Source organism: Aggregatibacter sp. oral taxon 458 str. W10330, from assembly GCF_000466335.1.
GTDB lineage: Bacteria > Pseudomonadota > Gammaproteobacteria > Enterobacterales > Pasteurellaceae > Aggregatibacter.
The window spans coordinates 1-57,671 of sequence record NZ_KE952605.1 but is presented as its reverse complement, the minus strand read 5'-3'; the positions used below and the strand labels follow the sequence as shown (position 1 = coordinate 57,671).

The window sequence follows — 57,671 nt, the reverse complement described above, 5'->3', positions numbered from 1 at the left end:
ATAAGTTTGAACTTAAAGGTGCAGCCTTTGAAGGTAAGATCCAAGATGTTGAATTCTTAGCAACATTACCGACTTACGACGAAGCAATTGCACGTTTAATGGGCACAATGAAAGAAGCTGCGGCAGGCAAACTTGTTCGCACTCTTGCGGCATTACGCGACAAATTACAAGAAGCGGCTTAATCAAGCGTTTCTTCATCCAATTAACTTTATTTACTTTAGGAATTGATTGTTATGTCATTAACTAACGAACAAATCATTGAAGCGATTGCTTCTAAATCTGTAACTGAAATCGTTGAATTAATCACAGCGATGGAAGAAAAATTCGGTGTTTCAGCAGCGGCAGCAGTAGCAGCAGCGCCAGCAGGTGGTGCAGCAGCGGCAGCAGAAGAAAAAACTGAATTCGATGTAGTGCTTGCTGAAGCGGGTGCTAACAAAGTAGCAGTAATCAAAGCAGTACGTGGTGCAACCGGTTTAGGCTTGAAAGAAGCTAAAGACTTAGTTGAATCTGCACCTGCTGTATTGAAAGAAGGCATCGCTAAAGCAGAAGCAGAAGCACTTAAGAAAGAATTAGAAGAAGCTGGCGCGAAAGTAGAAATCAAATAATTTTGATTTTGTTTTGTCCTGTTTCTCAGGCTAAATGGCTGGTGGGTGACCATCAGCCATTTTGTGCTATCAAAAACAGAAGTAAATTTGCCGTTTAATTACTTTTGTTTCCTCAGATTAAATTCAGCATTCTAATTTGAGTCACCCACTCAAGAAGTAAGGTTCATAGTGCGGTCATCTAAAACGGTATCTAATATGTTATCACCAATTTTTGCCCAAATTATTGTGTGTTGATTGTGGGTCACTGAACAGCAAACAGAGGAACCCTATGGTTTACTCCTATACCGAGAAAAAACGAATTCGTAAAGACTTCGGCAAACGTCCGCAAGTTTTAAATATTCCTTATTTATTAACAATCCAGCTTGATTCTTTTGAGAAATTTATTCAACGAGATCCGGATGGTCAGCAAGGCTTAGAGGCCGCTTTCCGTTCAGTATTCCCTATTGTCAGTACCAATGGAAATACCGAATTACAATATGTTAGCTATCAATTAGGCGAGCCGGTATTTGATGTGCGTGAATGTCAAATCCGTGGCACCACCTATGCAGCACCATTACGCGTGAAATTACGCTTAGTAAGTTATGACAAAGACGCTGCACCGGGTACGATCAAAGATATTAAAGAACAAGAAGTTTACATGGGGGAAATCCCCTTAATGACCGATAACGGTACTTTTGTGATTAACGGTACTGAACGTGTTATCGTGTCTCAATTACACCGTAGTCCGGGTGTATTCTTTGATAGTGACAAAGGTAAAACGCACTCTTCAGGTAAAGTGCTATATAATGCACGTATTATTCCTTACCGTGGTTCATGGTTGGATTTTGAATTTGATCCAAAAGATAACTTATATGCGCGTATTGACCGTCGTCGTAAATTACCGGCAACCATTATCTTGCGTGCGTTAGGTTACACCACTGAACAAATCCTAGATCTTTTCTTTGATAAAGTTGTCTTCGAAATTAAAGATAATAAATTGCTGATGAATTTAATGCCTGAACGTTTACGTGGTGAAACGGCAGCATTTGATATTGAAGCTAATGGCAAAGTGTATGTTGAACGTGGTCGTCGCATCACTGCACGTCATATTAAAGCTTTAGAAAAAGACAACGTTAGCCAAGTTGAAGTGCCGACTGAATATATTGTAGGCAAAGTTGCAGCAAAAGATTATGTGGATCTTGAAACTGGTGAATTGGTTTGCCCTGCCAATATGGAGCTTTCCCTTGAGTTATTGGCTAAATTGGCACAAGCCGGTTATACACAAATTGAGACTTTGTTTACGAATGATCTTGATTATGGTCCGTATATTTCTGAAACCTTACGTGTTGACCCTTCTTATGACCGTTTGAGTGCGCTAGTCGAAATCTATCGCATGATGCGTCCGGGCGAGCCACCGACAAAAGAAGCGGCTGAAGCGTTATTTGATAATTTATTCTTCTCTTCTGACCGTTATGATTTATCTGCGGTAGGTCGTATGAAATTCAACCGCTCTTTAGGCATTGAAGAAACTACCGGCAGTGGCACATTAAGTAACGAAGATATCGTTAATGTCATGAAGAAACTGATCGAAATTCGTAACGGTCGTGGTGAAGTGGATGATATCGACCACTTGGGTAACCGTCGTATTCGTTCAGTGGGTGAAATGGCAGAGAACCAATTCCGTATTGGTTTAGTGCGTGTTGAACGTGCGGTGAAAGAGCGCTTGTCTTTAGGTGACCTGGAAGCGGTTACACCACAAGATTTAATTAATGCGAAACCGATTTCTGCTGCGGTAAAAGAATTCTTTGGTTCATCTCAATTATCCCAATTTATGGACCAAAACAACCCGTTATCAGAAGTCACACACAAACGTCGTATTTCTGCATTGGGTCCGGGCGGTTTAACTCGTGAACGTGCCGGCTTTGAGGTGCGTGACGTCCATGCGACTCACTATGGTCGCGTGTGTCCGATTGAAACACCTGAAGGTCCAAATATCGGTTTGATTAACTCGCTTTCCGTTTATGCACGTACTAACGACTACGGTTTCTTAGAAACGCCATATCGTAAAGTCGTCAATGGCCAAGTGACTGAAGAAATCGAATATCTTTCTGCGATTGAAGAAGGTAAATACGTTATTGCACAGGCGAACTCAAACCTTGATGAAAATTTCCGTTTTACCGATGCGTTTGTTACCTGTCGTGGTGAACATGGTGAATCAGGTCTTTATAAACCTGAAGAAATTCACTATATGGACGTTTCTACCCAACAAGTGGTTTCTGTGGCGGCAGCTTTGATTCCATTCTTAGAGCATGACGATGCGAACCGTGCCTTGATGGGTGCGAACATGCAACGTCAAGCAGTACCAACATTACGCGCAGACAAACCGTTAGTCGGTACCGGTATTGAGAAAGCGGTAGCGCTTGACTCCGGTGTTGCGGTTGTTGCAAAACGCGGTGGTACGATTCAATACGTAGACGCTTCCCGTATTGTGGTGAAAGTCAATGAAGACGAAACCGTTGCGGGCGAAGCCGGTATTGATATTTATAACTTAATCAAATATACCCGTTCTAACCAAAACACCTGTATTAACCAAATTCCTTGTGTAGAATTAGGTGAGCCGGTTGAGCGTGGTGAAATTTTGGCAGATGGTCCTTCTACCGATTTAGGTGAATTGGCGCTTGGTCAAAATATTCGCGTGGCGTTCATGCCGTGGAACGGTTATAACTTCGAAGACTCCATGTTAGTTTCCGAACGTGTGGTACAACAAGATCGTTTCACCACTATTCACATTCAAGAGCTTTCTTGTGTGGCACGTGATACCAAGTTAGGTGCAGAAGAAATTACTGCAGATATTCCTAACGTCGGTGAAGCTGCATTAAGTAAATTGGACGAATCCGGTATCGTGTATATCGGTGCAGAAGTGAAAGGCGGTGATATTCTAGTCGGTAAAGTGACACCAAAAGGTGAAACCCAATTAACCCCGGAAGAAAAATTATTACGCGCGATCTTCGGTGAAAAAGCGTCTGATGTGAAAGACTCTTCTTTACGCGTACCAAACAGCGTTTCTGGTACCGTTATTGACGTACAAGTGTTTACCCGTGATGGCGTAGAAAAAGACAAACGTGCATTAGAAATCGAAGAAATGCAATTAAAACAAGCGAAAAAAGACTTAAGCGAAGAGTTTGAGATCTTGGAAGCCGGCTTGTTTATGCGTGTCCGCAACCTATTGTTATCCGGTGGTTTCGATGCGAAATCCTTAGATAAATTAGACCGCACTAAATGGTTGGAACAAACCTTAGATAACGAGGAAAAACAACACCAATTAGAGCAGTTAGCGGAACAACACGAAGAATTACGTAAAGAATTTGAACGTAAATTAGAAGTTCAACGCAACAAGATTATCCAAGGCGACGATTTGGCACCGGGCGTGTTAAAAGTCGTTAAAGTGTACTTAGCGGTGAAACGTCAAATTCAACCGGGTGATAAAATGGCGGGTCGTCACGGTAATAAAGGGGTTATCTCAAAAATTAACCCTGTGGAAGACATGCCATACGATGAAAACGGTCAACCTGTTGAAATCGTATTGAACCCGCTGGGCGTTCCATCCCGTATGAATATCGGTCAGATCTTAGAAACTCACTTAGGTTTGGCGGCAAAAGGTATCGGTGATCAAATTAACGCGATGATTAAACAACAACAATCTATCGCGAAATTGCGTGAATACATGCAGAAAGCCTATGACCTTGGCGGCGGTTCACAAAAAGTGGATCTCAGCACCTTTACTGACGAAGAAGTGATGCGTTTAGCACAAAACTTGCGTAAGGGTTTGCCGATTGCTACACCAGTATTTGACGGTGCCCATGAAAAAGAAATTAAAGGCTTATTAGAGCTTGGTGGTTTACCGACTTCCGGTCAAATTACCCTTTATGATGGTCGTACAGGTGAGAAATTCGAGCGTCCGGTAACTGTAGGTTACATGTATATGCTCAAATTGAACCACTTGGTTGATGACAAAATGCACGCGCGTTCAACCGGTTCTTATAGTCTTGTTACTCAACAACCGTTGGGTGGTAAGGCGCAATTCGGTGGTCAACGTTTCGGTGAGATGGAGGTGTGGGCACTTGAAGCTTATGGTGCGGCTTATACCTTACAAGAAATGTTAACCGTGAAATCCGATGATGTGAACGGTCGTACGAAGATGTATAAAAACATCGTCAGCGGCAACCAACAAATGGATCCGGGCACACCGGAATCTTTCAATGTAATTATGAAAGAAATCCGTTCACTTGGTATCAACATCGACTTGGACGAAGAATAAGTCAGGGTATTCACCCCTATTGAGCCCAAGTGCGGTCGATTTTAAAAACGTTTTGAAAAACGACCGCACTTGAATAAGTTTAACTCCGACAGGAGCAAATCTGTGAAAGACTTAGTTAAGTTTTTAAAAGCACAATCAAAAACCGCTGAAGATTTTGATGTGATTAAAATCGGTTTAGCCTCACCTGACATGATCCGTTCTTGGTCATACGGTGAAGTTAAAAAGCCTGAAACAATCAACTATCGTACCTTTAAACCGGAACGTGACGGTCTTTTCTGTGCCCGTATCTTCGGACCGGTAAAAGATTACGAATGTTTGTGCGGTAAGTACAAACGCTTAAAACACCGCGGTGTGATTTGTGAAAAATGTGGCGTAGAAGTCACTCAAACTAAAGTTCGTCGTGAACGTATGGGGCACATTGAATTGGCCTCACCGGTGGCGCACATCTGGTTCTTAAAATCCCTGCCATCCCGTATCGGTTTATTGTTAGACATGCCGTTGCGTGATATTGAACGCGTGCTTTATTTTGAATCTTACATTGTGATCGAACCGGGTATGACCGATCTTGAGCGAGGCCAGTTATTAACCGAAGAACAATATCTTGACGCGGAAGACCGTTGGCAAGATGAGTTCGATGCCAAAATGGGTGCAGAAGCCATTCAAGCCTTATTGCGCGGTATCGATTTGGAAGCGGAATGCGAAAATTTACGTGAAGAATTACAAGAAACCAATTCCGAAACCAAGCGTAAGAAAATCACTAAACGCTTAAAATTATTGGAAGCCTTCTTACAATCCGGCAACAAACCGGAATGGATGGTGATGACCGTATTGCCGGTGCTTCCACCGGATTTACGTCCGTTAGTGCCGTTAGATGGTGGTCGTTTTGCGACTTCCGACTTGAACGATTTATACCGTCGCGTCATCAACCGTAACAACCGTTTAAAACGTTTATTAGATTTAATCGCACCGGATATTATCGTGCGTAACGAAAAACGTATGTTACAAGAGTCCGTCGATGCGTTGTTAGATAATGGTCGCCGCGGTCGTGCAATTACGGGATCTAACCGTCGTCCATTGAAATCACTTGCGGATATGATCAAAGGTAAACAAGGTCGTTTCCGTCAAAACTTATTGGGTAAACGTGTTGACTACTCCGGTCGTTCCGTAATCACCGTAGGTCCATACTTGCACTTACATCAATGCGGTTTACCGAAGAAAATGGCGTTGGAATTATTCCGTCCGTTTATCTATGCAAAATTAGAAAGCCGTGGTTATGCAACCACGATTAAAGCCGCCAAGAAAATGGTGGAGCGTGAAGATGCGATTGTTTGGGATATCTTGGCTGAAGTCATTCGCGAACATCCGATTCTGTTGAACCGTGCGCCAACATTGCACCGTTTGGGTATTCAAGCGTTTGAACCGATCTTAATCGAAGGTAAAGCGATTCAATTACACCCACTTGTTTGTGCGGCGTTCAACGCGGACTTCGACGGTGACCAAATGGCAGTACACGTACCGTTAACGTTGGAAGCGCAATTAGAAGCGCGTGCGTTAATGATGTCCACCAACAACATTCTTTCTCCGGCAAACGGAGATCCGATTATCGTTCCATCACAAGACGTGGTGTTGGGTCTTTACTACATGACTCGTGAAAAAGTGAACGGTAAAGGTGAAGGCATGTTATTGCAAGACCCACGCGAAGCAGAAAAAGCCTATCGTACCGGTCAAGCAGAATTACATTCTCGTGTGAAAGTTCGTATTACCGAGTATGTGAAAAATGAAGCAGGTGAGTTTGAATCAAAAACCACATTAACCGACACAACCATCGGTCGTGCCATTTTATGGATGATCGCGCCGAAAGGAATGCCGTTTAGCTTGTTTAACCAAACTCTTGGCAAAAAAGCGATTTCTAAGTTAATTAACGAAAGCTATCGTCGTTTAGGCTTGAAAGCCAGTGTGATGTTTGCTGACCAAATCATGTACACCGGTTTTGCTTATGCGGCACGTTCTGGTTCTTCTGTTGGTATCGACGATATGGTGATTCCGGCGAAGAAATACGAAATTATTTCTGCCGCGGAAGAAGAAGTGGCTGAAATTCAGGAACAATTCCAATCCGGTCTTGTGACTGCCGGCGAACGCTATAACAAAGTGATCGATATTTGGGCGGCAGCCAACGAACGTGTGGCGAAAGCCATGATGGAAAACTTATCTACGGAAGAAGTCATTAACCGTGAAGGTAAACCGGAAAAACAAGCGTCTTTCAACAGCATCTTTATGATGGCAGATTCCGGTGCGCGTGGTTCTGCAGCACAGATTCGTCAGTTAGCCGGTATGCGTGGTTTGATGGCACGTCCGGATGGCTCCATTATCGAAACCCCGATTACCGCAAACTTCCGTGAAGGTTTGAACGTTTTACAATACTTTATTTCTACTCACGGTGCGCGTAAAGGTTTGGCGGATACCGCGTTGAAAACAGCGAACTCCGGTTACTTAACCCGTCGTTTAGTTGACGTAGCGCAAGACCTTGTTATCGTAGAAGATGACTGTGGTACACACGAAGGTATCGTGATGACCCCGTTAATTGAGGGGGGCGATGAAAAAGTGCCTCTACGTGAACAAGTTTTAGGTCGTGTTGCGGCAGAAGACATCTTAAAACCAGGTACAGAAGAAGTATTAATTCCACGCAATACCTTATTAGATGAAAAATTGTGTGATGTATTAGACGAAAATTCTGTGGACAGCGTGAAAGTCCGTTCTGTTGTAACCTGTAATACCGACTTTGGTGTCTGTGCGAAATGTTACGGTCGTGACTTAGCGCGCGGTCACTTGATTAACCAAGGTGAAGCGGTGGGTGTTATTGCGGCACAATCTATCGGTGAGCCGGGAACACAGTTAACCATGCGTACGTTCCACATTGGTGGTGCGGCATCTGCAGCAGCCAAAGAGTCTAGCGTACAAGTGAAAAACAACGGTACATTGCGTTTAGCCAATGCAAAATTCGTTACGAATAACGAAGGCAAATTGGTGCTAACCTCTCGTAATACCGAATTAACCGTTGTGGATACTTTCGGTCGTACCAAAGAGCACTATAAAGTGCCTTACGGCGCGATTCTAAACAAAGGTGATCACCAAGAGGTGAATGCCGGTGAAACCATTGCTAACTGGGATCCGCATACTATGCCGGTTATCTCTGAAGTGAGCGGTTTTGTAAAATTCGTAGATATCGTGGATGGTTTAACTGTTACCCGTCAAACCGACGAATTAACCGGTCTTTCTTCTATCGTAGTGCAAGATGTGGGTGAACGTGCAACCGCTGGTAAAGACTTACGTCCGGCAATCAAACTGGTAGATGACAAAGGCAACGATGTTGTTGTTCCGGGTACTGACGTAGTGGCGCAATACTTCTTACCAAGTAAAGCTATCGTGACCTTAGATGACGGCGCAGAAGTGCATATCGGTGATCCGTTAGCACGTATTCCACAAGAATCTGTGGGAACGAAAGATATTACCGGTGGTCTTCCACGCGTGGCAGACTTGTTTGAAGCGCGTAAACCGAAAGAGCCTGCGATTTTAGCGGAAATCTCCGGTATCGTGTCCTTCGGTAAAGAAACCAAAGGTAAACGCCGTTTATTGATTACGCCGGCAGAAGGCGAAGTGTACGAAGAAATGATTCCAAAATGGCGTCAATTGAACGTATTCGAAGGTGAAATGGTTGAACGCGGTGATTTAATCTCCGATGGTGCGGAAACGCCACATGACATCTTACGTTTACGCGGTGTACACGCGGTAACCGAATATATCGTGAATGAAGTCCAAGAAGTTTACCGCTTACAAGGGGTAAAAATTAACGATAAACACATCGAAGTGATCGTACGCCAAATGTTGCGTAAAGCGATTGTTACCAAAGCTTACGACTCCGAATTCCTTGAAGGGGAACAAGTGGAAGTAGCTCGCGTGAAAATCGTTAACCGTAAACGTGAAGCGGAAGGCAAACCGCCGGTAGAATTTGAACGCGAATTATTGGGTATTACCAAAGCGTCCTTGGCCACCGAGTCCTTCATCTCTGCGGCCTCCTTCCAAGAAACCACTCGTGTGTTAACGGAAGCAGCAGTGGCAGGTAAACGCGATGAATTGCGCGGCTTGAAAGAAAACGTCATCGTAGGTCGTTTGATTCCGGCAGGTACCGGTTTTGCGTATCACCAAAATCGTCATAAAAACGCGTCAGTTATCGCGGATGAAGAGGTGCCGGTAAGACTATCGGCGATGGATGAAGAAGAGATTGCTTCTGAATTCGTCATGACCTCTGAGGATGCCGAGGCCAGTTTAGCTGAAATGTTAAATATGGTAGAAGAAGACGATCACGCAGAATAATATTCCTGCAAGAAGAAACCCGAGCTAAGTCTCGGGTTTTTTTATGGGGATCATTCGCTAAATGAACAAATACCTTTTATAATGACCGCACTTTTTTCTTCTCGGAACCATAAAGTGCGGTAGAAAATGGACGTGTTTTCTGCGTATTGCAACAGGTGTTAAAAATGAAACTAATTGAGCCTGACAAACAGGGCTTTTGGCTCTTTACGCAAGCGTCATCGATTCATTGGGTGGATGGCAAACTTCCTTTTGGTCGTGCCGATGAGTTAGGATTAACCGGACTTCACGCCATGCGTATTGGCGAGTGGGTAGGACAACCACTGTATTTGGTGGAATCCAAAACGGATGATACGCGTGCGTATTTTTCCTTGCGCGATCAGCTGTCATTACCACAGGAACAATTTAATCTGCTTGCCCGTGGCGTAGAATTAAATCATTTTTACCAAACGCACCAATTTTGTGGCAAGTGCGGTGGCAAAACCGAACAAAAATCGGATGAGTGGGCGGTACAATGTCAAGTTTGCGGCTTTCGTACTTATCCTGTAATCTGCCCTTGTGTGATTGTTGCCGTTCGGCGCGGTTCGCAAATTTTGTTAGCAAATCATATGCGCCACAAAGGCGGTATGTACACGACGCTGGCAGGTTTTGTAGAAGTGGGTGAAACCTTTGAAGAGGCTGTGCACCGTGAAGTTTGGGAAGAAACACAGATTAAAGTGAAAAATTTACGTTATGTTGGTAATCAGCCATGGGCATTTCCTAATTCGCAAATGGTGGGCTTTTTGGCTGATTATGCGTCAGGAGAAATTCACATCCAACCGGAAGAAATCTACGATGCGCAGTGGTTTGATTGCGAACAGACTTTGCCCGAATTGCCGCCACATGGCACTATTGCGCGTAAATTAATTGAAGCAACGCTTGTTTTATGTCAACAAGATAAAAATAAATCATGAGGTTTTATGAGCACATTAAAAAATGACCGTTATTTAAGAGCCCTTTTACGTCAACCTGTGGATATGACGCCGATTTGGATGATGCGCCAAGCGGGGCGGTATTTGCCGGAATACAAAGCCACTCGTGCGCAAGCCGGTGATTTTATGTCCTTGTGTCGTAATGCGGATTTGGCTTGTGAGGTGACATTACAACCGTTGCGCCGTTATGCTTTGGATGCTGCGATTTTATTTTCCGATATTTTAACGATTCCTGATGCCATGGGACTCGGCTTAAGCTTTGGCGCCGGTGAGGGGCCGAAATTTGAACGGGTTATCGACAGCAAAAGTGCGGTGGAAAATTTACCTATTCCGGATCCGGAACAAGAACTGCAATATGTGATGAATGCGGTGCGCACGATTCGTCGTGAATTAAATGGAGAAGTGCCCCTTATCGGCTTTTCCGGGAGCCCGTGGACATTGGCCACTTATATGGTAGAAGGCGGTTCTTCTAAAGCCTTTACTAAAATTAAAAAAATGCTATATAGCGAACCGCACTTATTGCACGCCTTGTTAGATAAACTGGCAGACAGCGTGATTCTTTACTTAAATGCGCAAATTAAAGCCGGCGCCCAGGCGGTCATGGTGTTTGATACGTGGGGCGGCGTGTTGGCGCATCGTGAATATCCGGAATTTTCCTTGCGTTATATGCACAAAATCGTAGATGGTTTGATTCGCGATCACGAGGGGCGTCGTGTGCCGGTTACCTTATTTACCAAAGGCGGTGGATTATGGTTAGAAGCTATTGCCGATACCGGTTGTGATGCCGTGGGATTAGATTGGACGGTGGATATTGCGGAGGCACGTCGTCGCGTTGGGCATAAAGTGGCATTGCAAGGCAACATGGATCCAAGCGTATTATATGCGCCCGCTAACCGAATTGAAGAGGAAGTACGGTCGATTTTGGCAGCGTTTGGTGAAGGGAGCGGCCATGTATTTAATCTTGGGCATGGCATTCATCAGGACGTGCCGGAAGACAGCCCGAAAGTGTTGGTGGATGCGGTACACCAGCTATCCAAGCCTTATCATCTCTAAAGTGTGGTAAAAATAATATGCGAAATCCGATTCATAAACGTTTAGAAAATCTCGCCACTTGGCAGCATTTAACTTTTATGGCGTGCCTATGCGAACGAATGTATCCCAACTATCATTTGTTTTGCGAAATCACAGAACAACCACAAAACGCCAAGGTGTATCACAATATTTTGAATTTGGTGTGGGAATATTTAACGGTTAAAGAGGCCAACATTAATTTTGAGAATCAGTTAGAAAAACTGGAAAACATTATTCCGGATGTGAATGACTATGATTTTTACGGTGTTGTGCCGGCATTAGATGCCTGTGAAGGGCTGGCAGAAGTGTTGCATACCATCATTGCTGGCGCATCATTGGAGCAAGCGGTGAAAGTAAGTCAACTGTCACTGGGAACGGTAGCAGGTTATTTAGAAACGGAATATGATCGCACCTTATCCGAGGTGGAACTGAAGGAATCGGATTTAATCCAGCAAGAATTAGATGTGCAATGGCAACTGTACCGCGCGTTAAAAGAGGCGGAAAGGCATGATGTTGAACTGATTTCTGATTTAAAAAATGCGTTGCGTGAAGAGTCGGTTTCGAATATTTGTATAAAAATAGAACGGTAATGTGATATTTTCCACAAAAATCATAATTCATGCTTTGCTTTCAAGGCAACTTAGATTAAGCTTTGCCTGCACTGATTATAGTGATCCCGGTTTATTGAATAAGTAATCATGTTATTTATTCCACTACTGTTAAATTTAAAAAATAGAAGGTACTAATCTATGAACAAAACAGATTTAATTGATGCTATTGCAAGCGCAGCCGAATTAAATAAAAAACAAGCTAAAGCTGCTTTAGAAGCAACTTTAGATGCAATCACTGAAAGCTTAAAAAAAGGTGATGCCGTACAATTAATCGGTTTCGGCACATTTAAAATCAATGAGCGTAAAGCGCGTACCGGTCGTAACCCACAAACAGGCGCCGAAATCCAAATCGCAGCCTCTAAAGTGCCGGCATTCGTTTCTGGTAAAGCATTAAAAGATGCTGTTAAATAATTAGTTCTGATATTTAATCTTTAAACCCTGTTTCTAGTAAACAGGGTTTTTTGTTGCCTATCTTTTTATTTACATCCTTTCTAAATGGCTATAAACTTTCGAACCGAAATTTAACTGGAACTATTTTGGTTTGGAAATGACTAAACGACACATACAGCCTCGCAATACCCAACAACGTCGTCACGGCATCATGCAATTATTGCTGGAGCGTGGAGAAGTTAGCGTTGATCAGCTTGTTCAGCTGTTTGATACTTCGGAAGTCACGATTCGTAAAGACTTAACGGTGTTAGAGAACAATGGTTTCTTAGTGCGTCGCTACGGTGGCGCGATCTTAATGCCGCAAGAACTCATTGAGGACGAACAGGAAGATTTTCTTTCGGAACGAAAGTTGGCGATTGCTAAACGGGCAGCCGAACGTATTTTAGATCACAACCGTATTATTATTGATAGTGGCACCACTACAGCGGCATTGATTAAACAGTTGAACAACAAGCAAGGGTTGGTGGTGATGACTAATTCTATGTATGTAGCGAACGAGCTGCGTTCTCTCGAAAATGAGCCAACGTTGTTAATGACCGGTGGTACATGGGATAAGGCTTCTGAGTCTTTTCAAGGCAAAGTGGCGGAGCAAGTATTGCGTTCCTATAACTTCGACCAGCTGTTTATCGGTGCTGATGGAATTGATTTTGATCGGGGAACGACCACGTTCAACGAATTGGTTGGCTTAAGCCAAGTGATGGCGGATGTGGCGCGCGAAGTGATTGTGATGGTGGAATCTCAAAAGATTGGGCGAAAGATGCCTAATGTTGAATTGGTATGGCAGCAAATTGATGTATTGATTACCGATAATTTGTTGTCGGAAGACAGTAAAAAACGCATTGAAGCCCATGGCGTAGATGTCATTTGCGCTTAAAAGTGCGGTTATTTTAAATAATGTTTTTTTAGCTTATTTCAGGAGAGCAAAAAGTTATGTGTGGAATTGTTGGTGCCGTCGCACAACGTGATGTGGCAGAAATTTTAATTAATGGATTACATCGCCTTGAATACCGTGGTTATGACTCCGCAGGATTGGCAGTAGTCAATTTACAACATGAATTACAACGTGTACGTTGCTTAGGCAAAGTGAAAGCGTTGAATGAGGCAGTGGAAAAATCACCGCTTATCGGTGGCACCGGCATTGCGCATACCCGTTGGGCTACCCACGGCGCACCTTCCGAAGATAACGCACACCCCCACGTTTCCGGTAATTTTGCGGTGGTGCATAACGGTATTATCGAAAACTATGAAGAATTGCGTGCGTTGTTGAAAGCGCGTGGTTATGTGTTTACCTCCCAAACAGATACGGAAGTCATTGCACATTTGGTGGAATGGGAAATGCGCAGCGCAGGCAGTTTATTGGAAGCCGTGCAGAACGTCGTAAAACAATTAACCGGTGCTTATGGTATGGTCGTGATGGATCGTATGCATCCGGAACATCTTGTGGCAGCGCGCTCCGGCAGCCCATTGGTGATCGGTTTGGGTATCGGCGAAAACTTCCTGGCTTCTGACCAACTTGCTTTGTTAAGCGTTACCCGCCGTTTTATTTTCTTAGAAGAGGGCGACATTGCAGAAATTACTCGCCGTTCCGTGGATATTTACGATCGCGATGGTCATAAAGTCGAGCGTGAGGCGCATGACTCCAATTTAGAAAACGATGCGGCGGAAAAAGGCAAACACCGCCACTTCATGCAAAAAGAAATTTACGAACAACCAACCGCACTTATCAACACGATGGAAGGTCGTGTAACCCACAATAACGTGGTGGTGGAAGCGATCGGTAACGGTGCGAAAGACATTCTCGAAAAAGTGGAACACATTCAAATCGTGGCTTGTGGTACATCTTACAATTCCGGGATGGTGTCTCGTTATTGGTTTGAAAGCATAGCCGGCGTGAGTTGTGATGTGGAAATTGCCTCTGAATTTCGTTACCGCAAATTTGTAGTACGCCCAAACAGTTTATTGATTACGATTTCCCAATCCGGTGAAACGGCGGATACCCTAGCCGCCTTACGTTTAGCGAAAGAAAAAGGCTATATGGCAGCGATGACGATTTGTAACGTAGCCGGCTCGTCCCTCGTGCGCGAATCGGATCTGGCATTCATGACCCGCGCTGGCGTAGAAATCGGGGTAGCCTCCACCAAAGCCTTTACAACGCAGTTAGCCGCATTGTTAATGTTAGTTGTGGCGGTTGGTAAAGCCAAACAGACCCTTTCCACTGAGAAAGAGCAGGAAATTGTGAAAGCATTGCAAGCGTTGCCGGCGGAGATTGAAAAGGCTTTAGCGTTCGATAAACACATTGAAACTTTGGCGGAAGATTTTGCCGAAAAGAACCATGCGTTATTTTTAGGTCGTGGCGAGTTCTACCCCATTGCGATGGAGGCCTCGTTAAAGTTAAAAGAAATTTCCTATATTCACGCAGAAGCCTATGCCGCCGGTGAGCTAAAACACGGGCCGTTAGCCTTAATTGATACCGATATGCCGGTGATTGTGGTCGCACCAAACAATGAATTGCTGGAAAAAATCAAATCCAACATAGAAGAAGTGCGCGCCCGTGGTGGTCAATTGTATGTGTTTGCCGATAAAGAGGCCGGTTTTAATGAAGCGGAAGGCATGAAAATCATCACCATGCCAACGGTAAATGATATTACCGCACCGATTTATTACACCGTGCCGATGCAGCTGTTGGCTTATCACATTGCCCTGATTAAAGGCACCGATGTGGATCAGCCTCGTAACTTAGCGAAAGCGGTTACCGTGGAATAATCTCTCAAAACGCCTGAAATTCTGACCGCACTTTGAATGACAAAATCAAAGTGCGGTCTTTTTTTTACAAATTTTGCCCATGTAATATTACCGTATTGCACGATTAAAATAACGTCATGTAGCATACAACATGCTGCACGAACAAGGCGAAATTACCCAGACAATGTAGCGTGCAACTTGTTGCACGAAAAAGACGGAATTAAACAAACGATGTGCTTAAAGGCACGGTCATTGTTGGGACATTTTTATCCATCCACCAAAATGAACGGAAAGGTATTTCGTGCATCAAGATGCACGCTACGAGAATCAAAAACGTGATTGAACCAACGTCGCATACAACGTGTTGCACGAACAAGGCGAAATTACCCAGACAATGTAGCGTGCAACTTGTTGCACGAAAAAGACGGAATTAAACAAACGATGTGCTTAAATGCACGGTCATTGTTGGGGCGTTTTTATCCATTCACCAAAATGAACGGAAAGGTATTTCGTGCATCAAGATGCACGCTACGAGAATCCAAAACGTGATTGAACCAACGTCGCGTGCAACGTGCTGCATGAACAAGGCAAAATTACCCAGACTGTAGCGTGCAACTTGTTGCACGAATAAGGCAAAATTATCCAGACAATACGCGCAAAAGTGCGGTAGAAAAATAAAATGTTTTTACCCTTTCGCCAAAATCCCTTTCAGGAATCGCGCGGTATGCGAACCTTCTACGTTAGCGACCTGCTCCGGCGTACCGGTGGCGATAATTTGTCCGCCGCCGCTACCGCCTTCCGGGCCGAGATCCACAATCCAGTCGGCGGTTTTAATCACGTCTAAATTGTGCTCAATGACCACGATAGTATTGCCTTGATCGCGCAAGCGGTGCAACACGGAAAGCAGTTGTTTGATGTCGGCAAAGTGTAGCCCGGTAGTAGGTTCGTCCAAAATATACAGGGTTTTGCCCGTATCCCGTTTAGAGAGTTCCGTCGCCAATTTTACCCGTTGCGCTTCACCGCCGGATAGGGTGGTGGAGGATTGCCCCAAGCGGATGTAAGACAAGCCCACGTCCATTAGAGTTTGCAGTTTGCGCGCAATCATTGGAACCGCATCGAAAAATTCGCGCGCTTCTTCCACGGTCATATCCAACACTTGATGAATGGTTTTGCCTTTGTAGCGAATTTCCAAGGTTTCGCGGTTGTAGCGTTTACCTTTACATTGGTCGCAAGGCACGTACACATCCGGCAGGAAGTGCATTTCCACTTTGATTACACCATCGCCCTGACAAGCTTCGCAACGCCCGCCGCGTACATTAAAACTGAAACGCCCCGGGTTGTAACCGCGTGCACGGGCTTCCGGTACGCCGGCGAACAGCTCACGAATCGGGGTGAACACGCCGGTGTAGGTTGCCGGGTTAGAGCGCGGAGTACGACCAATTGGGCTTTGGTCAATATCGATGACTTTGTCGAAAAATTCTAAACCTTCGATAGATTTATACGGCGCGGCTTCCGCATTTTCCGCACGGTTTAACGCGTTTTGAGCAATCGGGAACAAGGTGTCGTTTATCAACGTGGATTTGCCTGAACCGGACACGCCGGTGATACAGGTAAACAAGCCGACCGGAATCTCTAAGTTGACGTTTTTCAGATTATTGCCTGATGCACCGAACAGCTTGAGTGTTTTTTTCTTATCAAGTGTGGTGCGTTTTTTCGGTATTTCGATTTTTTCCGCGCCGGATAAGAATTTACCCGTAAGCGAGTTTGGATTTTGCATGATTTGTTGCGCTGTGCCTTCGGCAATGACATTACCACCATGCACACCCGCACCCGGGCCGATGTCGATAATGTGGTCGGCGCTTAAAATCGCATCTTCATCGTGTTCTACCACAATCACGGTGTTGCCGAGATTTCGTAAGTGAATCAAGGTGTTGAGCAAGCGTTCGTTATCCCGTTGATGCAAACCGATAGACGGTTCATCTAATACATACATCACGCCGACCAAGCCTGCGCCGATTTGGCTGGCAAGACGAATGCGTTGTGCTTCACCGCCCGAAAGAGTTTCGGCGGAGCGGGAAAGGGAAAGATAATTCAAGCCCACATTCACCAAAAATTGTAACCGCTCTTTGATTTCTTTCAGAATCTTCTCGGCGATTTGCGCTTTTTGTCCGCTCAGCTGTAGCTCTCCAAAAAAGCTCAAGGCTTCCCCGATGCTTTTCTCCGAGACATCAGGCAGATTGGTTTGCTCAATATAAACGTTACGCGCCTCGGGACGCAGACGCGAACCGCCACAATCGGCGCAAGGGCGATTGCTGATGTGTTTGGCAAGTTCTTCCCTCACTGACATGGATTCCGTTTCTTTATAACGGCGCGCCATGTTGTTCAAAATGCCTTCAAAGACATGGTGGCGTAACACCACATCGCCGCGATCGTTCATGTATTGGAATTCGATTTCTTCCTTGCCCGAACCGTGCAAAATAATCTGTTGGATTTTTTTCGGCAGTTCTTCAAAAGGCGTTTCAATATCGAAATGGTAGTGTTTCGCCAAGGAGGTGAGCATTTGGTAATAATAAAAATTGCGACGATCCCAGCCTTTAATGGCGCCATTGGCAAGAGAAATACTCGGATTTTGCACCACGCGTTTTTCATCAAAATATTGTTGTACGCCCAAACCGTCACAAGTCGGGCACGCGCCGGCAGGGTTATTAAAGGAGAAGAGACGAGGTTCCAGTTCCGGTACGGAATAGCCACAGTGCGGACAGGCAAAGTTAGCAGAGAACACCAGTTCTTCCGCTTTCGGATCGTCCATATACGCGACGACCGCTGTGCCGCCGGAAAGCTCGAGCGTGGTTTCAAAGGATTCCGCCAATCTTGTGGCTAAATCCGACCGCACTTTAAAGCGATCCACCACCACTTCAATGGTATGTTTTTTCTGTAATTCCAGTTTTGGCGGATCGGATAAATCGCAAATCTCACCATCAATACGGGCGCGAATGTAGCCTTGCGCAGCAATTTGTTGCAATAATTTAATGTGTTCCCCTTTGCGCTCTTTTACTACCGGCGCCAACAACATCATTTTGCTTTCTTCAGGCAGGGAAAGCACTTTATCCACCATTTGGCTGATCGTTTGCGCCGTGAGCGGCACATTATGATGAGGGCAGCGCGGCTCGCCCACGCGGGCAAACAACAAACGCAGGTAATCGTGAATTTCGGTAATGGTACCCACCGTTGAACGAGGGTTGTGCGAGGTGGATTTTTGCTCAATAGAAATGGCCGGTGAAAGCCCTTCAATATGGTCCACATCGGGTTTTTCCATTAATGACAAAAATTGACGCGCATAGGCGGACAAGGATTCCACATAACGGCGTTGCCCTTCGGCATACAGCGTGTCAAAAGCCAAAGAAGATTTGCCTGAGCCGGATAAGCCGGTAATGACGATTAATTTATCACGGGGAATGGTTAAGTTAATATTTTTCAGATTGTGGGTTCTTGCCCCACGAATGTCGATGGTATCCATAATAGATTTTATAAATGAAAGAAGTGTAAATATGCGACAATTATCGCATATTCCTAAATAACTGTGCAAATATCCAGTTAATTTTGTTGAAGGCGTGGATTTATTCCGAATTTTCAGGCAGAATAGAGCAAATTTTTTTACAGTAAAATTGAATAAAGAAGAGGATATTATGGCTGGAGTAAATAAAGTCATTATTGTTGGTAACTTAGGTAACGATCCTGAAATTCGTACCATGCCGAACGGCGAAGCGGTTGCCAACATTACCGTTGCCACCAGTGAAAGCTGGAATGATAAAAACACCGGCGAACGTCGTGAAGTCACCGAATGGCACCGCATTGTGTTCTATCGTCGTCAGGCGGAAGTGGCGGGCGAATACCTACGCAAAGGGTCTAAAGTTTATGTCGAAGGGCGTTTAAGAACCCGCAAATGGCAAGATCAAAACGGCCAAGATCGCTACACCACAGAAATTCAAGGCGATGTTTTACAAATGTTAGACAGCCGATCTGATCGTCAATCCGGCGGCTACGCGCCGGCAGCACAGCCAAACTACTCAAGCCAAGCACCAAGCGCGCCAACTGCACCACGTGGCACTCCGGCAAGCAAACCGGCAGCCGAACCGCCAATGGATAATTTTGATGATGATATTCCATTCTAACGAATAAAGCACAAAAATGATAAAGGGTCTGATGTGATGTCAGACCCTTTGTTTTTTGTGGCATAAAGTTGATGTATTTTTAACGTAAGTGGGATTTGTAAGGTGTGTGCTCATTGATTAATCCTTAGAAAAATAGGCACAAGCGTGGACGCTTGCGCCATCGGAGGGCTTATTTAATTAAAAAAGCGACATCAATAACACGGCAAACTAAAGTGCGGTGGTTTTTCTATGTGTTTTTCCAACTTAAATACCGCAAATTTTGACTGCCCTTGTACCTTATTTAATGACGGTAATTTTCCATTTAGCATCATCGATTTGTTCAAAATCAGTTACTTCGTAACCTTCTTCTGCCGCCCATGCCGGAATGGCTTCTGTGGCTTGTGTGCAGTCAAATTCAATTTCTAACCCATCGCCCTTATTGAGTTTCGCCATGGCTTCTTTGGCTTCAACCAAGGGGAAAGGGCAAACTAAACCGAGTGTAGGTAATTTAACAATCATTTTTATCTCCTAAAATTAAGCTGTGACGGTTTTTAATCGTTGCGGTCGAATAATGGTAAAGTAGGCGGCAACCCAGGTGCCAAGCACCATTACCGGCAGAGAAATCCAGCCTTGCCATGAGAAGAAAGCGGTTTCAACCAAGCCATTACCAATAGAGCAACCGCCTGCAAGACTTGCACCGATACCCATAAAAATCCCGCCTAGTGCGCTACGCAAAATGGTCGTGACATCGGGAACGCGAACACGAAATTCATTGCTTCCTTTCGCCCCAATAAATGAACCAATAAAAATCCCTAGGACGAGGAACACACCCCAGTTAATAAATTTGTCATTGCCGGTAACGAGGTATTGCATGATGTTGGCAGAAGGGCCGGTAATACCTAGGCCAAATTCACGTCCTGTTGCTACGCTTAAAGGCCAAGCGAGCAAGGCGATTAATCCCACCAACACGGCAGACACAAAAGGATGCCAGCGTTTTTCAAATAAAAAATGGGCTAGACCTGTTTTTCTTGGTTTAAGCGTCGCTAATTTGGGCGCCGGTTTGCTTAAATGTTTGTACACATAATAACCGGTAATCAAGCTAAGTAATGCGACCAACCACCACGGTGAAATGCCGAAGGTATCGTAAATATTGCGTTGTTCGATATTAATATCGCGTAATGCTTTATTAAAATCATCGAGCGGGCCGGTTCTCATCATTGCGCTTAACAGCATATAGGTAAAAAGTGCAATCCAGCTTCCGACTAAACCTTCTGCTGCACGATACCAAGTTCCTGTGGCACAACCGCCAGCCAACACAATGCCGATACCAAATAAAAATGCGCCGATTAATACAGCCAAAAAGGCAAAGTTTTCAGCCGGATCAACATTCAACACACCTATTTCTTTTAATAAAAAGAAACCGACAGATTGCACCGTAATGGCAATAAGTAATGCAACAAACATTTTGTTGTTTTTGGTGACATATAAATCACGAAATGCACCGGTGATACAAAAGCGTCCACGTTGCATCACAAAGCCAAGCAAAATACCACAAAATAACCCTGTTAAAAGCATAGGATCTCCTAAAGTAAGTAAAAAACGCATGCGGTATTTTTAATGAATTTAGAATATATACGCCAAGAACTTTTAGTTAATTGATATGTGATTTAGATATAAAAAATAGGGTTAAAAAATAGATATTTTTAACCCTACTTGGTATGGATATTCTAAAAGTATTTAGATCCTGCTGAGAATTTAAATCCCCAGTCATAATAGTTACTACAATCTGCGTGCCCATTAAAGAAGTTGATATCTTTTCGAACTGACATTTGAGTTCCATCAAAATCAATAGTTGCAATGGCGCAGAATGTACGAGGATCAGTTTGTTTACCCATTTCAACGACGATTTCAGGTTGATTTGGCACTTTAACAGTAACAATAGCATCAGATTCAGCCCATTTTGCTACTCCTTCATAAATGAAACAGTAAATTACTAAGCGGCGTAAATCCCGAATCCCTTTGGGGTTAACTAAAATATTTTCCCCCTCAGATGAACTTCCATTTCTATCATCACCACAGTGCCATACCCAAGGTGCTTGTATATAGCAACCTTGACGAGTTAAGCGTTCTTTTGAGCCACCACGGCCTTTAGAAAATTGCAGACCATCAATCAAAGATGCGGTTCCATCCTGTAACTCCCAATAACAACCAAGATCTAAGTCAATTTCTTTGGCTTTTCCAAATAAACTACCAAAAAAGCCCACCGGTTTTTGTTGTGTCCAGTTTAAGTTAATAGTTATTTGTTGATCTGTAGCTTTTGATAGATCAATTTTATGAGAGTCACCTTTTTTCTCTAACGTAATTTTGCTTAGTGAAACCATTTGTAACTCCAATTAACCCACATTTACTCCATATTGCTTGCAAAGTACATATAGTCCGCCAGCATAACCTTGGCCTATTGCACGGAATTTCCATTCACCGTTATGGCGATAAATTTCACCAAATACCATGGCTGTTTCTGTACTGTAATCTTCAGAAAGATCAAAACGAACAATTTCATCACCAGTATCATTATTAACAATACGTACGAATGCATTGCTGACTTGACCAAAATTTTGACGACGAGCTTCTGCATCGTGAATAGTTACAGTAATAAAAAGTGATTTGATATTGCTTTCTACTTTATCTAATCTAACAATTACGCTTTCATCATCACCATCGCCGTCTCCAGTCAGGTTATCCCCAGTATGTTCTACACCACCACAAGGTGAAACTAATTGATTATAGAAAATGAAATAGCTATCAGAAGGCACTTTAGCGTTTTCTGTTGCCATAAATACACTAGCATCTAAATCAAAATTTTTCCCATCAGTAGAGCGAGCGTCCCAACCTAAGCCGACTAAAACATTTTTTAGGTTAGGATCAGTTTTACTTAATGAAACATTTTGACCTTTGGTTAATGAAATTGCCATATTGTAATTCTCCAGTTTTTCTTGAGTTGATAAATCTTATACACCTGCCATTTGAACAACGATCAGTCGTCCGCCTTCGCCCTTTTTCAAAAGAATTTTTGCGTTTTCTTCAAGCTTCACTTTTCCACCAATAGGAATCGGTTGTTTAGTATTTACATCTACCATATCAGGCAGATTTTCATTCACGAGCCACCAATTTCCTTGATGTTGAATGAAATAACCAACGCGTTTAGCATCTTCGGCTTTCAATTTTTCATTAGGAAATACGCGATTGTCAGCGTGCCATTTAAAAAGTGATTGCCCGCTGTAGACCATAATTCTGTGATTATCAGGGCGATAACTGCCATTTGGTGCAGCAGAATATAAATTTAATATAGGTAATTTTCCTTGATGAGCTGTACCACAGAATGGGCATTTAGGCGATTTAGAGTTATCGAAAGCATACCATTTTTGTTCACAATTTGAGTTACTACACGGTTGCAATAAATCAACCGTTTTTACTAATGCTTGTTCCCATTCATCTGCAGTGGGTCGAGCTAATGGATTATGCAATCCATCTATAAAAGCTCGTTTAAATAATTCGCTTAAATAAGGTCCTGTAATGGTGTAAGGCATTTTTTGCGTATCTTTCCAAGGAAGTTCACTATCCTTAACATTATTAATTTTAATACGATTGCTATGATCGATTGGGTGTTCAATAAATAATGCTTTCTCGCCCATTCCTAACTCTTCATCACGCTGGCTATCATTTACATCAAAAACCTTATCGCCACGCAATGGATGGCGATAAAGTAAATACATATAAATTAAAACGGCTAGTGCGTGTAAATCGGTAATACGACTAGGTAGTTTTCGTTTTGGATCACTTTTATCTAAGTGCTGGGTTGCTACTACTTCAGGAGCAATAAAATCAGGTGTGCCAACCACAGTTGGTGGATGTTTTCCTGGTACAACTAAACCATCAATATCAATCAAACTAGCTTGCCCTGTGGTCGGATCAATTAAACAGTTTTTATAACCCAAATCACTATGACTTAACCCAGCCATATGCATACGGCGAACAGCACGAGCCAGCATTAAACATACCTTCAGGTGTAACATCCAATCGCCTAATTCTCGTGGTTCCAGAAACTTATTGCGATTAGAAGCACTAGCAAACCATTTCCCGTCTTTATCTTTTCCTTTAATACCGAGCATATCGTTATTACGGCTACCATATTGAAAGAAAAAACAAGCGCGATAGAAAGGACTAACAACCCCTAACTTGCCTTGATATTCCACCACTGCGGTAGGCCAACAGAAGAGTTTTTTTAGATACTCTCCACCCTCTTGATTAAAGATTTTTTCTCGATAGGTACCCGTGATCATTTCTAACCGCTCTTTTGTTGCGGGATCAGCTGGCTCACGGAAGAACGCCACGACATAATCCTTATCGGGGGAAAACATCACATCTTTCATTCCTCCTTGTGCTTTGACTTCATCAACAAATTGAATGGTTTCACCATTTGTTGCGGTAAGCGTAATAATCTTACTCATTACTCAGGCTCCCTTTGAACTTGTACATCACTTGCTTTTTTAAGCGTGATTGTTTTTGTTTCATTATTTTGAGTAATGTTGATGGTTCTGGCTTCTTCATTAGTAGGTTCTTGGTTGTTTTCAACCGCTTGTTGTGGCTGCTCATCTGCTATCGCTAAATTTTCGCCAGAGATAGTATTAGTTATTGTCGGATAAGCTATTCCTTGCCATTCTGATTGCGGGATAAATATCGCTAAAGTGCGGTCATCGTGTTCGCCTTTTGAAAAGAAGTCTAACCATTCTTCTAGTGCTTGTTCTGGCTGTGCTTTTTGTAATGGTTCACATAATTCTTGCCAAAATACTTTCCAAGCCTCAAATGTTTTGAGTTGTGTATCGTTATGGAATTTAGGATCAGATACACCATCTGTCATTAGCATCAAGATTGCTGGATAATCACGAATATCTGTATAAATACGAGTTGTAATTTTTTCTGCATTCGCTTCGGATAATGTTAAGAACTGTGTTTCGCCAGAATATTGCCCTGAATCAACTTCCCCTAATAACTTAACCTGCTGAGTAACTGGGTCAAAAATAGTAGCTGCACCGTCTCCTACCCAATAACAAGCAGAAAACCATTTGCCATCAATTAAAGGTAATGTGAATACAAGCAGTAATGTGCACGAAAGCGTTTTAAGTTCAATGTTAGCATCTCTTGCTGCTGTTTCTTGAGCAATGTAAGCAGCTTGCACCGCTTCTTTAAAGATAGCTTTTGTGATATAAATTAGCTGTTGTTCATTCATCTTAGCTAATTTTGAATAATCTTTCTCTTCAATATTAAGTAATTCAAAAATTTTATATTGAGCAGCATTTACGGCTAGTTTTGAGCCTTGACGAGAGAACTCTGCACTTCCGGCACCATCTGCAACCCCAATAAAATGAAGTTTAGTTTTTTCGTGATAAGCAATAGTAAAATCATCATCACAGCACGTACCTTTCATTGCGTGAGTGCGTCCACGCATCCGTGCGGCGATCAATTGACCATATTCAGTTTGAATACGATCACTTGCACTATCTGGTTTCCAAAAACGACTATTTTTATCGGATGGAATGTTCTTCCATAAATATTTTGGATTAGGATTGATAAAAAAGTTTGAATGTGCAACATTGCCGTCAGTAAATTGAAAAGTCAGTAAAAATTCACCGCTCTTTGTGGGTATCCCCTCTAACGTTTGATTTTCTATATTCCACAGCAATCCAATACTATCTTCTATGCAGACAGATTGAATATCAGGCAAATCATCTGATTTTTGATAAAAATAATGTTCATCCTGTTTTGCATTTGGCAATGTGATAATAAAATCTTTTTTATGTATCGGCGTAGGTTCTGTCGGTTGTATAAGAAACATATTATTTTCCAATGATGTTATGTTCTTCGAATCCTGAAAGCGTTGCCATATTTCACAAAGATGCGAAATAAGTGTCTGATTTTGGCTAGCAAAGGCATCAAGGTATTTTTCATCTGCTTGATTCAACCAAAATTTAATTTTTTCTAATTGTTCGGTTGCATTCATTGCTATCCCCTTGCTCGAGTAATATCAAAATCAGAACCATCGGCTTCATCATTAAAATACAAGGTTTCATTACAACCTGGACAAACTACTTCTTTTTCTCCATTAGCACAAAAAACTTGACCGCAGTTACACATACATAAGCCAAATGCCGCACCACAATGCGGACAACCCCCTCCTCCCCAAAGTTGGGATGTAGAAATTTTGCTATGATTCGGACGATGATCAGACCAATCTTCGTAATCTTTTTCCGCGGGATAAACACCAACATATTGGAAAATCGCATTATCCAGTGGGCTGTTGTCAATCCGCTCATATTTCATCAAATAAGGCAATTTCACCTTGCTACATTTCCCTACGATGATTGCATAATTTTCATCTAAAGCGACTGCTTGTTCTTTATCTTTAACTAAAGAAATTGCACTGCTCTCTAAAATTTCTTTATTCAGTGAAATAGGTAATTCCACACCAAGAGAACGACTTTGACTTAAAATAGAATCAGCGACAGATTCACATAAAGCTCGGTAAACTTTTTCAATATCTTCATCATCTAATCGATAAGTTAAATCACTAATCTCACTTAATGTGTTAAGGTTGGCAAATTTACCAATGCCAATATTGATCAGTTTGGCTTTATTGTGAAAATGGTGCTGCCAACGAGAAATGGCTTGACCAGGATCGTCTGTAGTAGAACCATCCGACATAATGTAAACCAATGGCTTCCAATCGCCTTTTTTAACGGGTGTACTACGAACTATGTCTTTTTCTAAAGTATCCATTAGGTGATTGAGTACTGCACCAATAGATGTCCCCGAGCCAATCGGTAAGCGAGGTGAGTAAAACGTCATTAATTCTGTTAGCGGTGCTAACGTGCCTGCAGCCCCTGCAAAAGCAATCACAGAAAGGTAAACAGATTCTAACGCATAGGGATCGCGGCGAAGTTGATTAACAAGGCGGTTTATGCCTTCTTGCATCTGGCGAAGATTTTCTCCCGCCATACTTTCAGAAATATCGACAACAAGATAAACAGGTAAGCGACGCATAATTTTTTCCTAGAATACAATATTAATTTCATCAGGTGGTGGAGGTAAATCGTTATGATTCACAGCCCCCACACTTACACTAGTTTGTGCAACGGATGCTGAAACCCATTGGAAGAACTGAGCAAAACTATTTGCATCCATAGTATCTAATGACACAACTGTGTCTGTAAGTTTTTTCAGAATATTAGGATCTGCCTTTGGGCCTGCTGCACAAGCGACAATATTGCCAAAGTTTAAGGATTTGATTTGTGGTATAGATTGTTCGTAGGCAAATGTGTCTGATGGTTTTCCATCTGTGAGTAAAATCAAAATCGGCCGCCAATCTCCTTTTTGCTCTGTCGTTGCAAGAATGCGATCTTTTTTGACCATTTGTGCGATTTCTTCTAACATCTTGCCAAGAAAAGTTGCCCCGCTATCAGGACAAGAAATCATTGGTAATACAACATCCTCAAGTGCGGTCAATGGCAGCACATTTTTTATTTGCGTATCAAAAGTTGAAATAGAAAGGTAAACGCTTTCAAGAGCATAGGGATTTTGTCGTAAAGCTGAAAGCAGCGACTGCAATCCTACATTTACTGCTTCAATTGGCTCGCCTTTCATCGAACCTGAAGTATCAATACAAATATACGTTAGTAATCTTCTTGCCATAGCACTCACCACACCACTTATAAAACAATGTTTAATTCTGCAGGTGGTGGCGGTAATTCTCCTAATCCGCCTACATCTTTTTTATTCAGATCGACTTTTTGGCTTGAAACTGAAATCGATGCCGAAACCCATTTAAAGAAGGCTTTGATTGAATTTGCATCTGCCGTATCAAGTGAAACTACGCTTTCGGTAATTTGTTTTAACACATTGGTATCTGCACCAGTACCTGCAGCACAAGCAACAAAAGTACCGGTTTTTACAGTCCTTAAAGCGTTAATCCCTTTTTGAAGATCATCGGTTGGTGCACCATCTGAGAGTAAAAAGATGACAGGTTTCCAATCACCTTTTACTTCTGCTGAGCCTTTTTGAACTTCCCGATTAATACAATCTGTTAATAACGTAAGTGCTTCCCCCATAGCTGTTAAACCTGATGCCTCGATAGTTGGCAGCTGGAAGCTCATTAATTCTGTTAAGGGAGTAACTTGTTTTGCTTTACTATCAAAAGTAATCACCGATAAATAAGCCGTTTCTAACGCGTAAGGATCTTGACGTAATGCAGAAACTAACATTTGTAAACCATTACGCACAGATTCAATAGCCTCGCCCATCATTGAGCCAGAAGTATCGACTAATAAATAAACAGGTAAACGACGCATAAATTTTCTCCCTAATAACAATTTTGAGCTGGAATACCATTTTTACGGTTTAATTCCATTGCGACTTTACAAGCTGAATAAGATTGTTTACCCGCACAATTTTGATTAAACCAATCGATCATTTGTGAATGTTGTGCAACTTGCTGGTTACACGCATTTACGGAAGCGATAGAGTATTGATCAACATAAGTATTTTGAAGCGAATCACCTAACCATTTCGCTTGGTTGTAGATTTCAACACATTGTTGTTCCATTTCATCACTAATTACTGGAACATATCCATGTGTAGATGACGTTGGTGGCGTTATATAGTGTTGGTTTGCCAAAACATTTGTAGTGATAAAATAAGCGGTCAGAAGAATCAATTTCTTTACGTTCATTGCATTATCCTTCTTCTTTTTCAGGGAAAATAAATGAAGCAACAACACCAATAAATAAAACACCTAATACAATATAAAGGCTAACATTGGCAGAAATATGAATGCCTGTATCAAATACCGCGTGATTCCAAGATTGAATTCCCATTTTGATACCAATAAAGAACAATAAGGCAATGACAGCTTTTTCAAGGTGAACAAGATATTTTGTGAGTGCAGCAAGAATAAAATAGAGACTACGTAATCCTAGAATCGCGAAAATCATTGAAGCATAAACGAGTAATGGTTCTTGAGTCACAGCAATAACAGCAGGTACTGAGTCAAAGGCAAATGCTACATCAGATGTTTCAATTGCCATTAAACATAAAAATGCAGGCGTTGCGTAACGAAAACCTTGACGAGTAACGGAAACTATTTGATCTGCATTTAATTCATTATGTTTTACAAAGAATTTTTCTTGCACTAGTTTTGGGAAAACAGGCATCATTTTCCCTACCAAACGAACACTCCAGTGATGAGTATAGTCTTCGATTTCTTCTTCACTATCATCTCCGCCTCGTAACATTTTCCAACCACTCCAAAGTACAAATGCAGCAAAGATAAATCCAATCCAAGGACTTGCGGCAAATAATCCTGTTCCAATCACAACGAAAATAGCTCGGAAAATCAATGCTCCTAAGATTCCCCAATAAAGAATACGGTGTTGAAGATGATCTTTAATCCCAAAAGATGCAAAGATCGCAACAAATACCATCAAGTTATCAATGGATAAACTCTTTTCGAGAATATATCCTGCAAGATAGAGATCTGCCCATTCCGGCTCGAAACGGAAATAAAGATAAAAGTAGAACGCCAATGCCAATGAAATCCAAAAGATTGACCAAAGTGCGGCATTTTTTACCGTAATTTCTTTACTGTGACGGTGAGAAATTAAATCCACATAAACAGAAAATAAGATAGCTGAAAAGAAGACAATAAGAACTTCTAAAGGAAAACCAAAATGATGCATAGATTAGACCTAAAATAAAAACAACAAAACTGATTTAGTTTACACAAAAACCATAATGGTTTACAGATTTTTTAGGGATTTAGTCATAATTATTTTCATTATGAGAATATTAACTGAAAAAGAAAAATTTAGTGCGCGTTTAAAACTAGCTCTTTCAGCAATGGCTATGCAGAATTTGAAGACAAGTGAAATAGCAACTAAATTTAATTTGCAACACCCAAATGAGTCTGTTACTCAACAAGCCGTACATAAATGGCTTAATGGTTTGGCTATTCCATCAATGGATAAAATTGAAACATTATCTAAGTGGTTATCAGTTAAACCAGAATGGTTGCGTTATGGTGTGGGTGATAATGAAAAAATGACAATGTTAGATGAAGTTTTATTGAAGATGATTATTGGACTATCGGAACAGCAAAAATCAGCATTAATTACATTTATTAGCTCATTTCAGAATAAAGCATAAATATAAATTTTCAGGTAGGTACAAAAATACGTGAAGAGTATGGCTTCAATGTTGCACAAACATCATATAATTTTGAGCCTTAATTAGTTTTATTTTTTTCTACCCCTCCGATGGCGCAAGCGTCCACGCTTGTGCTTTTTTCATTTTAGTTACAGGCACAAGCGTGGACGCTTGCGCCATCGGAGGGGGCTACGTGCCGGCAGCACAGCCAAGCTACTCAAGCCAAGCACCAAGCGCGCCAACTGCACCACGTGCCACTCCGGCAAGCAAACCGGCAGCCGAACCGCCGATGGATAACTTTGATGATGATATTCCGTTCTAACGAATAAAGCACAAAAATGATAAAGGGTCTGATGTGATGTCAGACCCTTTGTTTTTTGTGGCATAAAGCCAGTGTATTTTTAACGTAAAAGTGTGGTTATTTTCCTAGGTGTTTTATCTTGGTTTGGTCTCCGCTAAAAAATCATAATGCTGATTCATACGTGCTGCCCAAGTTACTAAATTTGGGGAGAACTTGTTTAAATCTAACCCGATTTGAGTTTGACGAAATACCCACCAGTCGATAAGACAGACGGCACTTATTGTACCGATATTTAACTGCTCACCAAATTTTGTCAGGTACTTTTCCAATTCAATAAAACTACGACAATTACGTTCATTGAGTTGTTCATGCCGTGTCTTCCACCATTCTTCCTGTGGGCGAAGCATGCGTTCAGCAAGCATTGGAATGGTATTTTCTAAAATGCCATCCACTAAAGAATGCGCCTGCAGCACCTGCCAACGTTGTTCTCCTTGTGGAAATAAACACTTACTGTGTCCGATAGAATCTAAATATTCACTGATTAATAGACTACCAAACAACCATTCTCCGTTATCAAGTTGTAACGCCGGAATGCGTCCGAGCGGGTTGTCTTGGTTATGTGGCGAATTGGGATCGAACGCGGATGTCACGCGTAACAATTCGATTTGTTCGTCCAATTTATGATATTTAAGCACAGCCATCACTTTGCGCACAAAGGGACTTGTGGTGGAATACCAAAGTTTCATGATGATCTCCTTGTTCATTGCATCTTGGAACCTATAAAAGACGGTTAAGTTTTACCGCACTTTTGCCAATGACTTCTCTCTTGGGAAACTAAAACGTTATGGCTGATGCGAAAATTATGTCATTTGATAACTTTGTGTCCGCCGGTGTTTTGTAAAATAAAAATTCTTTTAGGAGGAGGATTCTGCGGTCATATTTTATTATATCTCTGCAACATTTAAGTTCTTTATTAATCAAATACTCCCCGCCTTTTCAATCACCAAAATTCGTGCTTCGCCTTGCGGGTGAGCGACGTGTTCGGTGCCGATGCCGGCGTAGAAAATATCACCGGTTTCTAGCAATACGCTCTTGGCTTCGCCACGCTCTTTGTAGTGCATTTCCACTACGCCGTCCATCACCGCAAAAACTTCCTCGCCATCATTGATATGCCATTTATAAGGCTCATTCGTCCAATGTAACCGCACGCTGATGCCATTCATTTCAGCAATATCCAAACCGCCCCAAGCACGGGTGGCGGTAAAATCTGCGCTACGGATAATTTTGTGTGCCATGCTCTCTCCTTAACGTTAGTGGGCTTCGTCCCAATTCTCGCCCACGCCGACATCCACAATCAATGGTACCACAAGTTCGGCGGCGGCTTCCATGAGTTGTTTGATGAGCTCGCTGAAAAACGCGATTTTTTCTGACCGCACTTCAAACACCAATTCGTCATGCACCTGCATGATCATGTGAATATCCGGATCATCGCGCGTAATTTCATCTAGCTTAATCATGGCGCGTTTGATGATGTCGGCGGCGGTACCTTGCATCGGTGCGTTAATCGCCACCCGTTCCGCCCCTTTACGACGCATGGCGTTGGAAGAATTGATTTCCGGCAAATATAAACGGCGTCCGAACAGCGTTTCCACATAGCCCTGCGCTTTCGCCTTCTCACGGATGTCATGCATAAAGGTTTGCACGCCCGGGTAACGTTGGAAATATAAATCCATGTAGCGTTGCGCATCCGCGCGGGAAATCCCAAGCTGACGGGAAAGTCCGAAAGAAGACATACCATAAATCAAGCCGAAGTTAATGGCTTTTGCGTTGCGGCGTTGTTCGCTCGTCACTTGTTCCAACGGCAAACCGAAAATTTCAGCGGCGGTGGAGCGGTGAATGTCTTTGCCTTGCGCAAACGCGTTAATCAAACCGGCATCGTTGGACAAATGCGCCATAATGCGCAGCTCGATTTGGGAATAGTCGGCAGCAATAATTTTATAACCGTCACGGGCAATAAAGGCTTGGCGAATACGGCGGCCTTCCTCGTTACGAATAGGAATATTCTGCAAATTCGGATCACTGGAAGAAAGCCGCCCTGTTGCCGTTACGGCTTGATGATAAGAGGTGTGTACGCGCCCGGTTTGCGGGTTCACCATTTGCGGCAATTTGTCGGTGTAAGTGGATTTCAGTTTGCTCAAACCGCGATGTTCTACCAACACTTTCGGTAACTCGTGGCTGTACGCCAGTTCCTCCAACACGTCTTCATTGGTGGACGGCGCGCCTTTCGGGGTTTTTTGCAGCACCGGCAAGCCGAGTTTATCGAATAGAATTTCTTGCAACTGTTTCGTGGACGCCAAATTGAACGATTGCCCCGCCAGTTCATGCGCCTGCATTTCAAGTGCGGTCAATCTTTCGGTAATTTCGTTGGACTGCAAGAACAGCGCATCAGAATCAATCAATACGCCGCAACGCTCCATGCGTGACAATACGCCAAGCAAGGGCAATTCGATGGACTGATAGAGTTCCACCAAACTGGGTTGCGACTGAAGTTTTTCCCACAACACTTGTTGCAATTTCATGGTCACATCGGCATCTTCCGCCGCGTATTCGCCTGCTTGCTCCAGCGGGATTTGGTTGAATGTCAGCTGATTTTTCCCTTTGCCGGCAATGTCTTCAAAGCCGATAGTTTGGTGTCCGAGATAACGCTTCGCTAAGTCGTCCATGTTGTGTCGACCGGTGCTGTCCAAGGTGTAAGAAAGCAACATGGTGTCGAATTCAATGCCCTGCAACGCAATGCCGTTGCGGGCAAAAATAGTCATATCAAATTTGAGATTTTGCCCGATTTTACCGATATTCGGGTTCTCTAAAATGGGTTTGAGGGCGGCAAGTGCGATGCTTTTTTCGAGCGTTTTTGGCGCACCGAGATAATCCAAATGCAACGGTAAATACGCTGCTTCACCATTTTCTAACGCAAAAGACACGCCCACCAAATTAGCAGACATATAATCCAGCCCATCGGTTTCCGTATCCACCGCAATCAGTTTCTCGGCACTTAATTTTTCCACCCAACGAACTAAATCCGCTTCAGTCAGAATGTTTTCATAGCGGCTGCGGTCGATGTTAAATTTAACGGAATTTTCAACCGCACTTTCATCAGTTTTGACTGCCGGCGTCGCTTGATAAGGATTAATTTTCACCGATTGCGTCGGTTGCGTTACGGAATTGGTGCCGTTCATCACCTCGCCTAGCCAGCGTTTAAATTCATACCGCCCGAAATATTCGATTAAGGCGTCATTATCGCTCTCACTAAGCGCAAGTTCTTGCGGGGAAAATGCCAACGCCACGTCGGTTTTGATGGTTGCCAACGCGTAGGACAAATCTGCCATGTCTTTTTCAGCAAGCAATTTTTCACCGAGTTTCTTCGCACCACGAATCGGCAGTTCGGCGACTTTATCCAGATTGGCATAAATTTGTGCCATGCTACCGATTCCCTGCAAAAGCCCTAATGCGGTTTTTTCGCCAATACCGGACACACCGGGAATGTTGTCGGAGCTATCGCCCATCAATGCCAGGTAATCAATAATTAACTCCGGTGGAATGCCGTATTTTTCAATCACGCCATCACAATCCAGTAGGCTGTTGTTCATGGTATTAATCAACATAATGTTGTCATCCACCAGCTGCGCCATGTCTTTGTCACCGGTACTGATAAGTACCTTCTGCCCGTTTTGCGACGCTTGGCGTGCTAATGTGCCGATCACATCGTCCGCTTCCACACCTTCCACCACCAACAGCGGAATCCCCAATGCGCGGATCATGTCATGCAAGGGCTGGATTTGTTTACGTAGATCATCCGGCATCGGCGGACGATGAGATTTATATTGCTCAAACATTTCATCGCGGAAAGTTTTGCCTTTGGCATCAAACACCACCGCAATGTGGCTTGGCTGCACTTGAGAAATCAGGCTTTTCAACATATTCAGCACACCATACATGGCGCCTGTCGGTTCACCGTTGGAGTTGGTAAGCGGAGGGAAGGCGTGAAAAGCGCGGTATAAATAAGAAGAACCGTCCACGAGGACAAGGGGATTTGCAGCAATTTGAGCCATAATCATCTCATGATGTTGATAAAATGTTGTCGTATTATAGCGAAAATCAGCCAAGGGCGCATGGGGAAATCCCCCAGAAAAAAGGGATTAAAAAACACCTAAAAGCCCCACCGCACTTTGTCTTGTCTGATCGGTGAAATCGCTGATGGATCTTGATCCTGACGGTGAAAATGCCTATACTCAGGTCGTTTTTAACACAATCCAGCAGAGGATCTTATGAAAAAATTCACACTTTTAGCGCTTAGCGCGGCTATCGTATCAACAACGGCAATCGCCTCCGATGTTAATTTCACTGATTTAGGTATTGGGGTTGGCGTGGGTACAACAAAATATGAAGGTGCAAAACGTATTGCCAATATTGATGCTATCGTTGATTACGGTTTCCAACTTGATGAAAATGTCGTGGGTATCGTGGAAGGAAAATTAAAAGCGCATGATTCCAAATTACAAGACAACGCTTATGGCCGATTTGAACAACGAGGACGTTTAGGCGTAGGCTATTTGCTAGGTTATAAAGTTGCACCGTCTATTTTGCCTTATGCGAAACTCAGTGGCGAAGTGGTGAAATTTAAAAAATATGCTCACGATGGCAGCTACAGTGCCAGCGATACGAACTTAGGTTATGGTTTCGGTGCCGGCGTGAAAGCCGCCGTTGTGCCAAACTTTGAACTTGGCGTTGAATATTTACGCACCGGTCATCGCTTTGAAAGCACGAACATTAAAGGCAATACATTCAGCACAAGCGCGACCTATCGTTTCTAATTTGAATGCATTTTAAAGAGATTGCGCCGAAGGAAAACCAACGGCGCAATTTTTTTGCCTGTGCAATCTTACGGAAACCTTGCCCTATCCTTTCCTATTTGGTGTAAAATTCGCCTGCTTATGAAATTTCAACCCCTAAAAACACTGTTTTTTTCGACCGCACTTTTCACCACCAGCGCCTGTGGCACCGTGGTAAAACTGGTGGATCCGACAGAGCCTTATCGCGCTTATGCCGGCACGAAATACGATTTCGAGATGGCAAAGCGCTGGGGCTTACCGATTTTGGATGTGCCATTGTCTTTTCTGTTGGATACGGCACTTTTGCCTTATGTCTGGTCGCAAAGTGAATAATCAATGACTATGAAACTCAATCCGCAACAACAACAAGCCGTGGAATATGTGTCCGGCCCTTGCCTCGTTTTAGCCGGTGCAGGCTCTGGGAAAACGCGCGTCATCATCAACAAAATTGCTCACCTGATTGGTAAGTGCGGTTATCTTCCAAAGCAAATCGCCGCCGTCACTTTCACCAATAAAGCCGCACGTGAAATGAAAGAACGTGTGGCACAGTCCATTGGTAAGGAATCCTCCAAAGGGCTCATTGTGTCCACCTTTCACACCCTTGGGTTTGACATTATTAAGCGTGAATACAAGCACTTAGGTTTTAAAGCGAACATGACGCTGTTTGATGAACATGATCAAATGGCGTTGTTAAAAGAGCTCACTGCTGATCTGTTGCAGGAAGACAAAGAGTTACTACGTACGCTAATTAATCGTATCTCCAACTGGAAAAATGATTTATGTAGCCCGCAACAAGCAATGACATTGGCGCGTGATAAGCAAGAACAAACCTTCGCTCATTGTTACGACCGCTATAACAAACAACTGCGTTCCTACAATGCTTTGGATTTTGATGATTTGATTATGTTACCGACCCTACTGTTCAAACAGAATGCCGAAGTGCGGTCAAAATGGCAAGAGAAAATTCGCTATCTGTTGGTAGATGAATACCAAGACACCAATACCAGCCAATATGAGTTGATTAAGTTGTTGGTAGGTGATCGTGCGCGTTTCACGGTGGTGGGTGACGACGATCAGTCTATTTATTCTTGGCGTGGTGCTCGCCCGCAGAATATGGTGCGGTTACGCGATGATTTTCCGGCGTTACGGGTGATTAAACTGGAACAAAATTACCGTTCCAGCCAACGCATTTTGCATTGCGCCAATATCCTCATTGATAACAACGATCATGTTTTCGACAAAAAACTCTTTTCCAATTTAGGCGAAGGGGAAAAGTTACAAATTATTGAAGCGAAAAATGAAGAACATGAGGCAGAACGTGTCGTGGGCGAACTGATTGCTCACCGTTTTATCGCCAAAACCCATTATCGCGATTATGCCATTTTGTATCGTGGCAACCACCAATCACGCTTGCTGGAAAAAATCCTGATGCAAAACCGTATTCCATACAAAATCTCCGGCGGCACATCCTTTTTCTCCCGTGCGGAAATTAAGGACATGATGGCGTATTTGCGTTTGGTGGTGAATCAAGATGATGATGCGGCGTTTTTGCGCATTGTGAACACGCCAAAACGGGAAGTCGGTACGGCAACACTGGAAAAATTGGGTTCGCTGGCACAAGAAAAACATGTCAGCTTATTTGAAGCGATTTTTGATTTTGAGCTGATTCAGAGGGTCACCCCGAAAGCCTATGATGCCTTGCAAAAATTCGCCCGTTGGATTGTGGAATTGAATGACGAAATACAACGTTCCGAACCTGAACGCGCTGTGCGCGCCATGCTGGCTTCATTACATTATGAAGAATATTTATACGAATACGCCACCAGCCCAAAAGCGGCAGAAATGCAGAGCAAAAACGTGGCGACGTTGTTTGATTGGGTTGCTGATATGCTCAAAGGCGATGAATTTAACGAACCCATGAATCTGAACCAAATCGTCACCCGCTTAACGTTGCGCGATATGTTAGAACGCGGCGAAGAGGAAGATGACAGCGATCAGGTACAATTAATGACGCTCCATGCCTCCAAAGGGTTGGAATTTCCGTATGTGTTTTTAATCGGCATGGAAGAAGGTATTTTGCCGCATCAAACCAGCATTGATGAAGACAATGTGGAAGAAGAACGCCGTTTGGCGTATGTGGGTATTACTCGTGCGCAGCAGAATCTGTGGTTTTCTCTGTGCAAAGAGCGACGCCAGTTCGGCGAATTGATTCGTCCGGAGCCAAGCCGATTCTTACTGGAGTTGCCGGAAAACGATTTGCAGTGGGAACGGGATAAACCGCCGTTAAGCGCCGAACAGCAACAGGCAAAAACGCAAAGCCATATTGCCAATTTACGGGCGATTTTACGTGGGAAATAATCTGTGAATGTGATACTTGAAGTTGTCGAGAAATCGCACAACTAACTTGATTTCAAGCACTTTTCAGAAAAAATAATTTGACTTATTGTCATAAATCCGTATTATACCGCCCACAAACCGATTGTGGTGAGATGGCCGAGTAGGCTGAAGGCGCTCCCCTGCTAAGGGAGTATGGGGTCAAAAACTCCATCGAGGGTTCGAATCCCTCTCTCACCGCCATTTGTTTAATTTGTCTCGCACCCGTAGCTCAGCTGGATAGAGTACTCGGCTACGAACCGAGCGGTCAGAGGTTCGAATCCTCTCGGGTGCGCCATTTTAAATCGACTCTATTGTTTAAAATGGTCTGAGTAAATTAAACATCAACTACGCACCCGTAGCTCAGCTGGATAGAGTACTCGGCTACGAACCGAGCGGTCAAAGGTTCGAATCCTTTCGGGTGCGCCATTTCATTTTAGTTTCTCAATTCTTACTTTCTTTCCAGAGAAAAATGTCTAATAATGGGCTGTCGCCTGACTTGAGGTGATATTTTCAAACCATTGTGGAGAAAAAAATGAAAAAACTATTAGTTGCAGTATTATTATCCGGTTTTGCAATGTCCGCATCTGCTGGCTTATCTAAAAGCTGCGAAGCATATTTTGCTGAAATTGATTCTTTTGTGAGTGCAGCACCTGCAGCACAACAAGCGATGTTGAAACAACAATATGACGCAAGCAAACAACAATTATCTGCTTTGCCAGAAGCTGCACAAGAGCAAGCTTGCTCCCAAGCAACTGAACAATTAAAACAAGCTAAAGCGGCAATGGGCAAATAATTCAGCTTTTTGTTTTTCTCAAAGACCCAACAATTGTTGGGTCTTTTTTATGGACGAGAGTTAAGATTCGGCTAATAAACGTTGAATGAGTTTGGCATTTGCCGGAGGGAATTGACCGGCATCCAGTTCGTTTTGTGCCAACCAGAAACCTTCTTGTCCTTCACGCCCAAAGGGCTCACCAACCCATTCTTCAACCAGATAAAAAAAGAAAGAAATCACTTTGGTTGGGTATTCAAATTCAAAACGCTCAAACAGCTGAGCCTTTAACACGACAATACCGATTTCTTCTTCCAGTTCCCGTTTTAATGCCTGTTCCGGTGTTTCGCCTTTATCAACCTTACCGCCAGGAAATTCTAGGGACTGTGCAAAGTCTTGCCCTTCTAAGCGTTGAGTTAAATAAATTTGACCGAATTCGTTACGAATAATCCCGGCTACAACCTGTACAAGCGGCTTCCTCATTTTTCCATCCTTCACTGAATCTTCATGAAAAAAAGTGCGGTTAAAAATTTCATTGTTTTTCTAACCGCACTTTTATTTATTTCCAATTAATGTTTGGCACGACTACCGTGGCAATGTTTGTATTTTTTACCGGAACCACATGGACAAGGTTCATTACGCCCGATTTTATGGTGTTCTTCCACCGCATTTTGAGCGCCTTGTTCATCCTGTGATTCTTCATTGTGATACTGCATTGCCGCGGCTTCGCGTTGCGCCAATTCTTGGCGTAAACGCTCTGCTTCTTCCATTTCCTCTTGTGTGCGAACTTGGACGCGGCTTAAGGTAGTGATCACACTTAATTTCAAGGCATCCAACATTTCGGTAAACATTTGGAAAGACTCTTTTTTGTACTCTTGTTTCGGATCTTTTTGTGCATAACCGCGTAAATGAATACCACGGCGTAGGTGATCCATTGCAGATAAATGTTCTTTCCAAAGTTCATCTAGGGTTTGTAACATCACGCCTTTTTCAAAATTGCGCATGGTTTGTGCACCGGCCAATTCTTCTTTGCGTTTATATTCATCAGTAGCCGCTTGAATAATACGCTCACGCAAGGTTTCTTCATGCAGATGATTGTCTTCATCCAGCCATTTGCTGATAGGTAGATCCAGCGCGAAATCTTGTTTTAAACGTTGCTCCAATGCCGGCACATCCCATTGTTCTTCCAGTGATTGTGGCGGAATGTATTGATCGATAACGCTGTTGAATACGTCCTGACGAATCACATCGATAGTATCGGAAATATCGTCATTTTCTAACAATTCATTGCGTTGTTCATAAATCGCATGACGTTGGTCATTTGCCACATCATCAAATTCAAGTAAGTTTTTACGTCCATCGAAGTTGTGTGCTTCCACTTTGGCTTGTGCGGAGGCAATGACTTTTGCCAATAGCTTGGATTCCATGGCCTCGCCAGGTTGACTGAAGGCTTTGCGCATCATGTTAAGCTTGCCTTCATTGAGGTAAATACGCATTAACGCATCGTCTAAAGATAAATAGAAACGGGAAGAACCCGGGTCCCCTTGACGACCGGAACGACCGCGCAACTGGTTGTCGATGCGACGGGATTCGTGGCGTTCAGTACCGATAATGTGCAGCCCACCGGCTTGTTTTACAATGTTATGGCGTTCTTGCCATGCGGCTTTGATTGCCTCAATTTGTTCCGGCGTTGGATTTTCCAGTTTATCCACTTCCGCTTTCCAGTTACCTCCCAGCACGATATCGGTACCACGACCCGCCATGTTGGTGGCGATAGTGACGGCTCCCGGATACCCTGCATTCGCGACGATTTCCGCTTCTTGTGCGTGGAACTTGGCGTTCAACACATTATGTTTAATGCCAGCTTTATTCAACGCATTAGAGAGTAATTCGGATTTTTCAATAGAGATTGTGCCCACTAACACCGGTTGGTTACGGGCAACACAATCTTTGATGTCCTCAATAATGGCGTTGAATTTATATTCTTCTGTTTCAAACATCACATCGGTGCGATCGTCACGGATCATCGGACGATTGGTTGGAATTACCACGGTTTCTAAGCCGTAAATTTTTTGGAATTCAAAGGCTTCCGTATCCGCCGTACCGGTCATCCCCGCTAATTTCTCGTATAAACGGAAGTAGTTTTGGTAAGTGATAGAGGCGACAGTTTGGTTTTCGCTTTGAATGCGAACCCCTTCTTTGGCTTCGATGGCTTGGTGTAAGCCGTCCGACCAACGACGACCTGCCATCGTACGACCGGTGTGTTCATCGACGATAACAATCTCGCCATCCTTCACGATGTAATCCACATCACGTTCAAATAAAGTATGAGCGCGCAATGCCGCCATCACGTGGTGTAACAAAGAAATTTTAGATGGTGAATAAAGAGATTCGGTGTCTTTCATGAACCCATGTTCAATTAACCATTGTTCGCATTTTTCTTGCCCACGTTCGGTCAAGTAAGCTTGTTTGGTTTTTAAATCCAACGTGTAATCGCCGGTACCTTGATATTCTTCGGTATCTTCTTTGTCTTGTTTAATTAAGACAGGAATCAATTTGTCGATAGCCATATACAGTTCGGAGCTGTCTTCTGCCTGACCGGAAATGATTAACGGCGTACGCGCTTCGTCGATTAAGATGGAGTCCACCTCATCCACTAACGCATAGTAGAGATCTTTTTGAAAACGCTCTTGCGGGGCGTGCGCCAGGTTGTCACGCAAATAATCAAAACCTAGCTCGCTGTTGGTGGCATAAGTAATGTCCGCGGCGTATGCTGCGCGTTTTTCTTCCGGTGACATGCCCGGCACGTTTACGCCGACAGTCAGACCTAAAAATTCGAATAATGGACGGTTGGTTTCCGCATCGCGGCGGGCAAGATAGTCATTCACGGTAACCACATGCACGGCTTTGTCCGGTAATGCGTTCAAATAGCATGGCAACGTCGCGGTTAAGGTTTTCCCTTCACCGGTACGCATTTCAGCGATACAGCGACTGTTAAGCACCATACCGCCGATAAGTTGCACGTCGAAATGACGCATGCCAAGCACACGTTTACTGGCTTCACGCACGGTTGCGAATGCTTCCGGCATTAAACTTTCCAAGGTTGCGCCTTGTGCTAAACGGTCACGGAATTCCGCCGTTTTGGCTTTGAGTTGTTCATCGCTTAAGGCTTCGTATTCCGGCTCAAGTTTATTAATTTTGACGACGATTTTATTGAGGCGGCGCAAAACACGGTCGTTACGGCTGCCAAAAATTTTAGTTGCAATAGTTCTAAGCATAATTCTTTCTTTTTTAAAAATAAAAACAGATAAATGAAATCGTTTAATGACATTAAACGACGGAATAAATAAGACAATTGAGACTAAATAAATACCGGTCCGGCACGAATTGGTGCATGAGAAATAAACGGTGAGCGTGAAAAGTGCGGTTCGTTTTGGGAGAGAATTTCAACTGCCGGTAAGGTCTGTTGCGGTTGACATTGTTGCTGGCGGGTTTGTTGTAATAACGACACCGCCGTTAAAATTTGAGGCGCATTTTGTTGTTGCGTATTTTGATAGTTTTCATTACCAACAGCGGCAGGATAATTCAGTTCCTGCGTTGCGGGCAAAACAAAAATCGCCAGCATGCCGAGGAGCAGTCGCGACCAAAAATTGTGTTTGCTTTTGTTGGAAATAATCATAAGGATTTCACTATCAAAAAATTGTCGGTATTGTAGCGGAATTTCGCTACAATGTCATAAATATTAGGGCGGAGAAGCGGAAAACAAGGCAATGCGTTATCAAAAACCGATCAATATTCACACTTTATTGCAAGATTCGCCATTGGCGAAAATGATGCAAAAAGGCGTTCGACTGAATGAACTAAATCAGCAAATGAAAGCGTTCTTTCCTGCGGAATTTGCCGGGCTGTATCGTATTGCGAATATTGAGCAACAGAGTTTGCGTATTGAGGTAGCCAACGCCATGGTTCGCCAAAGTTTTTTGTTTCGTCAACAGGCATTATTGAGCGTTATTCAGCAGCATTTGCCGGAAATTACCGAGTTAATTTTTTACATTAACCCTGAATTTCGTCCTGAGTCATAAAAGTGCGGTGTCTTTTTCAGGCGTTTTAACGGAGCTGAGATGAAAATAGGGAAGTTAGCCAAAGCGGTGGGCTGTAGTGTGGATGCCATTCGATTTTATGAGCAAAAAGGCATCATGCCACGCCCGCTACGTTCTGCAGGTGGTTTCCGTTTATACACGGGCGAGCATGTACAGCGCTTGTCATTTATTTGTTATTGCCGATCTTTGGATATGTCCCTGGAAGAAATCAAATTGCTCTTGAGTTTGGACGCCGCATCGGAACAACAAAAGACGGAAATTAATCAATTACTCGATCGACATATTCAAGACATCGCCAAGCATATTCATCGTCTGCAACATTTACGCATGAATTTGTTGCAATTAAAACAGCAATGTGGCGCATCGGAACAGCAGAATTTATTGCAGATCTTACAGCGTAGCCATGCGAAGTTCAGACCGATAAGATAACCACCGAAAATGTATAAAACGTAACTTGGGGCGGTAGGGGAAAAGATCTATACTATTGGCCTGATTTACTTTTCTCGGAGTTGTTATGCCGGATCGTTCTCCTAATATCACAACACATGATCCTTTCGGCAGCTTGTTGGGTTATGCGCCCGGCGGTGTTGCCATTTATTCTTCAGACTATAATACGGCAGATTCGCAGGAATACCCTGACGATGCCGCTTTTCGTAGCTACCTGGGTGGCGAATACATGGGCTATAAGTGGCAATGTGTGGAATTCACCCGTCGCTATCTTTACCTCAATTACGGCATGGTCTTCACTGATGTGGGCATGGCGTACGAAATTTTTTCCCTGCGTTTTCTACGCCAAGTGGTGAATGACGCATTGTTACCACTACAAGCCTTTGCCAATGGTGGAAAGCGAGCGCCGGAATGTGGTGCGTTGCTGATCTGGCAGGAAGGTGGCGAGTTCAAACACACCGGCCATGTGGCGATTATCACCGAGGTGCTGACAGATAAAGTTCGCATCGCAGAACAAAATGTGATTCACTCCCGCCTGCCGAGCGGTCAACAATGGACCCGTGAATTGCCAATGACGGTAACAGAGGACGGCTATCGCTTACAGGATACCTTTGATGATACAGAAATCCTCGGTTGGATGATTCAAACGGACAACGAGGAATTCAGCCTGCCACAACCAATGCCGGCGCCGAATAAACTCAACATTTGTGCAAAACATATTGAGAATCAAGGGCAGTTTTCAGCAAACTGGCTGGATGAAACAAAACCGTTAGAGGCGGCGTACGTTAAAGCAATGCAAGGGCATCGAGTGAATCATGGTGATCAATATCGTTATTTTGCGCTTTCCGAAAGCGCACAACATGAACTGATTCGCGCTACGAATGAATTGCATCTCATGTATTTGCACGCTACCGACAAAGTCCTCAAAGACGATAACTTATTGCAATATTTCAACATCCCAAAACTGCTTTGGCCTCGCCTGCGGTTATCTTGGCAAAATCGTCGTTATCAAACCATCAGTGGACGATTAGATTTCTGTCTCGATGAGCGCGGTTTGAAAGTGTATGAATACAATGCTGATTCCGCCTCTTGTCATGCTGAAGCGGGCGCAATCTTGCCTCGTTGGGCGACACAAGCCGGCCTCACTGCGGGGCATGATCCGAGCGAAGGTTTACTTAATGCGTTGGCAGATACATGGAAACACAGCCATGCGACATCGTTAGTCCATATTATGCAGGATTACGATGCTGAAGAAGATTACCATGCCCTGTTTATGCGTGATGCCCTGACACAAGCCGGTTTTAAAACGAAGATTATTCACGGCACGGAAGGCCTCCACTGGGATACACGCGGACAATTATTAGACGATGAAAATCAGCGTGTCCAAAGCGTATGGAAAACCTGGGCGTGGGAAACCGTGCTGGAACAATTACGTGAAGATGCGACAGGGCGTGAAGTCGCTCCGCCGATTCGCACCGGTTATCCGGAAGATAAAGTGCGGTTAATTGACGTGTTACTTCGCCCGGAAGTATTGGTTTATGAACCTTTGTGGACAGCTATTCCAAGTAACAAAGCCATTTTGCCGGTGTTATGGTCGTTGTTTCCAAATCACCGTTATTTGTTGGAAGCAGGATTTGAACTGACACCAGAACTAATTAAAAATGGCTATGCACAAAAACCCATTGCCGGTCGTCGTGGGGATAATGTGAAACTCATTGGCGAATGTAAAACCGTGTTAGATAGCACAAACGGTCGTTTTGATAAACAGGAAAACATTTACCAGCAACTTTGGTGTTTGCCGAAAGTAGAAGATCAATATGTACAGGTATGCACTTTTACCGTAGGTGGACATTATGCCGAGAGTTGTTTGCGTTCCGACCCGACTCGGGTGATTGTCGGCGATAGCGATATGCAGCCGTTACGTATATTTAACGACAAGGCATTTATCACTGATTAAGCCATCAATGGATCTTGAGACTGTTCTTTAGGCATTTGAGTCATAAAAATTTTGGAAAGAATGTTCGAATCTTTGATCAAGATAACAGTTTTTAGGTAGAAATTCTCATAGAATAGAGACAGTCTTTATTTTTAGTACTTTTAACACAACGAGGTGATCTATGACTGACTTAAGTAAAGTGATTAAAGAACTTGAAGCACTTGGTATTCATGATATCAAAGAGGTTGTTTATAACCCAAGTTATGAACAATTATTTGAAGAAGAAACCAAACCGGGCTTAGAGGGTTTTGAAAAGGGTACGTTGACCACAACCGGTGCCGTGGCTGTGGATACCGGCATCTTTACCGGTCGTTCACCGAAAGATAAATATATTGTGTTGGATGACACCACAAAAGATACCGTTTGGTGGAATTCCGATGCAGCGAAAAACGATAACAAACCAATGACCCAAGAAACTTGGGCAAGCTTGAAAGGCATTGTGACTAAACAACTTTCCGGTAAACGTCTATTTGTGGTTGATGGTTTCTGTGGTGCTAGCGAACAAGACCGCATTGCGGTACGTATCGTGACTGAAGTGGCATGGCAAGCACATTTCGTGAAAAACATGTTTATTCGTCCGACAGAAGCTGAATTAAAAGATTTCAAACCAGGTTTCGTGGTAATGAATGGTTCTAAATGCACCAACCCGAATTGGAAAGAACAAGGTTTGAACTCTGAAAACTTTGTTGCATTTAACTTAACTGAACGTGTTCAATTAATCGGCGGTACTTGGTACGGCGGTGAAATGAAGAAAGGGATGTTCTCCATGATGAACTACTTCCTTCCACTTAAAGGCGTGGGTGCAATGCACTGTTCCGCTAACGTAGGTAAAGATGGCGATGTGGCTGTATTCTTCGGCTTGTCCGGTACCGGTAAAACTACCCTTTCTACCGATCCAAAACGTGAATTAATCGGTGATGATGAACACGGTTGGGATGATGTGGGTATCTTCAACTTTGAAGGTGGCTGCTACGCGAAAACTATTCACCTTTCTGAAGAAAACGAACCGGATATTTATCGCGCAATCCGTCGTGATGCGTTATTAGAAAACGTGGTTGTGCGTGCAGATGGTTCCGTTGACTTTGATGACGGTTCCAAAACAGAAAACACCCGTGTGTCTTATCCGATTTATCACATCGATAACATCGTTAAACCGGTTTCCCGTGCAGGTCACGCAACGAAAGTAATTTTCTTAACCGCAGACGCATTCGGGGTATTGCCACCGGTTTCTAAATTAACACCGGAACAAACTAAGTACTATTTCTTATCTGGCTTTACTGCAAAATTAGCGGGTACAGAACGTGGTATTACCGAACCAACCCCAACCTTCTCTGCGTGTTTCGGTGCAGCATTCTTAACTTTACACCCAACTCAATATGCGGAAGTGTTAGTTAAACGTATGCAAGCGGCAGGTGCGGAAGCTTACTTAGTGAACACCGGTTGGAACGGTACAGGTAAACGTATCTCTATTAAAGATACTCGCGGTATTATCGATGCTATCTTAGATGGCTCTATCGAAAAAGCCGAAATGGGCGAATTACCAATCTTCAACTTGGCAATTCCTAACGCTTTACCAGGTGTTGACCCAGCTATCTTAGATCCGCGTGATACTTATGCAGACAAAGCACAATGGGAAGCGAAAGCGAAAGACCTTGCCGGTCGTTTCGTGAAGAACTTCGAAAAATATGCAACAAATGCTGAAGGTAAAGCATTAATTGCTGCAGGGCCTAAAGCCTAATCTTCTGATATGTTGTAAAACGCTGTATTAAAAAATAAATTGGACGGCCATCACATCATGAATGTCATGGCCGTTTTTTTACACTGAATTCAATTAACAGAAACGCCTAGTTATCTTGAAACCAACTGGACGTTAACGTATCAACATCAAAAACTTGCCCAATTAACGGCGTCAAAGGATTTAACCCCAACTTCTGCGCCATCGGAATGCTTTGTAATACCGGCTCATTCCATGCGTGTAATGCCAAAGGATAAGCGCCCCAGTGAATTGGCATAAATCGTTTTGGATTTAATTTAACGGCCAATTCAACCGTTTGATGAGGAAATAAATGGTTATCCGGCCAACGCTCATCATATTGTCCATTTTCAATGAAAGCGATATCAAATCCGTTAAAACGTTCGGCGATCACATCAAAATGCTGACCATAAGAAGAATCACCATGGAAATAAAACCGCTCTTCTTTATGTTGAATCACAAAACTGGCCCACAGTGTTCTACTATTATCAAATACACCGCGCCCGGAATAATGGCGTGCAGGCAGTGCGGTATAACGTACCCCGTTATATTCCACACTGTCCCACCAATCTAACTCAGTAATTCGCGTTGGTGCCACACCCCAGCGTTGTAATAGCACGCCAATTCCCAGCGGTACAATAAAATGGCACTGGCGTTTAGCAAGAGTGCGTATGCTTTTCCGCTCAAGATGATCGTAATGATTATGAGAAATCAGCACGACATCAATTTCCGGCAATGCTTCAAGTGGTGCAGGCGGATCTTGGAAACGATGCATCATCACTGGCATAGGCGAGGCACTTTTGCCAAAAAGCGGATCGGTCAGAATCGTTTGAGTGCCAAGACGCATCATCAATGTTGAATGACCAAACCAAATAAAGCGACCTTTGGGTGCCGGAGCAAAAAAGGTTGTCCAATCTGGCTTAAGAATGGGCAATGGCTCAGGAGGATGCAACGATTTTTCCTGAAAAATGAATTTCCACATTGCACTGGCAGCGTGAACCGGTCTCCTTGCTTCAGCATTAAAAAAAGTGCGGGTATGAGGATCGAAATGATCACCGGCAGGATAAGGAGGATAACGCTTAGCATAAAGCCGGCACCCCATTCGACCTGCGAGATCGCCAAACATTCCCCGTTGCTTTTAGTGTGTCATCGTTACCATGTCAATGAATCCATCAATGTTTCCATTATATGCCAACTTTTCTGAAATAATCGCTCAGCGAATGAAATAAAATCACGTGACCCCTCAGGGTAACAAGTATAAAAAAATACCTGTTTCCGGCATGGTAATTTGAAAATAAGGCATTTTTACCCATTAGCGGTGCTCACGTGGTTCGCCTTGAAGTCTTTCTTTTTAAAAAGAAAAGAGTAAGATTGAGCGTAATTTTGAATAACGAGGATAGCCTCCGTGATGAAAAGGCATCATTTACGTACACCCAAGCAAGGCATAACGAAAATCTTTAGAAAAAAAGGCAAAATGCTGTCGAAACCCTCTTTAAGTTTTTCGCAAACAAAGGTGATTTTATTTAATAAGCCTTTTGATGTGCTCAGCCAATTTACCGATGGTGAGGGTCGTGCCACCTTAAAGGATTTTATTGATATTCCTGATGTGTATCCTATTGGGCGGTTGGATAAAGACAGCGAGGGCTTACTTCTCTTAACGAATAACGGAGAAATTCAACATCGTTTGGCGAATCCGCAATTTAAAATGGCGAAAACGTATTGGGTGCAAGTGGAAGGCATTCCGAACGAAGAGGCGTTGGAACAACTGCGTAAAGGCGTGTTGTTAAAAGATGGCATGACACAACCGGCGAAAGTGCGGTCGATTTTGCCGCCGGATTTTTTATGGGCGCGTGTGCCACCTATTCGTGAACGGAAGCAGATTCCAACCTCGTGGTTAGAAATTCAAATTCACGAGGGAAAAAATCGACAAGTCCGCAGAATGACTGCCCATATTGGTTTCCCTACATTACGTTTAATTCGTTATCGGCAAGCCGGCTTTGATGTTAAAAATTTACTGCCGAAAAGTTACCGCACTTTAACGACAACCGAGCTTCAACAACTTTATCACTTACTGGAACTGACCGACTAAAACCATGACAGACTTAACACAATTTATTGCCGATTTTACCCAAGACAGCCATGTCTTCATTTTCATTAAAATCCTCTTTGCCATGGTGCTTGGGGGAATTATCGGCTTAGAAAGAGAACTCAAAGCCAAACCGGTGGGCGTGAAAACGTGCATGATTATTGCGGTGACGACGTGCGTGCTAACCATTGTCTCCATTCAATCTGCCGAGCATTATGCCCAAGTGTCTGAAAATATCCGCACCGATCCTATGCGGTTGGCGGCACAAGTAATCAGTGGAATCGGTTTTCTTGGCGCCGGAGTTATTTTGCGTAAACACAATGACGCCATTTCCGGTTTAACCACAGCGGCCATCATTTGGGCGGCGGCAGGTATTGGTATTGCGTCAGGTGCGGGATTTTATTTTGATGCACTTATTGCCACGATGATGATCCTTGTTGCCATTCGCTTAAGTCCGTATGTGCATAAATGGGTTCGCCGCCACGAAAAGAAAGGAAAAACACGCATTAGCGCCACGCTTTCTTCCGCTGAAGCCATTGGTCAATTTATCTTGTTATTAAAAGCACATCATCATCTTATTGAAAATATGAATATTAAAGATCAGGGCAACGGTGAAACAAAATTAACGCTCCGTTGTGCAATGAATAATAAAGAAACCGCACATGAATTATATGCATTATTAAAACAATCACCACATATTCTTCATTTAGAAGTCGAGAATTAACCATTCCGAATAATTAGCAGAATATCATCATGTCATTGATGGGATATAAAAAAAGAGTTGATATATCAACTCTTTTTTTATGCCGATTTATTCGGGCGTATCTTTGACTAAAAATTGAAACTCAGGGGTTAATATGCTTTTTAAATCGTTTTCATAAAATGACAGGGTCAATTCTTTTTCCCCTTCAGCATAAGATCCTAATGCATAGGGCGGATAAACAAACGTAATACCCTCACGAGAAAAATAGACATTTTCACTGACATAGAAATCATCTTTTGACATAAACGGTTCGATAAGCTCACCTTGTTCATTGCGATATTGATTTCTATATCTCTCCCACAATAAAGATTTTAATTTATCTTGTGCGGATTTAACGAAAATATCCTCCACTTTAATTACTGCTTTTTTCTTTAAATCTACAAGGACAAAATCCGTTCCATAAAGACCGTGCGCACCACCGGTATAATTGTGTGAGAAAATGGTAAACGTGGCAATATTTTCTCGTTGCCCTAAATATTCTGTCAACATTTGGGTTTCATAGGCTGACATTTCGTATTCTTTCGCCTCTTTGAGTGCGTCTGCCATGTTATGTTGTAAAAATTCGATAAATTGTTGCTTATTATCGATTTTTATATTTTTATCTACGCCAAACCGTTTAATAACTTCATTTAATAATAACTCGGTTAACCAATCTGAAGACGTTTTTAACGTGGTAATATCAAATTTCACTTGATGCCATTCCTGATCGTTTCCCTCGCTCGTGGAGGAAGGAATTTTTTCTGTTTTTTGAAATAGCACTTCCGGTTCTACGCGAATCATTTGATTTTCCGCTAAATTAGTCACCTGTTTTTGCAAGGTCGCAACCTGTTCATTTAATTGGGCGATTGTTTCTGCTTGCTTTTGGGTGTCTTTATCATGGCAAGCTGTGAGTCCCATCACGCTGGCAACTAAAATGGCGATGAATAATTTTTTCATAAAATTTCTAATCTCCCTGTAAGAGAAAATGGGGGAAGTAAATGTATTTTTGCGTTAAATTTCTACCGCACTTTAAGTGCAGTCGCCATATTTTCCTGTAATTGTTCCAACATGGCATAACGTTTACGGTACATAGAACGCTTATTGCTTGGAATATCGTCCATATTTTTGGTTTCAAAATGCAGTGGTAATTCCCAATAATCTTTTAACGTGCCGGCAGATTCCGCGAAAATCGCATCATAATCCACCACATAACGTTTGCTTTGCACAATGCGGGATTTGTTTTGATACTTATGCGGAATGCCCCACAAAGCGGAATAACCCAATACTTTGGTCAGAGCTTTCATGGCTTCCACCATCAAATAAGCCGGACGCAATCCATGACATTTCTTGGTCAGCAATTTCACCATGTCTTTTGAACCTTCAAAATTCGGCCCTTGAATTACTGCAATTAAAAGCGCCTGTTGCACTTTGCCGAAGGTCAATAAATACACCAATTCTTGGCTTGGTGAATGAATCAATTCCAATGTCCAAAAGCCTTCCATCGGCTGATGTTCGCTAAGCATTAATTTAAGCTCAAAGTCAGGAATCACCTCACCAAAAGAAATGGCGTGTTGCCACAACGGCGGCAAACCAAGTGCGGTCAATTTTTCCGGTAAAAATGTCAGGTTGTCGCACATGGCATCCAAGCGTTGTTTGGCGCTAAAGCGTTTATCCAAAAAACGGTGCGCCAAAGGATAGCTAAAATCCGGGCGGGTATTCAGCAGAGGCACGAGCGACGCGTTCTGATTGACAAAATATTCAAATTTTTTAATGGCTTGTCGGTGAAGAAGGGAACGTAAGCGATAACGTAAACGTTTCATGCGATACGATTTTTTACCTCGATCCGGATACAAAGCGAGAGGATGAGGCCATTGATAAAGAGCGTGTTGAGTCATTGGATGCCACAATCAAAATAGAAATAAAGTTGGTGCGCATTTTCGCATAATCTCCCCTTTTTTGCATTTTTTTGTCGTTTTTTTGCGGTTGATAAAGTATCCTAGCCGGCAATTTATCACCTTGGACACAAAGCACATCATGTCAGAGATTAAACTGAATTATCACAAAACCCATTTTTTAACCAGTTCGCCGAACCTCAAAAGTCTGCCGGAAGACAGTGGCGTTGAAATCGCCTTCGCCGGTCGCTCCAATGCAGGAAAATCAACCGCACTAAATGCCTTAACGAATCAGAAAAACCTTGCTCGCACATCAAAAACTCCGGGGCGTACCCAGCTCATCAATTTGTTTGAGGTGGAGCCACAATGCAAGCTAGTGGATTTGCCAGGCTATGGCTATGCCGCCGTGCCGGAACAAATGAAATTGCAATGGCAACAAGCTCTTGGTGAATATTTGCAAAAACGCGAATGTCTTGCCGGAATTGTGATTTTGATGGACATTCGCCATCCGCTCAAAGACTTGGATCAGCAAATGATTGAATGGGCGGTGGCCTCTGAAAAACCGGTGTTATTACTGCTTACGAAAGCGGATAAACTGAGTCAAAGCGAACGCAGCAAACAAGTCAAAATGGTGCGTGAAGCGATTTTACCGTTCCAAGGTGACATTCAAGTGGAGGCGTTTTCTGCCTTGAAACGCACCGGGATTGATCACTTGGCCGCTAAATTAGATGCGTGGTTTGCACCGGTTTTTGCCTAAAAAAAGCCATTTCTGCGATCTTGATCGCAAAAAAGTGCGGTGTGAATTTCTTTCATTTTGCACTTTTTTTATTTTGACGCTCCGCCTTTTTCTTCTTTCTTCAGCATTACGGAGCCCAATATGTCTTTAGCCATCGTTTACAGCCGCGCCTCCATGGGTGTTCAAGCGCCACTGGTCACCATTGAGGTGCATTTGAGCAACGGTAAGCCAAGTTTTACGTTGGTTGGGTTACCGGAAAAAACGGTGAAAGAAGCCCAAGATCGTGTCCGCAGTGCATTGCTCAATGCTGAATTCAAATATCCTGCCAAGCGCATTACCGTCAACCTTGCCCCGGCAGACTTACCCAAAGAAGGCGGACGTTTTGATTTGCCTATTGCGATTGGTATGATTGCTGCCTTTGGTTATATCGATCCGGAAAAATTAAAACAGTTTGAATTTATCGGCGAACTTGCCTTGACCGGTCAACTGCGCGCTGTGCATGGCGTCATCCCTGCGATTCTGGCGGCGAAACAAGCCAAGCGAAAATGCATTATTGCACAAGGCAATGCCAACGAAGCGTCACTGGTTTCCGAGCAGGAAACCTATTACGCGAATTCTTTATTGGATGTGGTGCAATTTCTTAATGAACAAGGGGAGCTGCCTCTTGCCGGCGACATCAAAACTCAAAGTGCGGTGGATTTTTTCCCTGAAAATCCCAAAGATCTGACAGACATCATCGGGCAACAACATGCCAAGCGCGCTTTAATGATTGCCGCAGCAGGACAGCACAATCTGTTATTTTTAGGTCCACCCGGGACAGGAAAGACCATGCTTGCCAGTCGCTTAACGGGATTACTGCCGGAAATGACCGATCAAGAAGCCATTGAAACTGCCGCGGTGGCAAGCCTTGTACAAAATGAACTGAATTTTCACAACTGGAAACAGCGTCCTTTTCGTGCGCCTCACCACAGCGCCTCCACACCGGCATTGGTGGGGGGCGGTTCGATTCCAAAACCCGGGGAAATCTCCCTCGCACACAATGGCGTGTTATTTTTGGACGAACTGCCTGAATTCGAACGCAAGGTATTAGATGCGCTCCGCCAACCGTTAGAAAGCGGTGAAATCATCATTTCTCGCGCCAATGCCAAGATTCAATTTCCGGCAAGATTTCAGCTGATTGCCGCCATGAACCCAAGCCCGACGGGGCATTATCAAGGCACGCATAACCGCACGTCACCACAACAAATCATGCGCTATTTGAATCGCCTCTCCGGCCCGTTTTTAGATCGTTTCGATTTATCCATTGAGGTGCCATTGCTGCCACAAGGTAGCCTGCAAAATAGCGGCGACCGTGGCGAATCCAGTGCCATAGTGAGAGAGAAAGTCTTAGCCGCCCGTGCCATTCAACTGCAACGTGCCGGCAAAATTAACGCCCATTTAACCAGCAAAGAAATTGAACGAGATTGCAAACTGGAAGAGAAAGATGCGTTATTTTTAGAAAATGCGCTGACCAAACTCGGGCTATCTGTGCGGGCATACCACCGTATACTGAAAGTTTCTCGCACCATTGCGGATTTAGAAGGGGAAAAGCACATTCACCAGCGACACTTAGCCGAAGCTCTTGGCTATCGTGCGATGGACAGACTATTACAGAAACTTTCTAAAGCATCTGTCTAACCAAACGGCAAGACTAAGGCACACCACGCAACAATGGCACTGCGGTATAAGGTGGAATGGAGGTAGGCGAAGGCATTTCGCTAAAGAGAAGCATAAAAGGTTTTGGCGGTGCGATTTTTTCATTTCGCCACAAACTGCCCATAGAAACAAGCTGAACGTCCGCCGGCAAATTGGCGATGCCCGCTTGCAAGACGGCAATGGTATTTTTACGCGGATGCCCGATAGCAATGGCGATACCGTGTTTCTGCGCATATTGCACGGCGGTTTGAAATTGTCGTTGCACATCAGCAAATGCGTCGCTATCGTCTAAAAAGATGTGCCGATCTAACGTCCGCACGCCTTGTTCTTTCGCAATTTTACCTGCCACACTGCGGCCAATGGTACGACTGTCGAGGAAAGCCAAATGACGCTCACTAAGTGCGGTCATTAATTTGGTCATTAAAGGCTCATCTGCCGTAGCCGCACTGCCCATGTGATTGTTCATCCCAATCGCGTTAGAAACAATATTGTGAGCCGTTTGCACCCGATGGCTCACCTCCCCTTGAGACATGCCCAAATGCAAACCGCCGTCTTCAATTTTCATTTTAGACACAGTTTCCATGGGCATATGAATGAGAATATCGCGCCCTTGTTGGAACGCCTGTTGATTACGTTGTTTGGCATAAGGTGCGGCCGGAATAATCGCCACCGACACGGCTTTCGGCATTGCCAAAATTTGTTCGTCTTCTTTTGCGTGATAGCCTAAATCGTCAATCACTATGGCAAGCTTAGCAGAATAGGCAAAGGACGCCGCCAAAAGTGCGGTCACCAACAACAACGTTTTTCTGACTGCTAAGGTCATCGCAACCAACCTAACGGATTCACTGCCACACCTTTGCGGCGAATCTCAAAATATAATCCGCTTTTCGATTGACCGCCGCTATTGCCCACTTCGCCGATTTTCTGTCCGGCTTTCACAAGCTGTCCTTCTTTCACTGCAACCGATTGATTATAGCCATACAAGCTCAAATCGCTCTCACCGTGTTTCACAATCACCATTAAACCGTAACCTTGCAGCCAGTTGGCGAGAATCACCCGCCCGTCGGCAATGGCTTTCACCGGCGTACCGGCACCTGCCGCAATCACGATACCTTTCCAGCGTAATTCGCCCATTTGAGTTGAACCAAAATTGTTCACGACTTTGCCTGCCACCGGAAAACCATATTGTTTTTTCGGAGTGCCTAATCCGGCCGTGCTGTTCAACAGTTGGCGCTCTTGCGCAGTGGGTTGATAAGGCTTGTGATTTTTCGTTTCTTCCGCCTGTTTTTTCTGTGCTAACGCCTCACGCTCACGTTGTTCTTGCTGACGCGCCGCCTGTTCCGCCCGTTGAATTTCTTGGCGTAACGCATTTTCGTTGGCTTTCAGCGCTTCTAATTTATTTTCATCACGCGTTAAGTTTTGATTCAGTTGGTTCAACGTGCTTTGCCGTTCCTTCTGCACTTTTTGCAATTCTTGTTGTTGTTTTTTCTGATCGGCAAGCTGTGTTTGTTGTTCTTTATGTTGTTCTGTAATGGCGGTTTTTTGTTTCGCTAGTTGTTCCTGCGTCTGCTTTAAATCCTCAATTAATGCCATTCGCACTTGATTCAAATGGGCATAATAGGCTTTCATGCGTTCCGCATTTTGCCCTTTATCGGATAGCATCCGCTCTGCCACTGATGGATTCGTGCCGGAACGATAGGCAGAATCCAACTGCTTCGCCAGTTTGGCTTTTTGCTCTTTTTCTTGTTTTTGTAACTGTTTGATTTGTCTATCAGTATCGCTGATCGTTTTGCGAATTTCTTTTAAATCCGATTCCGTTTGACGCAATTTACCAATTACGTTGTTAATCTGATTTTCTTGAGTTTTTAATGTGCTCTGTAGTTTCTGCTGTTCCCGCTTTTGCTGCTCAATTTTCTGTTTTTGTTGTTGAATTTGCTGATGAATTTTTGACAAATTATCCCCTTGCGCAGCAAAAGCCAAAGGCATAACACAGAAAAGTGCGGTCAATATCGGCAGTGTTTTGATGGAAGATGAACGATAGCGAGAAAAAAGCGTCGTTTCTGTTTTAATCTTTCGGCATGAGTTCTCTATCATCATTGCAACCTTTAATATGCTTTCTTTGTCATTAAAAATAAAAACCCACTTTTTAGCATCAGGCTAATCGGCGGGCTTTATATAGCGCATTCGATAGACTAAACCATCCAGCGCGATGAATAAAAAGTGCGGTGGCTTTTTACATTATTTTCGAGCCAACGGTGGAACGAAACAAATACCCATATCCCAAGGCTGTTCGATCCATGTATTTTGTGGAATATCCACCACATAATCATCCACCAATTCCGCGCCGGCCGGTTTTGCAAAAACGGTAACAAAACGGGCGTTCGGATACATTTCGCGAATGGCGCGAGCGGTGTTGCCGGTATCCACTAAATCGTCAATCACGATGAAACCTTCACCGCCATTGTCTAATTGTGCTGCGTGTAACACTTGCAATTCGCCTTGTTTGTCATGATTATAACTGGCAATACACACGGTTTCCACATGGCGAATGCCTAACTCACGGGCCAATACGGCAGCCGGAAATAAGCCGCCACGACTGACGGCAACAATGCCTTTCCATTGAGAAGCGGGAAGTAAGCGTTCGGATAATTTTCGTGCGTGCATATGAAACATATCCCACGTCACAACGTATTTTTCACTCATAAATATTCACCTTTCAGGATTTTTGTGGCGCATAGCCCAAGAAATAAAATGGCGTTAGGATAACCTGAAATGGCATTTTATGCTATTATTTTCACTCATTTTTAAGGAGGAAATATGTCAGAAATACAACAACTCAGTCCGAATTCACTTTGGAAATGGTTCGATCAAATTTGTGCCATTCCGCATCCGTCTTATCAAGAAAATGAACTGGCGGAATTCATTGTGAATTGGGCAAAAGGTAAAGGATTTTATGCAGAACGTGATGAAGCGGGTAACGTTTTAATTCGTAAACCGGCAACAAAAGGTATGGAAAACCGCAAAAAAGTTGCCCTACAAGCCCATTTAGACATGGTGCCGCAAGCTAATGAAGGCAGCCACCATAATTTCGCCACCGACCCGATTTTGCCTTACATTGATGGCGAATGGGTACACGCCACCAACACTACTTTAGGTGCCGATAACGGCATCGGCATGGCATCCACCTTAGCCATTTTAGATAGCGACGATATCGCTCATCCGGATTTGGAAGTGTTACTCACTATGACCGAAGAACGCGGCATGGAAGGCGCCCTTGGCTTACGCGCAAATTGGTTACAAAGTGAAATCATGATCAATACTGATACGGAAGAAAATGGCGAAATTTATGTCGGTTGTGCCGGTGGTGAAAATGCAAACGTAACGTTTCCTATTCAATATGAAAACAACACATTCACACACAGCTATCAAGTGGCGTTAAAAGGTTTGCGTGGTGGCCACTCCGGTTGCGATATTCACACCGGACGCGCCAATGCCATTAAAGTCTTGGCACGTTTCTTAGCAGAATTTTTACAAAATCAACCGCACTTTACCTTTGCCTTGAGCGATATTCGCGGTGGTTCTGTGCGCAATGCGATTCCCCGTGAAGCGTTTGCAACCTTGGCCTTTAATGGTGATGTTGCCACGTTAAAAAGTGCGGTGGAAAATTTCAACGGTTTATTAAAAACCGAATTGGCATTAATTGAACCGAACTTTACCTTGACATTACAAGCTACCGAAAAAGCAGCGCAAACTTTCTCTGTTGCCGACAGCCAACGTCTTATTCATTTGTTGAATGTGTTACCGAACGGCGTGATTCGCAATAGCGATGTGTTAGACAATGTGGTGGAAACGTCATTGAGTGTCGGTGTGCTAAAAACGGAAGAGGCACAAGTGAAAGCCACAATTTTAGTGCGTTCTTTAATTGAAAGCGGTAAAGAATATGTGGCTGCGATGTTAAAATCATTGGCAACATTAAGCGGCGCAAAAGTGGAATTCTCCGGCACTTACCCGGGCTGGGAACCACAAGCACATTCTGAAATTGTGGATTTAACCCATAAAATCTATGCTGAGGTTTTAGGTTATGAGCCGGCAATTAAAGTTATTCATGCCGGTTTGGAATGTGGCTTGTTGAAGAAAATCTATCCGAATATGGATATGGTATCCATCGGTCCAACCATTAAAAACGCCCATTCGCCGGATGAAAAAGTCCATATTCCTGCCGTGCAAATTTATTGGTCGTTAATCACCAAATTATTGGCAGAAATTCCGGTGAAAAACGCATAAAAATAAACAATAACAATCCGCACCTAAAACGTGCGGTTTTTAGGCTCCCCTAAAACTGGTAACCGTGTTTATTTTCATATCACTA

General features: G+C 43.4%; 49 protein-coding genes, 3 tRNA genes and 1 pseudogene (1 of these 53 running past the window's edge). 29 read left to right on the top strand and 24 right to left on the bottom strand.

Features of this window, described 5'->3' with window-relative positions; genetic code table 11:
• The 10 genes from rplJ to glmS form a co-directional block, all read left to right on the top strand.
• Positions 1 to 182, top strand: partial view of a 50S ribosomal protein L10 gene (rplJ, locus tag HMPREF9065_RS04885; RefSeq protein WP_021616062.1) — the end only. 310 nt of this gene lie to the left of the window's left edge; the window shows 182 of its 492 coding nt (coding positions 311-492); the start codon falls outside the window, past its left edge; its stop codon occupies positions 180 to 182.
• Positions 183 to 233: 51 nt separating this feature from the next.
• Positions 234 to 605, top strand: a complete 372-nt coding sequence (rplL, locus tag HMPREF9065_RS04890) for a 50S ribosomal protein L7/L12 (protein WP_005702046.1) — start codon at positions 234 to 236, stop codon at positions 603 to 605.
• Positions 606 to 873: 268 nt separating this feature from the next.
• Positions 874 to 4,902 (top strand): DNA-directed RNA polymerase subunit beta, encoded by a 4,029-nt coding sequence (rpoB, locus tag HMPREF9065_RS04895; RefSeq protein WP_021616061.1) that lies wholly within the window; start codon positions 874 to 876, stop codon positions 4,900 to 4,902.
• 102 nt (positions 4,903 to 5,004) lie between these two features.
• Positions 5,005 to 9,273 carry a DNA-directed RNA polymerase subunit beta' gene (rpoC, locus tag HMPREF9065_RS04900; protein ID WP_021616060.1) on the top strand — a complete coding sequence of 1,423 codons (4,269 nt, stop codon included), beginning with the start codon at positions 5,005 to 5,007 and terminating at the stop codon, positions 9,271 to 9,273.
• Between the two features lie 164 nt (positions 9,274 to 9,437).
• Entirely contained in the window at positions 9,438 to 10,223 is a 786-nt protein-coding gene (gene nudC, locus HMPREF9065_RS04905; RefSeq protein ID WP_021616059.1) for an NAD(+) diphosphatase, read from the top strand.
• A 6-nt stretch (positions 10,224 to 10,229) separates the two neighbouring features.
• Positions 10,230 to 11,294, top strand: coding sequence for a uroporphyrinogen decarboxylase (hemE, locus tag HMPREF9065_RS04910; protein ID WP_021616058.1), 1,065 nt, complete (start codon positions 10,230 to 10,232; stop codon positions 11,292 to 11,294).
• Between the two features lie 17 nt (positions 11,295 to 11,311).
• On the top strand, positions 11,312 to 11,902 hold the full coding sequence (locus tag HMPREF9065_RS04915; protein ID WP_021616057.1) for a YjaG family protein: 591 nt from the start codon (positions 11,312 to 11,314) through the stop codon (positions 11,900 to 11,902).
• Positions 11,903 to 12,061: 159 nt separating this feature from the next.
• Positions 12,062 to 12,334, top strand: a complete 273-nt coding sequence (locus tag HMPREF9065_RS04920; RefSeq protein ID WP_021616056.1) for an HU family DNA-binding protein — start codon at positions 12,062 to 12,064, stop codon at positions 12,332 to 12,334.
• A 136-nt stretch (positions 12,335 to 12,470) separates the two neighbouring features.
• Positions 12,471 to 13,247, top strand: coding sequence for a DeoR/GlpR family DNA-binding transcription regulator (locus HMPREF9065_RS04925; RefSeq protein WP_033002526.1), 777 nt, complete (start codon positions 12,471 to 12,473; stop codon positions 13,245 to 13,247).
• A gap of 56 nt (positions 13,248 to 13,303) precedes the next feature.
• A complete protein-coding gene (gene glmS, locus HMPREF9065_RS04930; RefSeq protein WP_021616054.1) occupies positions 13,304 to 15,136 on the top strand; it encodes a glutamine--fructose-6-phosphate transaminase (isomerizing) in 1,833 nt (610 codons plus the stop codon).
• Positions 15,137 to 15,800: 664 nt separating this feature from the next.
• Here glmS and uvrA read toward each other — a convergent pair.
• Complete coding sequence (gene uvrA, locus HMPREF9065_RS04935; RefSeq protein WP_021616052.1) at positions 15,801 to 18,632, bottom strand: excinuclease ABC subunit UvrA; 2,832 nt, start codon at positions 18,630 to 18,632, stop codon at positions 15,801 to 15,803.
• Between the two features lie 169 nt (positions 18,633 to 18,801).
• Here uvrA and HMPREF9065_RS04940 point away from each other — a divergent pair, with 169 nt between their 5' ends.
• Positions 18,802 to 19,287 (top strand): single-stranded DNA-binding protein, encoded by a 486-nt coding sequence (locus HMPREF9065_RS04940; protein WP_033002525.1) that lies wholly within the window; start codon positions 18,802 to 18,804, stop codon positions 19,285 to 19,287.
• A gap of 276 nt (positions 19,288 to 19,563) precedes the next feature.
• Here the strand turns inward: HMPREF9065_RS04940 and HMPREF9065_RS04945 are convergent, their stop codons facing one another.
• The 11 genes from HMPREF9065_RS04945 to HMPREF9065_RS04995 form a co-directional block, all read right to left on the bottom strand.
• Positions 19,564 to 19,785 (bottom strand): sulfurtransferase TusA family protein, encoded by a 222-nt coding sequence (locus HMPREF9065_RS04945; protein WP_021616050.1) that lies wholly within the window; start codon positions 19,783 to 19,785, stop codon positions 19,564 to 19,566.
• A gap of 15 nt (positions 19,786 to 19,800) precedes the next feature.
• Positions 19,801 to 20,841: a YeeE/YedE family protein gene (locus tag HMPREF9065_RS04950; protein ID WP_033002524.1), complete on the bottom strand. Its 1,041-nt coding sequence runs from the start codon at positions 20,839 to 20,841 to the stop codon at positions 19,801 to 19,803.
• A gap of 152 nt (positions 20,842 to 20,993) precedes the next feature.
• Complete coding sequence (locus HMPREF9065_RS04955) at positions 20,994 to 21,647, bottom strand: hypothetical protein (protein WP_021616048.1); 654 nt, start codon at positions 21,645 to 21,647, stop codon at positions 20,994 to 20,996.
• A gap of 12 nt (positions 21,648 to 21,659) precedes the next feature.
• Positions 21,660 to 22,238, bottom strand: a complete 579-nt coding sequence (locus HMPREF9065_RS04960; protein ID WP_021616047.1) for a TerD family protein — start codon at positions 22,236 to 22,238, stop codon at positions 21,660 to 21,662.
• A 36-nt stretch (positions 22,239 to 22,274) separates the two neighbouring features.
• Positions 22,275 to 23,774 carry a helix-hairpin-helix domain-containing protein gene (locus HMPREF9065_RS04965; RefSeq protein WP_021616046.1) on the bottom strand — a complete coding sequence of 500 codons (1,500 nt, stop codon included), beginning with the start codon at positions 23,772 to 23,774 and terminating at the stop codon, positions 22,275 to 22,277.
• Positions 23,774 to 25,324, bottom strand: coding sequence for a PP2C family serine/threonine-protein phosphatase (locus HMPREF9065_RS04970; protein ID WP_021616045.1), 1,551 nt, complete (start codon positions 25,322 to 25,324; stop codon positions 23,774 to 23,776). The genes HMPREF9065_RS04965 and HMPREF9065_RS04970 overlap by 1 nt, the downstream gene beginning before the upstream one ends.
• A 2-nt stretch (positions 25,325 to 25,326) precedes the next feature.
• Positions 25,327 to 26,364, bottom strand: coding sequence for a TerY-C metal binding domain-containing protein (locus tag HMPREF9065_RS04975; protein ID WP_021616044.1), 1,038 nt, complete (start codon positions 26,362 to 26,364; stop codon positions 25,327 to 25,329).
• A gap of 9 nt (positions 26,365 to 26,373) precedes the next feature.
• Positions 26,374 to 27,012, bottom strand: a complete 639-nt coding sequence (locus HMPREF9065_RS04980) for a vWA domain-containing protein (RefSeq protein ID WP_033002523.1) — start codon at positions 27,010 to 27,012, stop codon at positions 26,374 to 26,376.
• Positions 27,013 to 27,029: 17 nt separating this feature from the next.
• Positions 27,030 to 27,668: a vWA domain-containing protein gene (locus tag HMPREF9065_RS04985; RefSeq protein WP_033002522.1), complete on the bottom strand. Its 639-nt coding sequence runs from the start codon at positions 27,666 to 27,668 to the stop codon at positions 27,030 to 27,032.
• Between the two features lie 11 nt (positions 27,669 to 27,679).
• Positions 27,680 to 28,048 carry a hypothetical protein gene (locus tag HMPREF9065_RS04990; RefSeq protein WP_021616041.1) on the bottom strand — a complete coding sequence of 123 codons (369 nt, stop codon included), beginning with the start codon at positions 28,046 to 28,048 and terminating at the stop codon, positions 27,680 to 27,682.
• 4 nt (positions 28,049 to 28,052) lie between these two features.
• Positions 28,053 to 29,054, bottom strand: a complete 1,002-nt coding sequence (locus tag HMPREF9065_RS04995; RefSeq protein WP_021616040.1) for a TerC/Alx family metal homeostasis membrane protein — start codon at positions 29,052 to 29,054, stop codon at positions 28,053 to 28,055.
• A gap of 100 nt (positions 29,055 to 29,154) precedes the next feature.
• Here HMPREF9065_RS04995 and HMPREF9065_RS05000 point away from each other — a divergent pair, with 100 nt between their 5' ends.
• Complete coding sequence (locus HMPREF9065_RS05000) at positions 29,155 to 29,520, top strand: transcriptional regulator (protein ID WP_033002521.1); 366 nt, start codon at positions 29,155 to 29,157, stop codon at positions 29,518 to 29,520.
• Between the two features lie 184 nt (positions 29,521 to 29,704).
• Positions 29,705 to 29,842: pseudogene (locus tag HMPREF9065_RS10475) on the top strand (single-stranded DNA-binding protein); the annotation flags it as partial.
• A 113-nt stretch (positions 29,843 to 29,955) separates the two neighbouring features.
• On the opposite strand, the gene HMPREF9065_RS05005 reads toward HMPREF9065_RS10475, so the two are convergent.
• The 3 genes from HMPREF9065_RS05005 to polA form a co-directional block, all read right to left on the bottom strand.
• Positions 29,956 to 30,567 (bottom strand): glutathione S-transferase, encoded by a 612-nt coding sequence (locus HMPREF9065_RS05005; protein WP_033002520.1) that lies wholly within the window; start codon positions 30,565 to 30,567, stop codon positions 29,956 to 29,958.
• Positions 30,568 to 30,798: 231 nt separating this feature from the next.
• Positions 30,799 to 31,116, bottom strand: coding sequence for a hypothetical protein (locus tag HMPREF9065_RS05010; protein ID WP_021616036.1), 318 nt, complete (start codon positions 31,114 to 31,116; stop codon positions 30,799 to 30,801).
• 15 nt (positions 31,117 to 31,131) lie between these two features.
• Positions 31,132 to 33,930, bottom strand: a complete 2,799-nt coding sequence (polA, locus tag HMPREF9065_RS05015; protein ID WP_033002519.1) for a DNA polymerase I — start codon at positions 33,928 to 33,930, stop codon at positions 31,132 to 31,134.
• A 216-nt stretch (positions 33,931 to 34,146) separates the two neighbouring features.
• Here polA and HMPREF9065_RS05020 point away from each other — a divergent pair, with 216 nt between their 5' ends.
• From HMPREF9065_RS05020 to HMPREF9065_RS05050, 7 genes are all read left to right on the top strand, one after another.
• A complete protein-coding gene (locus tag HMPREF9065_RS05020; protein WP_021616034.1) occupies positions 34,147 to 34,692 on the top strand; it encodes a porin family protein in 546 nt (181 codons plus the stop codon).
• Between the two features lie 120 nt (positions 34,693 to 34,812).
• A complete protein-coding gene (locus HMPREF9065_RS05025) occupies positions 34,813 to 35,043 on the top strand; it encodes a YceK/YidQ family lipoprotein (RefSeq protein ID WP_021616033.1) in 231 nt (76 codons plus the stop codon).
• Between the two features lie 9 nt (positions 35,044 to 35,052).
• Positions 35,053 to 37,068, top strand: coding sequence for a DNA helicase Rep (gene rep, locus HMPREF9065_RS05030; RefSeq protein ID WP_033002538.1), 2,016 nt, complete (start codon positions 35,053 to 35,055; stop codon positions 37,066 to 37,068).
• A gap of 125 nt (positions 37,069 to 37,193) precedes the next feature.
• Positions 37,194 to 37,287, top strand: a tRNA-Ser gene (locus HMPREF9065_RS05035).
• A 17-nt stretch (positions 37,288 to 37,304) separates the two neighbouring features.
• Positions 37,305 to 37,381: transfer RNA gene (locus HMPREF9065_RS05040), tRNA-Arg, on the top strand.
• 54 nt (positions 37,382 to 37,435) lie between these two features.
• Positions 37,436 to 37,512, top strand: a tRNA-Arg gene (locus HMPREF9065_RS05045).
• Positions 37,513 to 37,618: 106 nt separating this feature from the next.
• Positions 37,619 to 37,879 carry a DUF5339 family protein gene (locus HMPREF9065_RS05050; RefSeq protein WP_033002518.1) on the top strand — a complete coding sequence of 87 codons (261 nt, stop codon included), beginning with the start codon at positions 37,619 to 37,621 and terminating at the stop codon, positions 37,877 to 37,879.
• Between the two features lie 60 nt (positions 37,880 to 37,939).
• Here HMPREF9065_RS05050 and mutT read toward each other — a convergent pair whose 3' ends face one another.
• The 3 genes from mutT to secM all read right to left on the bottom strand — a co-directional run bounded on the left by mutT (position 37,940) and on the right by secM (position 41,534).
• Positions 37,940 to 38,338, bottom strand: coding sequence for an 8-oxo-dGTP diphosphatase MutT (gene mutT, locus HMPREF9065_RS05055; protein ID WP_033002517.1), 399 nt, complete (start codon positions 38,336 to 38,338; stop codon positions 37,940 to 37,942).
• Between the two features lie 86 nt (positions 38,339 to 38,424).
• The gene (gene secA / locus HMPREF9065_RS05060) at positions 38,425 to 41,133 is read right to left on the bottom strand and encodes a preprotein translocase subunit SecA (protein WP_021616029.1); all 2,709 of its coding nucleotides are present in this window, start codon (positions 41,131 to 41,133) and stop codon (positions 38,425 to 38,427) included.
• An 83-nt stretch (positions 41,134 to 41,216) separates the two neighbouring features.
• Complete coding sequence (gene secM / locus HMPREF9065_RS05065; protein ID WP_021616028.1) at positions 41,217 to 41,534, bottom strand: secA translation cis-regulator SecM; 318 nt, start codon at positions 41,532 to 41,534, stop codon at positions 41,217 to 41,219.
• A gap of 91 nt (positions 41,535 to 41,625) precedes the next feature.
• Here secM and HMPREF9065_RS05070 point away from each other — a divergent pair, with 91 nt between their 5' ends.
• The 4 genes from HMPREF9065_RS05070 to pckA all read left to right on the top strand — a co-directional run bounded on the left by HMPREF9065_RS05070 (position 41,626) and on the right by pckA (position 46,136).
• Positions 41,626 to 41,937, top strand: coding sequence for a DciA family protein (locus HMPREF9065_RS05070; protein WP_021616027.1), 312 nt, complete (start codon positions 41,626 to 41,628; stop codon positions 41,935 to 41,937).
• 39 nt (positions 41,938 to 41,976) lie between these two features.
• Positions 41,977 to 42,384, top strand: coding sequence for a MerR family transcriptional regulator (locus tag HMPREF9065_RS05075; RefSeq protein ID WP_021616026.1), 408 nt, complete (start codon positions 41,977 to 41,979; stop codon positions 42,382 to 42,384).
• An 85-nt stretch (positions 42,385 to 42,469) separates the two neighbouring features.
• The gene (gss, locus tag HMPREF9065_RS05080; RefSeq protein ID WP_021616025.1) at positions 42,470 to 44,359 is read left to right on the top strand and encodes a bifunctional glutathionylspermidine amidase/synthase; all 1,890 of its coding nucleotides are present in this window, start codon (positions 42,470 to 42,472) and stop codon (positions 44,357 to 44,359) included.
• A 160-nt stretch (positions 44,360 to 44,519) separates the two neighbouring features.
• A complete protein-coding gene (gene pckA / locus HMPREF9065_RS05085) occupies positions 44,520 to 46,136 on the top strand; it encodes a phosphoenolpyruvate carboxykinase (ATP) (RefSeq protein ID WP_021616024.1) in 1,617 nt (538 codons plus the stop codon).
• Between the two features lie 106 nt (positions 46,137 to 46,242).
• Here pckA and HMPREF9065_RS05090 read toward each other — a convergent pair whose 3' ends face one another.
• On the bottom strand, positions 46,243 to 47,277 hold the full coding sequence (locus HMPREF9065_RS05090; protein ID WP_021616023.1) for an MBL fold metallo-hydrolase: 1,035 nt from the start codon (positions 47,275 to 47,277) through the stop codon (positions 46,243 to 46,245).
• A 348-nt stretch (positions 47,278 to 47,625) separates the two neighbouring features.
• Here HMPREF9065_RS05090 and HMPREF9065_RS05095 point away from each other — a divergent pair, with 348 nt between their 5' ends.
• On the top strand, positions 47,626 to 48,240 hold the full coding sequence (locus tag HMPREF9065_RS05095) for a pseudouridine synthase (protein ID WP_232209098.1): 615 nt from the start codon (positions 47,626 to 47,628) through the stop codon (positions 48,238 to 48,240).
• A 4-nt stretch (positions 48,241 to 48,244) separates the two neighbouring features.
• The gene (locus HMPREF9065_RS05100) at positions 48,245 to 48,961 is read left to right on the top strand and encodes an MgtC/SapB family protein (protein ID WP_021616021.1); all 717 of its coding nucleotides are present in this window, start codon (positions 48,245 to 48,247) and stop codon (positions 48,959 to 48,961) included.
• A gap of 87 nt (positions 48,962 to 49,048) precedes the next feature.
• Here the strand turns inward: HMPREF9065_RS05100 and HMPREF9065_RS05105 are convergent, their stop codons facing one another.
• Both HMPREF9065_RS05105 and HMPREF9065_RS05110 read right to left on the bottom strand, forming a co-directional pair.
• Positions 49,049 to 49,936, bottom strand: coding sequence for an RsiV family protein (locus tag HMPREF9065_RS05105; RefSeq protein ID WP_021616020.1), 888 nt, complete (start codon positions 49,934 to 49,936; stop codon positions 49,049 to 49,051).
• 62 nt (positions 49,937 to 49,998) lie between these two features.
• Positions 49,999 to 50,874, bottom strand: coding sequence for a VirK/YbjX family protein (locus HMPREF9065_RS05110; protein ID WP_021616019.1), 876 nt, complete (start codon positions 50,872 to 50,874; stop codon positions 49,999 to 50,001).
• Positions 50,875 to 51,013: 139 nt separating this feature from the next.
• On the opposite strand from HMPREF9065_RS05110, the gene yihA reads away from it, so the two are divergent.
• Together yihA and HMPREF9065_RS05120 are read left to right on the top strand one after the other, a co-directional pair.
• Positions 51,014 to 51,628 carry a ribosome biogenesis GTP-binding protein YihA/YsxC gene (yihA, locus tag HMPREF9065_RS05115; protein WP_021616018.1) on the top strand — a complete coding sequence of 205 codons (615 nt, stop codon included), beginning with the start codon at positions 51,014 to 51,016 and terminating at the stop codon, positions 51,626 to 51,628.
• Between the two features lie 120 nt (positions 51,629 to 51,748).
• The gene (locus HMPREF9065_RS05120; RefSeq protein WP_033002516.1) at positions 51,749 to 53,284 is read left to right on the top strand and encodes a YifB family Mg chelatase-like AAA ATPase; all 1,536 of its coding nucleotides are present in this window, start codon (positions 51,749 to 51,751) and stop codon (positions 53,282 to 53,284) included.
• 13 nt (positions 53,285 to 53,297) lie between these two features.
• Here the strand turns inward: HMPREF9065_RS05120 and HMPREF9065_RS05125 are convergent, their stop codons facing one another.
• The 3 genes from HMPREF9065_RS05125 to gpt all read right to left on the bottom strand — a co-directional run bounded on the left by HMPREF9065_RS05125 (position 53,298) and on the right by gpt (position 56,005).
• Entirely contained in the window at positions 53,298 to 54,125 is an 828-nt protein-coding gene (locus HMPREF9065_RS05125; protein ID WP_021616015.1) for a divergent polysaccharide deacetylase family protein, read from the bottom strand.
• Positions 54,122 to 55,288 (bottom strand): murein hydrolase activator EnvC, encoded by a 1,167-nt coding sequence (gene envC, locus HMPREF9065_RS05130; RefSeq protein ID WP_021616014.1) that lies wholly within the window; start codon positions 55,286 to 55,288, stop codon positions 54,122 to 54,124. The genes HMPREF9065_RS05125 and envC overlap by 4 nt, the downstream gene beginning before the upstream one ends.
• 252 nt (positions 55,289 to 55,540) lie before the next feature.
• Positions 55,541 to 56,005 carry a xanthine phosphoribosyltransferase gene (gene gpt / locus HMPREF9065_RS05135; protein WP_021616013.1) on the bottom strand — a complete coding sequence of 155 codons (465 nt, stop codon included), beginning with the start codon at positions 56,003 to 56,005 and terminating at the stop codon, positions 55,541 to 55,543.
• A 114-nt stretch (positions 56,006 to 56,119) separates the two neighbouring features.
• On the opposite strand from gpt, the gene HMPREF9065_RS05140 reads away from it, so the two are divergent.
• Positions 56,120 to 57,586 (top strand): aminoacyl-histidine dipeptidase, encoded by a 1,467-nt coding sequence (locus tag HMPREF9065_RS05140; protein ID WP_021616012.1) that lies wholly within the window; start codon positions 56,120 to 56,122, stop codon positions 57,584 to 57,586.
• Positions 57,587 to 57,671 lie beyond the last annotated feature (85 nt).

Coding starts and splice junctions, on each gene's coding strand:
- rplL (WP_005702046.1), top strand. CDS start 234: ATGTCATTAACTAACGAACAAATCATTGAAGCGATTGCTTCTAAATCT.
- rpoB (WP_021616061.1), top strand. CDS start 874: ATGGTTTACTCCTATACCGAGAAAAAACGAATTCGTAAAGACTTCGGC.
- nudC (WP_021616059.1), top strand. CDS start 9,438: ATGAAACTAATTGAGCCTGACAAACAGGGCTTTTGGCTCTTTACGCAA.
- hemE (WP_021616058.1), top strand. CDS start 10,230: ATGAGCACATTAAAAAATGACCGTTATTTAAGAGCCCTTTTACGTCAA.
- HMPREF9065_RS04915 (WP_021616057.1), top strand. CDS start 11,312: ATGCGAAATCCGATTCATAAACGTTTAGAAAATCTCGCCACTTGGCAG.
- HMPREF9065_RS04920 (WP_021616056.1), top strand. CDS start 12,062: ATGAACAAAACAGATTTAATTGATGCTATTGCAAGCGCAGCCGAATTA.
- HMPREF9065_RS04925 (WP_033002526.1), top strand. CDS start 12,471: ATGACTAAACGACACATACAGCCTCGCAATACCCAACAACGTCGTCAC.
- glmS (WP_021616054.1), top strand. CDS start 13,304: ATGTGTGGAATTGTTGGTGCCGTCGCACAACGTGATGTGGCAGAAATT.
- uvrA (WP_021616052.1), bottom strand. CDS start 18,632: ATGGATACCATCGACATTCGTGGGGCAAGAACCCACAATCTGAAAAAT.
- HMPREF9065_RS04940 (WP_033002525.1), top strand. CDS start 18,802: ATGGCTGGAGTAAATAAAGTCATTATTGTTGGTAACTTAGGTAACGAT.
- HMPREF9065_RS04945 (WP_021616050.1), bottom strand. CDS start 19,785: ATGATTGTTAAATTACCTACACTCGGTTTAGTTTGCCCTTTCCCCTTG.
- HMPREF9065_RS04950 (WP_033002524.1), bottom strand. CDS start 20,841: ATGCTTTTAACAGGGTTATTTTGTGGTATTTTGCTTGGCTTTGTGATG.
- HMPREF9065_RS04955 (WP_021616048.1), bottom strand. CDS start 21,647: ATGGTTTCACTAAGCAAAATTACGTTAGAGAAAAAAGGTGACTCTCAT.
- HMPREF9065_RS04960 (WP_021616047.1), bottom strand. CDS start 22,238: ATGGCAATTTCATTAACCAAAGGTCAAAATGTTTCATTAAGTAAAACT.
- HMPREF9065_RS04965 (WP_021616046.1), bottom strand. CDS start 23,774: ATGAGTAAGATTATTACGCTTACCGCAACAAATGGTGAAACCATTCAA.
- HMPREF9065_RS04970 (WP_021616045.1), bottom strand. CDS start 25,324: ATGAATGCAACCGAACAATTAGAAAAAATTAAATTTTGGTTGAATCAA.
- HMPREF9065_RS04975 (WP_021616044.1), bottom strand. CDS start 26,364: ATGCGTCGCTTACCTGTTTATCTTGTTGTCGATATTTCTGAAAGTATG.
- HMPREF9065_RS04980 (WP_033002523.1), bottom strand. CDS start 27,012: ATGGCAAGAAGATTACTAACGTATATTTGTATTGATACTTCAGGTTCG.
- HMPREF9065_RS04985 (WP_033002522.1), bottom strand. CDS start 27,668: ATGCGTCGTTTACCTGTTTATTTATTAGTCGATACTTCTGGCTCAATG.
- HMPREF9065_RS04990 (WP_021616041.1), bottom strand. CDS start 28,048: ATGAACGTAAAGAAATTGATTCTTCTGACCGCTTATTTTATCACTACA.
- HMPREF9065_RS04995 (WP_021616040.1), bottom strand. CDS start 29,054: ATGCATCATTTTGGTTTTCCTTTAGAAGTTCTTATTGTCTTCTTTTCA.
- HMPREF9065_RS05000 (WP_033002521.1), top strand. CDS start 29,155: ATGAGAATATTAACTGAAAAAGAAAAATTTAGTGCGCGTTTAAAACTA.
- HMPREF9065_RS05005 (WP_033002520.1), bottom strand. CDS start 30,567: ATGAAACTTTGGTATTCCACCACAAGTCCCTTTGTGCGCAAAGTGATG.
- HMPREF9065_RS05010 (WP_021616036.1), bottom strand. CDS start 31,116: ATGGCACACAAAATTATCCGTAGCGCAGATTTTACCGCCACCCGTGCT.
- polA (WP_033002519.1), bottom strand. CDS start 33,930: ATGGCTCAAATTGCTGCAAATCCCCTTGTCCTCGTGGACGGTTCTTCT.
- HMPREF9065_RS05020 (WP_021616034.1), top strand. CDS start 34,147: ATGAAAAAATTCACACTTTTAGCGCTTAGCGCGGCTATCGTATCAACA.
- HMPREF9065_RS05025 (WP_021616033.1), top strand. CDS start 34,813: ATGAAATTTCAACCCCTAAAAACACTGTTTTTTTCGACCGCACTTTTC.
- rep (WP_033002538.1), top strand. CDS start 35,053: ATGAAACTCAATCCGCAACAACAACAAGCCGTGGAATATGTGTCCGGC.
- HMPREF9065_RS05050 (WP_033002518.1), top strand. CDS start 37,619: ATGAAAAAACTATTAGTTGCAGTATTATTATCCGGTTTTGCAATGTCC.
- mutT (WP_033002517.1), bottom strand. CDS start 38,338: ATGAGGAAGCCGCTTGTACAGGTTGTAGCCGGGATTATTCGTAACGAA.
- secA (WP_021616029.1), bottom strand. CDS start 41,133: ATGCTTAGAACTATTGCAACTAAAATTTTTGGCAGCCGTAACGACCGT.
- secM (WP_021616028.1), bottom strand. CDS start 41,534: ATGATTATTTCCAACAAAAGCAAACACAATTTTTGGTCGCGACTGCTC.
- HMPREF9065_RS05070 (WP_021616027.1), top strand. CDS start 41,626: ATGCGTTATCAAAAACCGATCAATATTCACACTTTATTGCAAGATTCG.
- HMPREF9065_RS05075 (WP_021616026.1), top strand. CDS start 41,977: ATGAAAATAGGGAAGTTAGCCAAAGCGGTGGGCTGTAGTGTGGATGCC.
- gss (WP_021616025.1), top strand. CDS start 42,470: ATGCCGGATCGTTCTCCTAATATCACAACACATGATCCTTTCGGCAGC.
- pckA (WP_021616024.1), top strand. CDS start 44,520: ATGACTGACTTAAGTAAAGTGATTAAAGAACTTGAAGCACTTGGTATT.
- HMPREF9065_RS05090 (WP_021616023.1), bottom strand. CDS start 47,277: ATGTTTGGCGATCTCGCAGGTCGAATGGGGTGCCGGCTTTATGCTAAG.
- HMPREF9065_RS05095 (WP_232209098.1), top strand. CDS start 47,626: ATGCTGTCGAAACCCTCTTTAAGTTTTTCGCAAACAAAGGTGATTTTA.
- HMPREF9065_RS05100 (WP_021616021.1), top strand. CDS start 48,245: ATGACAGACTTAACACAATTTATTGCCGATTTTACCCAAGACAGCCAT.
- HMPREF9065_RS05105 (WP_021616020.1), bottom strand. CDS start 49,936: ATGAAAAAATTATTCATCGCCATTTTAGTTGCCAGCGTGATGGGACTC.
- HMPREF9065_RS05110 (WP_021616019.1), bottom strand. CDS start 50,874: ATGACTCAACACGCTCTTTATCAATGGCCTCATCCTCTCGCTTTGTAT.
- yihA (WP_021616018.1), top strand. CDS start 51,014: ATGTCAGAGATTAAACTGAATTATCACAAAACCCATTTTTTAACCAGT.
- HMPREF9065_RS05120 (WP_033002516.1), top strand. CDS start 51,749: ATGTCTTTAGCCATCGTTTACAGCCGCGCCTCCATGGGTGTTCAAGCG.
- HMPREF9065_RS05125 (WP_021616015.1), bottom strand. CDS start 54,125: ATGACCTTAGCAGTCAGAAAAACGTTGTTGTTGGTGACCGCACTTTTG.
- envC (WP_021616014.1), bottom strand. CDS start 55,288: ATGCCTTTGGCTTTTGCTGCGCAAGGGGATAATTTGTCAAAAATTCAT.
- gpt (WP_021616013.1), bottom strand. CDS start 56,005: ATGAGTGAAAAATACGTTGTGACGTGGGATATGTTTCATATGCACGCA.
- HMPREF9065_RS05140 (WP_021616012.1), top strand. CDS start 56,120: ATGTCAGAAATACAACAACTCAGTCCGAATTCACTTTGGAAATGGTTC.